The organism is Streptomyces sp. NRRL B-24085 (assembly GCF_001282115.1).
Classification (GTDB): domain Bacteria; phylum Actinomycetota; class Actinomycetes; order Streptomycetales; family Streptomycetaceae; genus Streptomyces.
Map to the genome: position 1 here is coordinate 1 of NZ_LJBR01000122.1, position 56927 is coordinate 56927.

At 71.1% G+C, this 56927-nt stretch carries 50 protein-coding genes and 1 tRNA gene (1 of these 51 running past the window's edge); 31 read left to right on the plus strand and 20 right to left on the minus strand.

Annotated elements, in window-relative coordinates:
• Window positions 1-322: 322 nt before the first annotated feature.
• The 4 genes from AOJ26_RS15395 (at window position 323) to AOJ26_RS15410 (ending at window position 4137) form a co-directional block, all read left to right on the plus strand.
• Entirely contained in the window at window positions 323-919 is a 597-nt protein-coding gene (locus tag AOJ26_RS15395) for a dihydrofolate reductase family protein (protein ID WP_053848844.1), read from the plus strand.
• A gap of 77 nt (window positions 920-996) precedes the next feature.
• A complete protein-coding gene (locus AOJ26_RS15400; RefSeq protein ID WP_053848845.1) occupies window positions 997-1929 on the plus strand; it encodes a bifunctional helix-turn-helix transcriptional regulator/GNAT family N-acetyltransferase in 933 nt (310 codons plus the stop codon).
• An 84-nt stretch (window positions 1930-2013) separates the two neighbouring features.
• Complete coding sequence (locus AOJ26_RS15405) at window positions 2014-2814, plus strand: sugar phosphate isomerase/epimerase family protein (protein ID WP_053848846.1); 801 nt, start codon at window positions 2014-2016, stop codon at window positions 2812-2814.
• A gap of 87 nt (window positions 2815-2901) precedes the next feature.
• Window positions 2902-4137, plus strand: coding sequence for an MFS transporter (locus AOJ26_RS15410; protein ID WP_053848847.1), 1236 nt, complete (start codon window positions 2902-2904; stop codon window positions 4135-4137).
• On the opposite strand, the gene AOJ26_RS15415 is transcribed toward AOJ26_RS15410, so the two are convergent.
• From AOJ26_RS15415 to AOJ26_RS15430, 4 genes are read right to left on the minus strand one after another with little or no spacing between them, the layout of a single operon-like run.
• Entirely contained in the window at window positions 4121-4342 is a 222-nt protein-coding gene (locus tag AOJ26_RS15415; protein WP_063790275.1) for an alpha/beta hydrolase, read from the minus strand. The genes AOJ26_RS15410 and AOJ26_RS15415 overlap by 17 nt on opposite strands.
• Entirely contained in the window at window positions 4339-5019 is a 681-nt protein-coding gene (locus AOJ26_RS15420) for a GNAT family N-acetyltransferase (RefSeq protein WP_373413190.1), read from the minus strand. The genes AOJ26_RS15415 and AOJ26_RS15420 overlap by 4 nt, the downstream gene beginning before the upstream one ends.
• Complete coding sequence (gene aroA, locus AOJ26_RS15425) at window positions 4979-6244, minus strand: 3-phosphoshikimate 1-carboxyvinyltransferase (RefSeq protein ID WP_053848849.1); 1266 nt, start codon at window positions 6242-6244, stop codon at window positions 4979-4981. The genes AOJ26_RS15420 and aroA overlap by 41 nt, the downstream gene beginning before the upstream one ends.
• Window positions 6245-6304: 60 nt before the next feature.
• Complete coding sequence (locus AOJ26_RS15430) at window positions 6305-6562, minus strand: hypothetical protein (protein WP_053848850.1); 258 nt, start codon at window positions 6560-6562, stop codon at window positions 6305-6307.
• A 356-nt stretch (window positions 6563-6918) separates the two neighbouring features.
• On the opposite strand from AOJ26_RS15430, the gene AOJ26_RS15435 reads away from it, so the two are divergent.
• Together AOJ26_RS15435 and AOJ26_RS15440 are read left to right on the plus strand one after the other, a co-directional pair.
• Entirely contained in the window at window positions 6919-8703 is a 1785-nt protein-coding gene (locus AOJ26_RS15435) for a glycoside hydrolase family 3 protein (RefSeq protein WP_107092830.1), read from the plus strand.
• 133 nt (window positions 8704-8836) lie between these two features.
• Complete coding sequence (locus AOJ26_RS15440) at window positions 8837-9478, plus strand: hypothetical protein (RefSeq protein WP_053848890.1); 642 nt, start codon at window positions 8837-8839, stop codon at window positions 9476-9478.
• A 25-nt stretch (window positions 9479-9503) separates the two neighbouring features.
• Here the strand turns inward: AOJ26_RS15440 and AOJ26_RS15445 are convergent, their stop codons facing one another.
• The 5 genes from AOJ26_RS15445 to AOJ26_RS15465 form a co-directional block, all read right to left on the minus strand.
• Entirely contained in the window at window positions 9504-10943 is a 1440-nt protein-coding gene (locus AOJ26_RS15445) for a S28 family serine protease (protein WP_053848851.1), read from the minus strand.
• A gap of 110 nt (window positions 10944-11053) precedes the next feature.
• Window positions 11054-11383: a hypothetical protein gene (locus tag AOJ26_RS15450; RefSeq protein ID WP_373413192.1), complete on the minus strand. Its 330-nt coding sequence runs from the start codon at window positions 11381-11383 to the stop codon at window positions 11054-11056.
• 432 nt (window positions 11384-11815) lie between these two features.
• Complete coding sequence (locus AOJ26_RS15455; protein ID WP_053848853.1) at window positions 11816-15520, minus strand: ABC transporter ATP-binding protein; 3705 nt, start codon at window positions 15518-15520, stop codon at window positions 11816-11818.
• Window positions 15521-15610: 90 nt separating this feature from the next.
• The gene (locus tag AOJ26_RS15460) at window positions 15611-16636 is read right to left on the minus strand and encodes an esterase-like activity of phytase family protein (protein WP_053848854.1); all 1026 of its coding nucleotides are present in this window, start codon (window positions 16634-16636) and stop codon (window positions 15611-15613) included.
• Window positions 16637-16726: 90 nt separating this feature from the next.
• Complete coding sequence (locus AOJ26_RS15465; RefSeq protein WP_053848855.1) at window positions 16727-17569, minus strand: serine hydrolase; 843 nt, start codon at window positions 17567-17569, stop codon at window positions 16727-16729.
• A gap of 270 nt (window positions 17570-17839) precedes the next feature.
• Between AOJ26_RS15465 and AOJ26_RS15470 the strand changes: the two genes are divergently transcribed.
• Together AOJ26_RS15470 and AOJ26_RS15475 are read left to right on the plus strand one after the other, a co-directional pair.
• Window positions 17840-19336, plus strand: a complete 1497-nt coding sequence (locus AOJ26_RS15470; protein ID WP_053848856.1) for an FG-GAP and VCBS repeat-containing protein — start codon at window positions 17840-17842, stop codon at window positions 19334-19336.
• A gap of 205 nt (window positions 19337-19541) precedes the next feature.
• Window positions 19542-20345, plus strand: coding sequence for an endonuclease I family protein (locus AOJ26_RS15475; RefSeq protein ID WP_053848857.1), 804 nt, complete (start codon window positions 19542-19544; stop codon window positions 20343-20345).
• Window positions 20346-20353: 8 nt separating this feature from the next.
• Here the strand turns inward: AOJ26_RS15475 and AOJ26_RS15480 are convergent, their stop codons facing one another.
• The 3 genes from AOJ26_RS15480 to AOJ26_RS15490 are packed head-to-tail and all read right to left on the minus strand — an operon-like array spanning window position 20354 to window position 24481.
• Window positions 20354-22036: a thiamine pyrophosphate-binding protein gene (locus AOJ26_RS15480; protein ID WP_053848858.1), complete on the minus strand. Its 1683-nt coding sequence runs from the start codon at window positions 22034-22036 to the stop codon at window positions 20354-20356.
• Window positions 22033-23001, minus strand: coding sequence for an agmatinase (speB, locus tag AOJ26_RS15485; protein ID WP_053848859.1), 969 nt, complete (start codon window positions 22999-23001; stop codon window positions 22033-22035). Before speB ends, AOJ26_RS15480 begins: the two co-directional genes overlap by 4 nt.
• 34 nt (window positions 23002-23035) lie before the next feature.
• On the minus strand, window positions 23036-24481 hold the full coding sequence (locus AOJ26_RS15490) for a sodium:solute symporter (protein ID WP_053848860.1): 1446 nt from the start codon (window positions 24479-24481) through the stop codon (window positions 23036-23038).
• Between the two features lie 124 nt (window positions 24482-24605).
• On the opposite strand from AOJ26_RS15490, the gene AOJ26_RS15495 reads away from it, so the two are divergent.
• Together AOJ26_RS15495 and AOJ26_RS15500 are read left to right on the plus strand one after the other, a co-directional pair.
• Complete coding sequence (locus AOJ26_RS15495; RefSeq protein WP_179200346.1) at window positions 24606-26048, plus strand: PucR family transcriptional regulator; 1443 nt, start codon at window positions 24606-24608, stop codon at window positions 26046-26048.
• Window positions 26049-26117: 69 nt separating this feature from the next.
• Window positions 26118-26906, plus strand: coding sequence for a phosphatase (locus AOJ26_RS15500; RefSeq protein ID WP_053848862.1), 789 nt, complete (start codon window positions 26118-26120; stop codon window positions 26904-26906).
• Between the two features lie 339 nt (window positions 26907-27245).
• On the opposite strand, the gene AOJ26_RS15505 is transcribed toward AOJ26_RS15500, so the two are convergent.
• From AOJ26_RS15505 to AOJ26_RS15515, 3 genes are all read right to left on the minus strand, one after another.
• Window positions 27246-28118 carry an acyl-CoA thioesterase gene (locus tag AOJ26_RS15505; RefSeq protein ID WP_053848863.1) on the minus strand — a complete coding sequence of 291 codons (873 nt, stop codon included), beginning with the start codon at window positions 28116-28118 and terminating at the stop codon, window positions 27246-27248.
• A 34-nt stretch (window positions 28119-28152) separates the two neighbouring features.
• Entirely contained in the window at window positions 28153-29310 is a 1158-nt protein-coding gene (locus tag AOJ26_RS15510) for an acyl-CoA dehydrogenase family protein (protein WP_053848864.1), read from the minus strand.
• 96 nt (window positions 29311-29406) lie between these two features.
• The gene (locus AOJ26_RS15515) at window positions 29407-30000 is read right to left on the minus strand and encodes a TetR/AcrR family transcriptional regulator (RefSeq protein ID WP_053848865.1); all 594 of its coding nucleotides are present in this window, start codon (window positions 29998-30000) and stop codon (window positions 29407-29409) included.
• A 97-nt stretch (window positions 30001-30097) separates the two neighbouring features.
• On the opposite strand from AOJ26_RS15515, the gene AOJ26_RS15520 reads away from it, so the two are divergent.
• The 12 genes from AOJ26_RS15520 to AOJ26_RS15575 all read left to right on the plus strand — a co-directional run bounded on the left by AOJ26_RS15520 (window position 30098) and on the right by AOJ26_RS15575 (window position 44344).
• Window positions 30098-31714: a carboxyl transferase domain-containing protein gene (locus AOJ26_RS15520; RefSeq protein ID WP_053848866.1), complete on the plus strand. Its 1617-nt coding sequence runs from the start codon at window positions 30098-30100 to the stop codon at window positions 31712-31714.
• A 6-nt stretch (window positions 31715-31720) separates the two neighbouring features.
• Window positions 31721-33634 carry an acetyl/propionyl/methylcrotonyl-CoA carboxylase subunit alpha gene (locus AOJ26_RS15525; protein WP_053848867.1) on the plus strand — a complete coding sequence of 638 codons (1914 nt, stop codon included), beginning with the start codon at window positions 31721-31723 and terminating at the stop codon, window positions 33632-33634.
• Window positions 33631-34551, plus strand: coding sequence for a hydroxymethylglutaryl-CoA lyase (locus AOJ26_RS15530; RefSeq protein WP_053848868.1), 921 nt, complete (start codon window positions 33631-33633; stop codon window positions 34549-34551). The genes AOJ26_RS15525 and AOJ26_RS15530 overlap by 4 nt, the downstream gene beginning before the upstream one ends.
• A gap of 6 nt (window positions 34552-34557) precedes the next feature.
• A complete protein-coding gene (locus AOJ26_RS15535; RefSeq protein ID WP_053848869.1) occupies window positions 34558-35718 on the plus strand; it encodes an acyl-CoA dehydrogenase family protein in 1161 nt (386 codons plus the stop codon).
• Between the two features lie 130 nt (window positions 35719-35848).
• Window positions 35849-36895 carry an ABC transporter substrate-binding protein gene (locus AOJ26_RS15540; protein WP_053848870.1) on the plus strand — a complete coding sequence of 349 codons (1047 nt, stop codon included), beginning with the start codon at window positions 35849-35851 and terminating at the stop codon, window positions 36893-36895.
• A gap of 93 nt (window positions 36896-36988) precedes the next feature.
• Window positions 36989-37798: a siderophore-interacting protein gene (locus tag AOJ26_RS15545; protein ID WP_053848871.1), complete on the plus strand. Its 810-nt coding sequence runs from the start codon at window positions 36989-36991 to the stop codon at window positions 37796-37798.
• A 140-nt stretch (window positions 37799-37938) separates the two neighbouring features.
• Window positions 37939-39381: a lysine decarboxylase DesA gene (gene desA / locus AOJ26_RS15550; protein WP_053848872.1), complete on the plus strand. Its 1443-nt coding sequence runs from the start codon at window positions 37939-37941 to the stop codon at window positions 39379-39381.
• Complete coding sequence (locus tag AOJ26_RS15555) at window positions 39365-40642, plus strand: lysine N(6)-hydroxylase/L-ornithine N(5)-oxygenase family protein (protein ID WP_053848873.1); 1278 nt, start codon at window positions 39365-39367, stop codon at window positions 40640-40642. Before desA ends, AOJ26_RS15555 begins: the two co-directional genes overlap by 17 nt.
• On the plus strand, window positions 40639-41172 hold the full coding sequence (locus tag AOJ26_RS15560) for a GNAT family N-acetyltransferase (protein WP_053848874.1): 534 nt from the start codon (window positions 40639-40641) through the stop codon (window positions 41170-41172). The genes AOJ26_RS15555 and AOJ26_RS15560 overlap by 4 nt, the downstream gene beginning before the upstream one ends.
• Complete coding sequence (locus AOJ26_RS15565) at window positions 41169-42941, plus strand: IucA/IucC family protein (protein ID WP_053848875.1); 1773 nt, start codon at window positions 41169-41171, stop codon at window positions 42939-42941. The genes AOJ26_RS15560 and AOJ26_RS15565 overlap by 4 nt, the downstream gene beginning before the upstream one ends.
• A gap of 72 nt (window positions 42942-43013) precedes the next feature.
• A complete protein-coding gene (locus tag AOJ26_RS15570; protein WP_053848876.1) occupies window positions 43014-43406 on the plus strand; it encodes an RICIN domain-containing protein in 393 nt (130 codons plus the stop codon).
• Between the two features lie 23 nt (window positions 43407-43429).
• Window positions 43430-44344 carry a DUF4429 domain-containing protein gene (locus AOJ26_RS15575; protein WP_053848877.1) on the plus strand — a complete coding sequence of 305 codons (915 nt, stop codon included), beginning with the start codon at window positions 43430-43432 and terminating at the stop codon, window positions 44342-44344.
• Window positions 44345-44370: 26 nt separating this feature from the next.
• Here the strand turns inward: AOJ26_RS15575 and AOJ26_RS15580 are convergent, their stop codons facing one another.
• Window positions 44371-45933 carry a purple acid phosphatase family protein gene (locus tag AOJ26_RS15580; protein ID WP_053848878.1) on the minus strand — a complete coding sequence of 521 codons (1563 nt, stop codon included), beginning with the start codon at window positions 45931-45933 and terminating at the stop codon, window positions 44371-44373.
• Window positions 45934-46098: 165 nt separating this feature from the next.
• Here AOJ26_RS15580 and AOJ26_RS15585 point away from each other — a divergent pair, with 165 nt between their 5' ends.
• Complete coding sequence (locus AOJ26_RS15585) at window positions 46099-46356, plus strand: hypothetical protein (protein ID WP_020123260.1); 258 nt, start codon at window positions 46099-46101, stop codon at window positions 46354-46356.
• Window positions 46357-46369: 13 nt separating this feature from the next.
• The gene (glmS, locus tag AOJ26_RS15590) at window positions 46370-48187 is read left to right on the plus strand and encodes a glutamine--fructose-6-phosphate transaminase (isomerizing) (RefSeq protein ID WP_053848879.1); all 1818 of its coding nucleotides are present in this window, start codon (window positions 46370-46372) and stop codon (window positions 48185-48187) included.
• A gap of 144 nt (window positions 48188-48331) precedes the next feature.
• Here glmS and AOJ26_RS15595 read toward each other — a convergent pair whose 3' ends face one another.
• A complete protein-coding gene (locus AOJ26_RS15595; RefSeq protein WP_053848880.1) occupies window positions 48332-48898 on the minus strand; it encodes a GPR1/FUN34/YaaH family transporter in 567 nt (188 codons plus the stop codon).
• 116 nt (window positions 48899-49014) lie between these two features.
• A complete protein-coding gene (locus AOJ26_RS15600) occupies window positions 49015-49542 on the minus strand; it encodes a universal stress protein (RefSeq protein WP_020123262.1) in 528 nt (175 codons plus the stop codon).
• 334 nt (window positions 49543-49876) lie between these two features.
• Here AOJ26_RS15600 and AOJ26_RS15605 point away from each other — a divergent pair, with 334 nt between their 5' ends.
• The 4 genes from AOJ26_RS15605 to AOJ26_RS15620 all read left to right on the plus strand — a co-directional run bounded on the left by AOJ26_RS15605 (window position 49877) and on the right by AOJ26_RS15620 (window position 52641).
• On the plus strand, window positions 49877-50182 hold the full coding sequence (locus AOJ26_RS15605) for a hypothetical protein (RefSeq protein ID WP_053848881.1): 306 nt from the start codon (window positions 49877-49879) through the stop codon (window positions 50180-50182).
• 377 nt (window positions 50183-50559) lie between these two features.
• Window positions 50560-51786 (plus strand): GlxA family transcriptional regulator, encoded by a 1227-nt coding sequence (locus AOJ26_RS15610; protein ID WP_053848882.1) that lies wholly within the window; start codon window positions 50560-50562, stop codon window positions 51784-51786.
• 103 nt (window positions 51787-51889) lie between these two features.
• Window positions 51890-52492 (plus strand): oligoribonuclease, encoded by a 603-nt coding sequence (gene orn / locus AOJ26_RS15615; protein WP_053848883.1) that lies wholly within the window; start codon window positions 51890-51892, stop codon window positions 52490-52492.
• 76 nt (window positions 52493-52568) lie between these two features.
• Window positions 52569-52641 (plus strand) — tRNA-His (locus AOJ26_RS15620).
• Window positions 52642-52693: 52 nt separating this feature from the next.
• On the opposite strand, the gene AOJ26_RS15625 is transcribed toward AOJ26_RS15620, so the two are convergent.
• Both AOJ26_RS15625 and AOJ26_RS15630 read right to left on the minus strand, forming a co-directional pair.
• Window positions 52694-52933 carry a hypothetical protein gene (locus AOJ26_RS15625; protein ID WP_373413191.1) on the minus strand — a complete coding sequence of 80 codons (240 nt, stop codon included), beginning with the start codon at window positions 52931-52933 and terminating at the stop codon, window positions 52694-52696.
• Window positions 52934-53042: 109 nt separating this feature from the next.
• Entirely contained in the window at window positions 53043-54098 is a 1056-nt protein-coding gene (locus tag AOJ26_RS15630; RefSeq protein ID WP_053848885.1) for a LacI family DNA-binding transcriptional regulator, read from the minus strand.
• 355 nt (window positions 54099-54453) lie between these two features.
• Here AOJ26_RS15630 and AOJ26_RS15635 point away from each other — a divergent pair, with 355 nt between their 5' ends.
• The 3 genes in view from AOJ26_RS15635 to AOJ26_RS15645 are tightly spaced (each overlapping or abutting the next) and all read left to right on the plus strand, a layout consistent with a single transcriptional unit that may run on beyond the window.
• A complete protein-coding gene (locus AOJ26_RS15635) occupies window positions 54454-55779 on the plus strand; it encodes an ABC transporter substrate-binding protein (protein WP_053848886.1) in 1326 nt (441 codons plus the stop codon).
• Window positions 55776-56804, plus strand: coding sequence for a carbohydrate ABC transporter permease (locus AOJ26_RS15640; RefSeq protein WP_053848887.1), 1029 nt, complete (start codon window positions 55776-55778; stop codon window positions 56802-56804). The genes AOJ26_RS15635 and AOJ26_RS15640 overlap by 4 nt, the downstream gene beginning before the upstream one ends.
• On the plus strand, window positions 56801-56927 hold the 5' portion of the coding sequence (locus AOJ26_RS15645; RefSeq protein ID WP_179200347.1) for a carbohydrate ABC transporter permease. 767 nt of this gene lie beyond the right edge of the window; 127 of the gene's 894 nt are visible here — the first part of the coding sequence; its start codon is at window positions 56801-56803; its stop codon lies beyond the right edge, outside the window. Before AOJ26_RS15640 ends, AOJ26_RS15645 begins: the two co-directional genes overlap by 4 nt.

Below are 56927 nucleotides of genomic sequence, written 5' to 3' on the forward strand. Positions count from 1 at the left end.
GCTGGGGGCTGGGTCACTGGGGGCTGGTCGCGCCCCCGCGGCGGCAGACGCAGATCGCCACAGCCCCGCGTTCCTCAGGTGGGTTCCAGCACCCGTGTCCCCCGCGGGTGTCTCCCTCACCGCCTCCTGCGCCCGGTACCGGTACCGCTCCCCCGTCACGGCCCGCGGGCGCTGCGGGCGGGCGTCCACCGGAATCCGGTGCGTGACCCCGCGTAACCCCTTCCCGCGGCCGTCGGACGCCGTACGCTCCCCCCACCGATGAGTTCCGCCCCCCGCCTCGGTCTGTACTGCCGTCATCCACCTAGGAACCGGAGTGATTCCCATGCGCATCGTGGTCAGTGAGTTCATCAGTCTGGACGGCGTCGTGCAGGCGCCCGGCGGGCCCCAGGAGGACACCGACGGCGGGTTCGCGCACGGCGGCTGGTCGCACCCGTACTTCGACGAGGAGGTGCTCGGGCCGGCGTTCACCGAGGGGATGGAGCGGGCCGAGGCGCTGCTGTACGGGCGGCGGACCTATCTGACGATGGCGGGGGCGTGGCCGGAGCGCGCCGGGGACCCGTTCGCCGACCGGCTGAACTCCCTGAAGAAGTACGTCGTCACGGACACCCTCGGCGACGACGAGCTGACGTGGAACAACACCGAGCGGATCCCGGGCTCCGAGGCCGTGGAGCGGATCCGTGCGCTGCGCGGGACCGAGGGCGGCGAGCTGGCCATGATGGGCAGCCCCACCCTCGTCCGCACCCTGATCAGTGAGGGTCTCGTCGACGAGCTCCAGCTCATCGTGATGCCGGTGCTGCTCGGCGGCGGCAAGTCGATCTTCCCGGACGACGGCGCGAAGCGGCCCTTCGAGCTGGTGTCCACGGTCACCGGGAAGACCGGCGTGCAGCTGTGCGTCTACCGGCCCGCTACCGAGGGGTAGCCGCGGCGGGCGCGGACGTCCTACGCTCGGTCCATCGGTATCTCTGACCGAGTCAAGCATCCGGGGGTCGACCGATCATGACCGTCCAGGACATCCGCGCCTTCAACCGCTTCTACACGAACGTGATCGGCGCCCTCGACTACAGCCGCCGGCTCTACGCCCCGTACACCCTCACCGAGTCCCGCGTCCTGTACGAGCTGGCGCACTCGCCGCGCACCGACGTGGCCGACCTGCGCACCGAACTCTCCCTGGACGCGGGCTACTTGAGCCGCATCCTGAACAGGTTCGAGCAGGACGGACTGATCGAGCGCACGGTCTCGCACCGCGATCCGCGCCGGCGCCGCATCACGCTCACCCCGCGCGGCCGGGAGACCGCCGCGCTGCTCGCCGAGCGCGCCGACGAATCCGTGGGCGCGCTCCTCGCGACCGTCCCCTCCGCCGACCGCCCCCGGCTCTCCGAGGCGCTGCACACCGTCCGCACGCTGCTGTCCGACGGCCGCCCTCCCCGCCGCGAGGACGTCCTGCTGCGCGAGCCGGGCCCCGGTGACCTGGGCTGGATCGTGGCCCGCAACGCGTCCCTGTACGCCGCCGAGTACGGCTTCAACGCCGACTACGAGGCCCTGGTCGCACGGATCGTCGCCGACTTCGCGGAGGACCACGACCCGCATCTGGAGCGGGTGTGGATCGCCGAGCTGGACGGGCGTCCGGTGGGCTCCGTGATGTGCGTACGGGACGAAGCGCCCGCGACCGCCCGGCTGCGACTGCTCCTCGTCGAGCCCGAGGCGCGCGGACTGGGCATCGGGGACCGGCTGGTGTCGGCCGTCGTCGACTTCGCGCGCGAGGCCGGCTACCGCGACCTGGTGCTGTGGACCAACGACGTCCTCGCCGCCGCCCGCCGCCTCTACCGGCGCCACGGTTTCGTCCTGGTCGCGGAGAAGCCCCACCGCTCCTTCGGCAAGGACCTGAACGGCCAGGACTGGCGACTGGACCTGACCGGCACGGGTGAGTGAGATGTGCGCGTCGGCCGGGCGACCGGACCGCGCCGCGCCCGCCCGGCTGGACCTCACCGACTCCAGCGGGTGAGAGTAGGGCGCATGAAACTGGCGTTCTCCACCCTCGGTGTCCCCGGCCTCCCCCTCACCGACGTGCTGCGGCTCGCGACCACGCACGGCTATCACGGCGTAGAACTGCGCGCGCATCCCGAGGAGCCCGTGCATCCCGGCATCGGGCTCGCCGAACGGGCCGACGCGGTCGCCGAGTTCAAGGCGGCGGGCGTGGAGGTCCTCGGTCTCGCGGGGTACGCGCGCGTGGCCGCGCCCGGAGAGGACGAGCCCGTGGTCGAGGAGATCCACCGCCTCCTGGACCTCGCCCGCGACCTGGGCGCCGGCTTCGTGCGCGTGTTCCCCGGCGCCGCCTCCGACCAGTCCTCCGAGGAGGCCGACGCCACGGCCGCCCGGCGGCTCGGTACGGCCGCGGAGTACGCCGGCGACCTCGACGTGCGCATCCTCCTGGAGACCCATGACTCGCACCGCACGGGCGCCGACGCGATCCGGGTCCTCGGCCCGGTCGGCCACCGCCAGGTCGGTTCGCTGTGGGACGTCATGCACACCTGGCTCGGCGGCGAGCAGCCCTCCGAGACCTACGCGGCCCTCGGCCCGCACCTCGGATACGTCCAGGTCAAGGACATCGCGTCGGCCGAGGACACCACCCCGGTCGCGCTCGGCGCCGGTGTCCTGCCGCTCGCTGAGTGCGTGGAGGTCCTCTCCCGGCACGGCTGGGACGGCTGGCTGTGCTGGGAGTACGAGAAGCGCTGGTACGAGACGGCCGCGCCGCTGGAGGAGCTGCTGGGGACGGGCCGCGAGCACCTGGCCCGCCTCCTGAACGACTCCGCCTGACGGCGAGATAAATCGGATGGCGGGGGCGGCCGCGGCCGGATACCGTCCCCGGGTGCCTCAGCCCGCCCCTGCCCCGCGCCCCGTGTCATGAGTCTGAGCCGTACGTTCCTCGATGTACGGCCCCTGCGCACCTCGCCGGTGTTCCGGCGGCTGCTGTTCGGGCGCACGGTGTCCACGCTCGGCACCTTCATGACCATGGTGACCGTCATGTACCAGGTGTGGGACATGACCCACAGCACGGTCTGGAGCGGCGCGGTCGGTGTCGCGCAGGCGGTGCCGATGGCCGGGGTCAGCCTGTTCGCGGGGGCCTGGGTCGACCGGGCCGACCGGCGCCGGGTGTACCTCACCGGCACCGTCGGCTCGGCGGTGTGCTCCCTGCTGCTGGCCGTGCAGGGCTTCGCCGGGCACGCGCCCGTGACGGTCGTCCTGCTGCTGGTGGCGGCGCAGACGTCGTTCGCCGCGCTCGGCGCGCCCGCCGCGGGGGTGTTCGTGCCGCGGCTGCTGCCCCGCGAGCAGGTGGCCGCCGGTCTCGCGCTCCAGCAGGTCACCGGACAGGCGATGATGCTGGTCGGCCCGGCCGTCGCCGGGGTCGTGCTCGGCTGGTGGGGCATCGGCGTCTGCTACCTGCTGGACGCCCTGAGCTTCGCGATGTCCTTCTACGGCGCCTTCGGCCTGCCCGCGCTGCCGCCCGAGGGCGAGAAGTCCCGCCCCGGTCTGCACGGCGTCCTGGACGGGCTGCGTTTCCTGACCGGTCACCGGGTGGTGCGCGGTGCGCTGCTGACCGACCTCGCCGCCACCGTCCTGTCCATGCCGGTGAGCCTGTTCCCGCTGGTCAACGACGAGCGCTTCGGCGGTGACCCGCGCACGCTCGGCCTGTTCCTGTCCGCGCTCGCCGTGGGCGGGGTCGTCGCGACGGTCCTGTCCGGGCCGGTCACCCGCCTGGCCCGGCCGGGCCCGGTGATGCTGTGCGCGTCGGCGGCCTGGGGCGCGGCCCTGGCGGTGTTCGGGCTGACCACCAGCGCGTGGGCGGGTCTCGGCATCCTGGCGCTGGCGGGCGCGGCGGACGCCGTCGCCGTCCTCTCCCGTACGACCATCGTCCAGACCCGCACGCCCGACGCCCTGCTCGGCCGGGTGACGGCCGCGGAGACGATCGTCGGCCAGGCCGGACCGCACCTCGGGAACCTGCGCGGCGGCCTGGTCGCGGGCTGGAGTTCGGGCGCCACGGCACTGATCACGGGCGGTCTCCTGTGCGTGGCGGCGGTGGGGTATGTCGGGGCGAGCACACCGCAGTTGCGGGAGGTGCCGGCTACGGGCGAGGGGTGACCGCCGCGCTCGGGTCGAGGCACCGGTCCAGTACGGCGGGCCAGGGGCCGTAGCCGGCGTCCAGGTCGAGGTGGGCGGCGCCGGGGAGAATGTCGGTGGGGATGCAGAGCGGCTCGCCGAAGGTCTCGCGGGCTCCTTCCGGGCAGCAGGGGTCGTCGTCGCCCGCGACCCGGGTTCGCCACCGCGTACCGCCGCTCCTCCTCATCCCCGCCGGGTCAGGAACCCGGCCACCCGTTCCTCCAGCCGTCCACGGCACTGCGGCCACTCCTCGGCCGTGACGGAGAAGATCGCCGAGTCCCGCAGCAGACCGTCCTCGCCGGGCGCCCAGGAGCGGGACCAGTTGCGCAGGACGCCCTCGAAGCGGGCGCCGACGCTCTGGATCGCGGCCCGCGAGCGGGCGTTGCGGGCGTCCGTCTTCAGGTCGACCCGAAGGACGCCCCACGTCTCGAAGGCGTGCCGGAAGAGCAGCAGCTTGGCCTCGGCGTTGATGCCGGTGCCCTGCGCCGAGGCCGCCAGCCAGGTGAACCCGACCTCGACGGCGTCGAGTCGGTCCTCCGAGCGCCAGCAGCGCGGCTCCCAGAACGACGTGGCCCCCACCGCGCGCCCGGTCGCCACCGAGACCTGGGCGTAGGGCACCAGCCGTCCCGTGGCCGCCCGCGCGAGCTGGGCGTCGACGTAGTCACCGACCTCGTCGGCCCTGGGCACCCAGGTGTACGCGTACGTCCCGCGGTTCTCCTCCGCCGCCACGGCCAGGTCCGCCGTGTGCCCGTGGTCCAGTGGTTCCAGGCGCACCAACTCGCCCGCCAGAACCGGTCCTTGCCCTGCGAAACCCAACGCCCGTTCAACCCCCGATGCCGTCGCGCAGTGCGGCGAACGCCTCATGGAAACCGGGGAAAGTCTTCCGTACGCATCCGGGATCGTCGAACGAAATACCCGGCACCCGCAGGCCGGTGACCGCGAACGACATGACGACGCGGTGGTCGCCGTACGTCCTGATCTCCGTGCCGGCCGCGGCGGCCGTCCCCGGGTGGATCTCGATCCAGTCCGGGCCCGTGGCCACCCGCACCCCGAGCCGCCGCAGGTTCTCCGCGCACGCCTCCAGCCGGTCGCACTCCTTGACCCGCGTGTTGGCCACGTCCTCGATGCGGACCGGGGCGTCGGCGAAGGGGGCGATGGCCGCCAGCGTCGGCATGGTGTCCGAGATGTCCCGCATGTTGACCGTCAGCCCGCGCAGTTCGCCGGTCCCCCGGACCGTGGTGGCGCCGGCGCCGACGGACACGTCCGCGCCCATCCGCCGCAGGACGTCCACGAAGCCGAGGTCACCTTGGAGCGCGCCCGCGCCGAGGCCCGGGACCGTCACCCCGGCGCCCGGCGTGATCGCCGCCGCCGCGAAGAAGTAGCTCGCCGTGGACGCGTCCGGCTCGATCGCGTAGGTCGTGGCGCGGTAGCCGCCCGGCGGGACCACGAAGACGTCGTCCTCCCGCGTCACCTCCACCCCGAACGCCCGCATCATCGCGAGGGTGATGTCGACGTAGGGCGCCGACACCAGGTCGGTGACGCGGATGCGCAGGCCCCGGCGGGTGAGGGGGCCGAGGAGCAGGAGCGCGGTGAGGTACTGGGAGGACTGGCCCGCGTCCAGCACCACGTCCCCGCCCTCGACGCCCGCCGCCCGCACGGTCAGCGGATGATGTCCCTCCGCCTCCTCGTGCCGCAGGTCCACGCCCAGGTCGCGCAGGGCACGCGACAGCGGCAGCAGGGGTCGCCTGCGCATCTGGGGCGAGGCGTCGAAGCTGTACGTGCCGTGGCCGGCCGCGGCGAGAGCGGGCAGGAAGCGGGCGGTCGTGGCGCCGTCGCGGCAGTACACGTCCGCCTCCGCGGCCGCCGGTCCCTGCGGGCGGCCGTCCACCTGCCAGGCGTCCGGCGTACGGCCCACCCGGTAGCCGAGTCGTACCAGGCCCTCGGCGAAGCCCTCCGTGTCGTCCGAGCGCAGGGGGCGTACGAGGGTGGTCACGCCGTCGGCCGCGGCGGCCAGGAAGAGGGCGCGGGCGGTGATGGACTTGGAGCCGGGGAGGGCGAGGGACCGCGGGGCGGGTGTGTCGACGGGCATGTCCTCATGATCGCCGCCCGGCCGCCCGCGACGCCGGCACGTCCACGGGGTGGACCCCGGTCAGGCGCGCCGCCCGGGGCGCGGCCCGCGTTTCCACCGGTCGTCGGGCAGCGGCGCCTTCCGGTCCGTCTGCACCTGGATCTCGTAGTACGCGTCGGCCGCCGTGCCGTGGAACGCCTCGTCGTGTGCGGCCAGCGCCCCGCGCAGGCCTCCGCCCGCGGTGCCCCGTCTGCGGACATGACCGGCCAGGGCGGTGAAGAGCCCGAGCACGGCGGCGAGCGCACCGAGCACGATCAGGAGCGGCACCACATGACCCATGCGGCAACCGTACGCGGTGAGTCGGCGGCTCATCCGTCCCGTTGGCCCCGTCCCCACCAACTTGCGGGAATCGGGCCGCAGCCGGGAACCCTGCCCCACCCCCGCTCGTCCAACCGGCAAGCTGCCGGAGAGTCACCGCGGTACGGCGTCGGCCTCGCTGCTGGCTGCGAACGCTGACCAACCCTCTCCTCCGTACTGCGGCCGGCAGCACGCCGTCATCGGCGCGCCCCCCTCCAACTGCGCCGATGGCGGCCCCTCCCTGGTTACTGTGCACTCCCTTGACTGGCAGAAACTTCCCGGATATTGGTGACCTCTCGGAAGTTTCCTTCAGCGGATCACCTCCGGAAGGAGCGCACGTGCCCTCCAGACGTACCGTCCTCACCGCCACAGCAGGTGTCGCCGCCGCACTCGCCGTCGGCGGGACCGCACACGCCGGCGACCAGAAGCTCCGCTCCCTCGTCTCCCGCATGACGCTCGAGGAGAAGGTCGGCCAGCTCTTCGTGATGCGGGTCTACGGCCACTCCGCCACCGCCCCCGACCAGGCCGACGTCGACGCCAACCTCAAGGAGATCGGCGTCCGTACGGCCGCCGAGATGATCGCCAGGTACCGGGTGGGCGGGATCATCTACTTCACCTGGGCGCACAACACCCGTGATCCGCACCAGATCGCCGACCTCTCCAACGGCATCCAGAAGGCGTCGCTGTCCCAGCCGCGCGGACTGCCGGTCCTCGTCTCGACCGACCAGGAGCACGGGATCGTGTGCCGGGTCGGCGAGCCCGCCACCCTGTTCCCCGGCGCCATGGCGATCGGCGCCGGCGGGTCCCGCAAGGACGCCCGCACCCTCGGCCGCATCGCCGGGCAGGAGCTCGGCGCCCTCGGCATCCGGCAGAACTACTCCCCCGTCGCCGACGTCAACGTCAACCCGGCCAACCCCGTCATCGGCGTCCGCTCCTTCGGCTCCGAGGCCGGCGCGGTCGCCGGGCTGGTGGCCGCCGAGGTGGCCGGATACCAGGGCGCCGGGGTCGCCGCGACCGCCAAGCACTTCCCCGGCCACGGGGACACCGCCGTCGACAGCCACTACGGCTTCCCGGTCATCACCCACAGCCGGGAGCAGTGGGAGCAGTTGGACGCGGTGCCCTTCCGGGCCGCGATCCGCGCCGGCATCGACTCGATCATGACCGCGCACATCCAGTTCCCGGCCCTCGACGACTCGGGCGACCCGGCCACCCTCTCCCATCCGATCGTCACCGGCATCCTGCGCGGCGAACTCGGCTACGAGGGGGTCGTGGTCACCGACTCCCTCGGCATGGAGGGCGTCCGCACGAAGTACGGCGACGACCGCGTCCCCGTCCTCGCCCTCAAGGCCGGTGTCGACCAGCTCCTCAACCCGCCCTCCCTGGACGTGGCGTGGAACGCGGTCCTGAAGGCCGTACGGGACGGAGAGCTCACCGAGGCGCGCCTCGACGAGTCGATCCTGCGGATCCTGCGGCTCAAGGCCCGGCTGGGGCTCTTCGAGCAGCCGTACGTTAGCCACGGCGGCGTCACCCGGACCGTCGGCACCCCGGCCCATCTCGCCGCGGCCGACCGGATCGCCGAGCGCACGACGACCCTGCTGGTCAACGAGGGGCGACTGCTGCCCCTGTCCCGGCGCACCCACCGCAGACTGCTCGTCGTGGGCGCCGACCCCGCCTCGCCGTCCGGGACGACGGGTCCGCCCACCGGGGTCCTGGCCGCCGCCCTCACCGAACTGGGCTTCACGGCCACCGCCCTGTCGACCGGCACGGCCCCCACGGCGGCCGTCGTCGCCCGGGCCGTGGCGGCGGCGCAGGACGCGGACGCGGTGATCGTGGGGACGTACAACCTCACGGCCGCGCAGCGGACGCTCGTCGAGCAGCTCGTGGCGACCGGGAGGCCGGTGGTGGCGGTCGCGATCCGCAATCCCTACGACGTGGCCCAACTGCCCACCGTGCCGGCCTTCCTGGCGACCTACTCCTGGACCGACGTGGAACTGCGGGCGGCCGCGCGGGTGATCGCCGGGAAGGTGGCACCGCGCGGGAGGCTGCCGGTGCCGGTGCAGCGGGCGGACGACCCGGCGAAGGTGCTGTACCCGGTCGGGTACGGGCTGTCGTACGGCCGATAGCGCGCGGGGCGTAGATCCCGTACGACGCGCAACTCGTACATCACCCCCGAAAGGCGCAAAGGACCCCACACGTCTGGCGTGGCCCCGCCGCGACGGCCACGCTGGACGGCGGGGGTGGTCCGGGGGGATGGCGATGCGCGAGAAGAGTTCCACGGGGGTGGTGTGCGTACTGGCGGCGCTGCTCGGCGCCCTGCTGACGGGGTGTACGCAGTCGGCGGCCGGCGGGGAGGGCGACGCGGGGTCCGCCACGGCGGTCGCCGTCTCGCCGTCCGCGAGCCCGGCCTCCGGTTTCGGCGCGGTGTTCCTCGGGGTCGACGAGTGCAGCTCCTTCGGCAAGGCCAGCTTCACCGAGGTGCCCTGCACCGGTGAGCGGGCGGCGGCACGGGTGGTGGCCCGACACGACGGCACCACGGCCGACGGGCCGCCGTGCCCGGCGACCACCGACTTCGTGCTGCACATCAGTGAGCAGAGCCAGGTCTCCGACGAGGACGGCGACGGGGCGGTGCCCCAGGGGTACGCCTGCATGCGCAACCTGCAACCGCCGCACCCGGGCGACCCCGGCGGCGGGGGCGGGCCGCGGACCATCGTCGGCGACTGCGTGTACGGCGCGGGCAGCGGGCAGGTCAGGGAGACCGCCTGCGACGGCAAGGGCGCGAAGAAGCCGCAGTACAAGGTGGTGAAGGCGGTCGACGCGCGCAGCCGGTGCCCGCTGTCGACCGCCCTGTACGTCCAGCTCGGCGGCCCTCAACCGGTGGGCTGCGCCCGGCCGTTGTGATCGACGGCCGGGCGCGGCGGGCGGACTACGGACGCAGGGCGGGCTCGCGCTCCACGTCCCGGACGTCCAGCTTCCGGTCGAACTTCGCGAGCGGCTTGGCCTCGGACACGGCCGTGGCGGACACGCCCGCCCAGGCGAGGATCCTGGCCGTGGCGAACGCCTTCTGGTCGGCGACCAGACCGGCGACGTTCGCCCCGTGGTTCATGCCGGGCGCGGTGAACACGTACGCGTCCTTCGCCCCCTTGTCGACGCGGAACCGCTCCGCGCCCCACGGGTCGTTCTGGCCGTAGACGTACAGCATGTGGTGGGCGTTGTGGCGCACCCAGGTGTCCACGTCCCGCATGGCGTACGGCTGGAACTTCGTCGGGATGCTGCGCGGGACGAAGTTGCGCGGCGGCTGGTAGCCGTAGCGGATGTACTTCTTCTCGATGTGCGGGAACTCGATCGTCGGCGCGCCCAGCTGGGTGGCCGCCTGGTAGTAGTACGGCGTGTACGTCTCCAGCCCCTGGTCGGCGTAGGCGGAGAAGCCGGAGATCGTGTCGACGGAGTTCCAGATCTGGTCGTCGGTCGCGGTCTTCGCGTCCGGCGGGATCAGCGCGTCGTCACCGCAGTTGGCCAGCAGGTTGTACTGCCAGAAGCCCCAGACGTAGTCCAGTACGACGGCCTCGTACGCCTTGTCCAGGCTGCCGATGGTGGTGAAGGTGAGGCCCTCCGCCGCCGCGTAGTCGGCGTACTTCTTCTCCAGCGGCTCGCGCCGGACCAGGGCCTCGCGCTGCACCGCGTTCAGCCGGTCGCGGCACTCCTTGGTACCGACGTTCGCGAAGAAGCGGTCGTAGGCCGAGTCCTCGTTGTTCACCACGTCGTTGGGGGCGACGTAGGCGACCACGCCGTCCATGTCCCGCGGGTAGAAGCGCTCGTAGTACGTGGCGGTCATGCCGCCCTTGGAGCCGCCGGTGGAGATCCAGTTCTTCGCGTAGATCTTCTTCAGCGCCTTGAAGATGCGGTGCTGGTCGCTGGCGGCCTGCCAGATGTCCAGCTTGCTCCAGTCGGCCGGGTCCGGCCTCGACGGCTTGAAGAAGCGGTACTCCATGGAGACCTGGTTGCCGTCCACGATCTGGGTCGGCTCACTGCGGCGAGGCGTGGTGGAGACGTTGTAGCCGCCGGTGAAGAAGACCGTCGGCCGGCTCACGTCCTTGTGCAGCACGGTGATGCGCTGCTGGAACGTGCCCTTGGACGGGTGCCGGTGGTCGACCGGCTGGGTGTAGTTGAGCACGAAGAAGCGGTAACCGGTGTACGGCTTCTCCTCGATCAGGCTCATCCCCGGGACGGCGAGGAGCTGATCCTTGATGTCGGTGGTGGCACCGGTGCCTTGGGCCTCCGGCTCGGCGGCGGTGGCCGCGCCTGCCGTGCCGACCGTGCCTATGAGCACGACCAGCGTGAGGAGCCATCTGAGCGCCTTGCGCATGCACCCTCCCCTGTGAGTACAGATGTGCGCCGGACGCTAGCGGCGCAAGTGCGGTCCGCACCAGGGGAGATGGCACCTCGATGGGGAAAACCCTGTGAGGAATCTGTGCCTCAGAGCCGGATCCAGCCGTCCGAGTCGTACTTGCCCCGGCCGACCTGGCCCTTCACCCACACCTTCCGCTGCCCGGCGTGCACGGTGACGGGTCCGGCGCGGTACCTGTACTTGTCGGCGTCCTCGACCGGCAGCAACCCGTACGCGCGCAGGTACACCTTCATGTACTGGCGGACCCCCGGACGCTTGGGAAGGGTGATCGCGCACACGTAACCGCGCCGCTTGTAGACCTCCACCGTGCCGGTGGAGAACGGAAACGACCTGACCTTGCGCCCCTCGCACGACGTGGCCGCGGCGTGCGCGTGCCCCGGCGCGGCGACCGCGAGCATCCCGGCCACCGCTGTCACCGCCAGCCCCTCCGCCAGCCTCCGTATCGCACCACTCTTCACTGCCGTCCCTCCCGCAGCTTTCGGGCGTACAGGTGTACGGACGCACAACGTATGTCGGACGGTTGCACGACCGTCAAGCCGACACCCGGATCCAGTCACCGCTGACGCCCCGGCCACGGCCCGAGCCCCCGGACCCCGTCACGCCGCCGCGGGCTCGTCCTCGCCCACGAACGTGCGCCACAGGGCCGCGTACCTGCCACCCCGCGCGAGCAGCTCCTCGTGGGTGCCGTCCTCGACCACGCGGCCGTGGGCAGAACCCCCCGATGTCGCCCTCGCACCACTCGGCCCCGGGGGGCCTCCCGGGCTTCGGGGCGACTGGCCGGACTCCGTCCGGCACCCGAGGTGACCGCAGGACCGAACCCCCGGACCCCGTCACGCCGCCGCGGGCTCGTCCTCGCCCACGAACGTGCGCCACAGGGCCGCGTACCTGCCGCCCCGCGCGAGCAGCTCCTCGTGGGTGCCGTCCTCGACGACGCGGCCGTGGTCCATGACGACGACGCGGTCGGCGCGGGCCGCCGTGGTGAGGCGGTGGGCCACGACGAGCGTGGTGCGGCGGCCGGCGAGGCGGTCGGTGGCCAGGTTGACCTGTGCCTCGGTGGCGAGGTCCAGGGCCGCCGTGGCCTCGTCGAGGAGGAGGATGTCGGGGTCGACGAGTTCCGCTCGGGCCAGGGCGATCAGCTGGCGCTGGCCCGCCGACAGGTTGCGGCCGCGCTCGGCGACCTCGTGGAGGTAGCCGCCCTCCAGCGTGGCGATCATCTCGTGGGCGCCGACCGCGCGGGCCGCCGCCTCCACCTCGGCGTCGGTGGCGTCCGGGCGGCCGTAGGCGATGGCGTCCCGGACCGTGCCCTGGAAGAGGTACGCCTCCTGCGGGACCACGCCGAGGCGGTGGCGGTAGGAGGTGAGGTCCAGGGAGCGCAGGTCGGTGCCGTCGACCGTGACACGGCCGCCCGTCGGGTCGTAGAACCGGGCCACCAGCTTGACCAGGGTGGACTTGCCGGCGCCCGTCTCGCCGACGAACGCGACCGTCTGGCCGGCGGGGATCCGCAGCTCGATGCCGCCGAGGGCCTCCTCGTCGTCGCCGTACGCGAAGTGCACGTTCTCGAAGGCCACTTCGCCCCGCAGGGAGAGGACCTCCAGGGGCTCCTCGGCCGCCTTGGTGGACGTGGGCTCCTGGAGCAGTTCCTGGATGCGGCCCAGGGAGACGGTCGCCTGCTGGTAGCCGTCGAAGACCTGGGAGAGCTGCTGGACCGGGGCGAAGAACAGGTCGATGTAGAGCAGGTAGGCGACCAGCGCGCCGGTCGTCAGCGTCGCCGCGTCCACCCGGCCCGCACCCGCGATCAGTACGGCGGCCGCGGCCACCGAGGACAGCAGCTGCACGAAGGGGAAGTAGACCGAGATCAGCCACTGGCCCCGGATGCGGGCCTGGCGGTAGCTGTCGCTGCGTTCCGCGAACCGCCGGCCGCCGTCGCCCTCGCGCCGGAACGCCTGCACGATCCTGAGCCCGGACACCGACTCCTGGAGGTCGGCGTTGACCAACGACACGCGCTCACGGGCGAGTTCGTACGCCTTCACGCTCGCCTTGCGGAAGAAGTACGTGGCGACGATCAGCGGCGGCAGCGTCGCGAACACGACCAGCGCCAGCTGTACGTCGATCACCAGCAGGGCGACCATGATGCCGAAGAAGGTGACGACCGAGACGAACGCGGTGACCAGGCCCGTCTGGAGGAAGGTCGAGAGGGCGTCGACGTCCGTCGTCATCCTCGTCATGATCCGCCCGGTCAGCTCCCGCTCGTAGTAGTCGAGTCCGAGCCGCTGGAGCTGGGCGAAGATCTTCAGCCGCAGGGAGTACAGGACCCGTTCACCGGTGCGTCCGGTCATCCGGGTCTCCCCGATCTGGGCCGCCCACTGGACGAGCACCGAGAGCAGGGCGAACAGGGTCGCCGTCCAGACGGCGGCCATGGCCATCCGTGAGACACCGTCGTCGATGCCGTGCCGGATCATCACCGGGAGCAGCAGGCCCATGCCGGCGTCCAGCGCGACCAGGCCCAGGCTGATCAGCAGCGGGCGCCCGAACCCGCGCAGCAGCCGGCGCAGGCCGTACGACTCCTCGGGCGTGACCGCGCGTGCCTCGTCGATGTCCGGGGTGTCCGTGGCCGGGGGCAACGCGTCGACCTGGGCGAGCAGTTCGGGAGTGGCCGGGGTGCCGGCCAGGGCCAGGTCCTTGCGCTCGCGGTCACCGGTCCACAGCCGGGGGGTGACCCCGCGCTCGGCGTCGAACTCGGCGTCCAGCTCGTCGCGCACGGAGGTGTCCTCCTGCACGGCGACCGGCCGGGCGTGGCCCGGGGAGACACCGCCGAGGCCGTCGGGGTCGGTGAGCAGGCGGCGGTAGAGGGCGGAGCGCTTCTCCAGCTCCTCGTGGGTGCCCACGTCGGCGAGGCGGCCGTGCTCCAGGACGGCGATGCGGTCGGCGAGGTTCAGGGTGGAGCGGCGGTGGGCGATGAGGAGGGTGGTGCGGCCCTCCATGACGTGCTTGAGGGCTTCGTGGATCTCGTGCTCGACCCGGGCGTCCACGGCGGAGGTGGCGTCGTCGAGGACGAGCAGCCGCGGGTCGGCGAGGATCGCCCGGGCGAGTGCGACGCGCTGGCGCTGGCCGCCGGACAGGGTGAGGCCGTGTTCGCCGACCTTGGTGTCGTAGCCCTCGGGCAGCTCGGCGATGAAACGGTCCGCCTGGGCGGCGCGGGCGGCCTTCTCGACCTCCTCCCGGGTCGCGTCGGGACGGCCGTAGGCGATGTTGTTGCGGACGGTGTCCGAGAACAGGAAGGAGTCCTCGGGGACCAGGCCGATCGCGGCCCGCAGCGAGTCGAGGGTGAGCTCGCGGACGTCGTGGCCGCCGATGAGGACGGCGCCGTGGGTGACGTCGTAGAAGCGCGGGAGCAGGAGTGAGACGGTGGACTTGCCCGAGCCGGAGGAGCCGACGACCGCGAGGGTCTCGCCGGGGCGGATCTCGAAGGAGAGGCCGTCGAGGACCTTGCGGCCGTCCTCGTAGCCGAAGGAGACGTCGTCGAACTCGACGGTGGCCGGCGCGTCGGCGGGGAGTTCCTTGCCGCCGTCCTTCAGGTAGGGCTCGGTGTCGATCAGCTCCAGGACGCGCTCGGTGCCGGCGCGGGCCTGCTGGGCGACCGTGAGGACCATGGCGAGCATGCGGACCGGGCCGACGAGCTGGGCGAGGTAGGTGGAGAAGGCGACGAAGGTGCCGAGCGTGATGTGCCCGCGGACCGCGAGCCAGCCGCCGAGGGCGAGCATCGCGACCTGGCCGAGGGCGGGGACGGCCTGGAGGGCCGGGGTGTACTTCGAGTTGAAGCGGATCGTGCGCATGCGGCCCGCGTACAGGCGGCGGCCGACCTCCCGGAGCTTGCCGGTCTCCTGGTCCTCCTGCCCGAAGCCCTTCACCACGCGTACGCCGCTGACCGCGCCGTCGACCACGCCCGCGACGGCGGCGGCCTGGGCCTGGGCGTACCAGGTGGCGGGGTGCAGCCGGGAACGAGAGCGCTTGGCGATCACCCACAGGGCCGGGGCGACCGCCAGGGCGACCAGGGTGAGCGGGACGGACAGCCAGGCCATCACGACCAGGGAGATCAGGAAGAGGGCGAAGTTGCCGATCGTCATCGGCAGCATGAAGAGCAGGCCCTGGATGAGCTGGAGGTCGCTGGTGGCGCGGCCGACGACCTGGCCCGTGGACAGTTCGTCCTGGCGGCGGCCGTCGAGACGGGTGATCGTGCCGAACATCTCGGTGCGCAGGTCGTGCTGGACATCGAGGGCGAGGCGGCCGCCGTAGTAGCGGCGGACGTAGGTGAGGACGTAGACGAGGACGGCGGCGGCGATCAGGGCGCCGGCCCAGGGGGCCATGTCCCGGGTGTGGTCGCCGATGACGTCGTCGATGATCACCTTGGTGATCAGGGGGACGATCGCAATGACGGCCATGCCGCCGAGGGAGGAGCCGAGGGCGAGTACGACGTCCTTGGGATAGCGCCAGGCGTACCCGGCCAGTCGTCGTGCCCAGCCCCGTTGCGGATCCACGCGGTGTCCTCCGTCGTCCAGAAGTCCTGATCTACCGGAAGACACCAACGCGGACAGAAGCGGATTTCATCCCTCCGCAACAAGAAGTGGTCAGACGCGGACCCGGAGGTAGTAGAAACGGGTCGTCTGGACCGCGTTCTGGTTGTCGTCGCTGACCAGGAGCACCTTCAGGCGGCCGTGGTCACGCCCGGTGATCACCATGCCCTCGATGTTGTCCAGGAGCGGGTTCGGCTGGGGCTGCTTGGCGGTGGCGCCCAGCGCCGGGCAGCTCGCGATGTCCGTGAGCAGGGTCTTGCTGACCGGACGGACGTCCGCCTGACCCGTCAGGTTCTCGATGCCGCGGGTGTCCGTCGCGTGGCGGGGGTCGGCCAGGTAGAGGCGGACCGTGTTGCCGACGCCGGAGGTGAAGCCGCGCTCCAGGACCAGGAGGCGGCCGTCGGGGAGGGCCTGGACCTCGGGGACGCCGAGGAAGGCGGCGTCGGTGCGGTAGGCGTACTGGGCCCCGGTCTGCCAGCCCTTTCCGTGCCGCTGCCAGGTCTGGAAGCGGACGGTCCCGGCCGTGTCGCCGGAGAGGGCGTACTCCATGGAGGCGAGGAGGGTGCGGCCGCCGTTCAGGAGGGTCAGGCCCTCGAAGGTCTGGTTGGAGGTGGCGCGGCCGGCCGGGGCGACCTGGAGGGCGGCCGGGACGGGGAGCCGGTCGAGGATCTTCCCGTCGGCGCGGTAGCGGCGGATCGACGGCTCGGTCTCCGAGGTGACCAGCCGGGTGCCGTCCCGGTCGATCACCAGGCCCTCCGAGTCGAGCGCGGCGCCGTTCTCGTCGGCGAGCGGGACGGCCTTCTGCGGCGCGAGCGTCCTCGCGTCCAGGCCGAAGAGGACGGAGCGGTCGGAGAGGGCGGCGAGCGAGCCGTCCCGGTCCACGGCGAGCGCGGAGAGGTTGCCGACGAAGGTGCCGTCGTACGTCGTCTTGTCGAGGGCGTCGGAGAAGCGGTCGAGGGAGACGGACGGGGAGCAGGCGTGGCTCACCGGGGCCGCGGCGACGGCGGGTCCTGCCGCTGTCAGGCAGGCCGCCGCCGCCAGGGCCGCGGTGGTGGTCGCGAGTACGGTTCTGAGCTGCATGCGCGTCACCGTAGGACGGGTTCGTGACGAACGGGAGGCCGTGTCGTGAAGGGCCGTCCGGCTCGGTGACGCGCGGGGGTCCGGCAGGCGTCAGCTCGCCGCGAGATCCCGGTGGACGACCTTGGCGACGCCCTGGATCGTGGTGACGCCGTAGTTCATGGTGCTGTTGCCGTGCGTGAGCACCGTGATCATGTAGTCGTGGCCGCCGCCCGTGAAGGTGCCGACGCTGTGCACCCGCCAGCCGTGGGTGGAGCGCTGGAGCCAGCCGTTCTTGACGTGCCAGGCGATGTTCGACCCGCGGCCGTACGGTGTGCCCCAGCGCTGCGACGAGACGACCTGCCCCATCAACTTCAGGATGTAGGCACGCGAGTTGTCGCTCAGGACGGTGTTCTTGGCGGTGACCAGCTTGAGCAGTTTCTGCTCGTCGGTGACGGTGATCTGGGTCAGGCCCCAGTAGCCGTTGGCCCCCGGCTTGGTCTGGGTCATGCCGGCCGCGGACAGGAAGCCCTTGATCTTGGTCAGGCCGAGCTGCCGCCACAGCTTGCTGGTGGCGTCGTTGTCGGACTTGGTGATCATTGCTTTGGCGAGGTTGCTCTCGGTGGTGGTCAGGTACCTGTTGTGCTTCTTGGCGTCCCACAGCAGCGTGGCGAGGACGGTCACCTTGACCACGCTCGCCGAGTCGTAGGCGGTGGAGGAGCGCAGGGTGCAGGTGGTCTTGGTCGTACGGTCGTAGAGGCCCACGGCGATCGTGCCCGAGCGGTTGGCGACGGCGGCCGTGATGTCCCGCTTCAGCTTGTCCGCGAGGCCGGCCTTGGCCGATGTGCAGCTCACGGCCGGTGTCGTGGCCGCGGCGGCCGGTGCGGCGGCGGCGACGCAGGCGGCCAGCGCACCGGCCGCGATCCACTTCTTGTATCTGAATATCCCCCGTGTCATGCCCAGTTGACTCTCGGGCGGGTGCGAATGGTTGTACGCATGGGGACGGTTGTACGAATCGTTACCCGGCCCTCGGCGTTTTCACAGGGTCGGGAGCCGGGGGCGGCAGAAAAAACCTTCGACTCGCGTACAACCCTTGCACCCCGCCGAAGGTCTCTTGATCGCCAACCGCACGTGTCACCGAGGACAACACCCGGCACACGGACGGTTCGCACCCCATCGACGCGGATGCCCGCCAGGCATCCCCCGCATGCCGCAGGAGAATCCCGCATGCACCAGAAGCACCACTCGCACCTCAGACTCGCCCTCGCGACGGCCGCCGCGGCCGCGCTGACGGGCGGTCTGCTCACCGTCTCGGCGGCAACGGCCACCGCCGCGGACTCCTTCAAGGTCACCAAGGCCGACTTCAACGGCGACGGCATCGGCGACGTCCTCGCCACGGCCGCCGGCGCTTCCGTCAGCGGCCACGCCGACGCCGGCCAGGTCGTCGCCCTCTACGGCAGCGCCGGCAACGGCGTGACCTCGGCCAAGCGCTCGGTCCTCAGCCAGAACTCCGGCACCGTGCCCGGCAGCGCCGAGGCCGGAGACTGGTTCGGCGGCGCGACGGCGTACGCCGACTTCAACGGCGACGGGTACGACGACGTCGCCGTGGCCTCGCCGTACGAGAAGGTCGGCACCGACACCGACGGCGGCGCCCTGGCCATCCTGTGGGGTTCGGCGAGCGGCCTCACCGGCAAGGCCAGCGACGTACCGGACCCGGCCGTCTCCTCGCACGACAACTGGGGCCTGGCCCTGGCCGCCGGCGACTTCGACGGCGACGGCAAGGCCGACCTGGCCGTCGGCAGCTCGTCCGCCACCCTCTACGTCTACAAGGGCGGCTTCAGCAGCACCGGCCAGCCCGGCGGGCGTTACACCGTCAAGCCGCCGATCATGCCGGGCTCTTCCGGCTTCCCCTACGGCCCGCAGCAGCTCACCGCCGGTGACGTGAACGGCGACGGCCGCACCGACCTGGTGGTCGACGGCTACGAGACGCAGACCGGCATGGGCTGGAACACCAACTACTGGGTGCCCGGCACCGCGAACGGCCTGAGCGTCGCGGGCGTCAAGACCCTCAAGCCGGGCGTCGTCACCGGTATCGGCGACATCAACGGCGACGGCTACGGCGACATCGTCACCGGCGCCGGCTGGGACGCCACCACCGGCGACGGCCAGACCGTCCCGGACTCCGCGGACGGCGGCAAGGTCAGCATCACCTACGGTTCCGCGTCCGGCCCCGCCTCGACCACCGGCATCACCCAGAACACCGGGAACGTGCCCGGCAGTTCGGAGAAGGGCGACTCCTTCGGCTGGGACCTGGACCTGGGCGACGTCAACGGCGACGGCTACCAGGACGTGGTCGTCTCCGCCCCGAACGAGGACCTCGGCAGCGTCTCCAACGCCGGCATGGTCACCGTCATGTACGGCTCCGCGAGCGGCGTCAACACCTCCACGGGCCTGCAGTCCTTCGAGCAGAACACGACGGGTGTCCCCGGGACCTCGGAGAAGAACGACCTGTTCGGCGCCGACGTCAAGCTCGACGACGTCAACGGCGACGGCAGAGCCGACCTGGTCATCGGCTCGTACGAGGACGGCGGCGACGGAGCGGTCACCTACCTGCCGTCCACCGGCACGAAGATCGGCACGACCGGCTCCCGCGCCCTGTCGGTGACCGCGGTGGGCGTCTCCACCTCGGGCACCCCCCAGTTCGGCGCCCTCTTCGCCGACTAGTCCTCGCCGACTAGTCCTCACCCTCGCGAACGGCCCCCGATCATCTGGTCGGGGGCCGTTCCGTGTGTCAACTCGCGTAGACACGCCCTGATTTGCCGTTTCCGGTCACCGAATGGACACGTGCCATCCATTTACACGGCCGCATGTCCATGTCACTCTCCCATCTGCCGCCTCCATTCAACCCGCGTAGATGGGACCCCCTTTTATGCTGGCGACACGCATCCGCAACTGGAAGACGGTGGCGCTCACCACCGCCGCCGTGCTGGCCGGGCTCGCCGCCCCCGTCGTGACCACGACCCCGGCCGCCGCCACGACGACCGCGTACGACACGACGTACTACAAGAACGCGATCGGCAAGACGGGGACGAGCCTCAAGTCGTCCCTGCACACGATCATCAGCAGTCAGTCGAAGATCTCGTACTCCGCGGTCTGGGACGCGCTCAAGGTCACCGACCAGGACCCGAACAACAGCAGCAACGTCCTCCTGCTGTACAGCGGTGTCTCCCGCAGCAAGTCCCTCAACGGCGGCGACGTCGGCGACTGGAACCGCGAGCACACCTGGGCCAAGTCGCACGGCGACTTCGGCGAGGTCACCGGCCCGGGCACCGACCTGCACCATCTGCGCGCCTGTGACGTCCAGGTCAACAGCACCCGCGGCAACCTGGACTTCGACAACGGCGGCAGCGCCGTCACCAACGGCGGCGGCTCCACCGTCGACTCCGACTCCTTCGCGCCGCGCGCCGCGGACCGGGGTGACGTGGCCCGCATGATCCTCTACATGGCCGTGCGCTACGACGGCGGCGACGGCTTCGCCGACCTGGAGCCCAACGAGAAGGTCGGCAACGGCTCCAACCCCTACATGGGCAAGCTCTCCGTCCTCAAGGCCTGGAACGAGGCGGACCCGCCCAGCGCCTTCGAGGAGCGCCGCAACCAGGTCATCTACGACACCTACCAGCACAACCGCAACCCGTTCGTCGACCACCCGGAATGGGTCGAGGCGATCTGGTAGGAGACCGGCTACAGGTGCGTGGGTGCGAACATCCGCAGCACCGCCGGGAGGACGACCACCGAGGGCCCCGGTGAGCCGAGCGCCTTCGCGAGGTCGTCCGCGAGGGTCTCCGGGGTCGTGCGGACCCCGGGGACGCCGAAGGACTCGGCCAGTGCCACGTAGTCCGGGCGGGTCAGCTCGGTCGCCGTGGCCTGGCCGAAGGCGTCCGTCATGTACTCGCGCAGGATGCCGTAGCCGCCGTCGTCGACGATCAGCCAGGTGACGTTCAGGTCGTACTGGCGGGCGGTCGCCAACTCGGCGACGGAGTACAGCGCGCCGCCGTCGCCGGAGACCGCCAGCACCGGGCGGGTCGGGTCGGCCACCGCCGCTCCCAGAGCCGCGGGGAAGCCGTAGCCGAGGCCGCCGGCGCCCTGGGCCGAGTGCATGTGGTTGGGGCCCTTGGCGTCGAACGCCGACCAGGCCCAGTAGGCCAGGATCGTCATGTCCCAGAAGGACGGCGAGTCGGCGGGGAGCGCCCTGCGGACCGACGCCAGCACGTCCTGTTCCAGGGTGAGTTCCTGGGCGGCGATCCGCTCCGCGACGCGGGCCAGGACCTCCCGCACCCGCTCCGGGGCCTCCTCGTCCGTCCTCGGCGTCACCGTCTCCAGCAGCGCCTGCAACGCGAGGCGGGCGTCCGCGTGGATGCCCAGCGCGGGATGGTTGGACTCCAGCTTGCCGAGGTCCGCCTCGATCTGGATCACTCGGCCGCGTGGCTTGAACGTGTGGTAGTTGGACGACAGTTCACCCAGCCCCGAGCCCACCACCAGCAGGACGTCCGCGTCCTCCAGGAAGTCCGTGGTGTGGCGGTCCTCGATCCACGACTGGAGGGACAGCGGGTGCGTCCAGGGGAAGGCGCCCTTGCCGCCGGGGGTGGTGACGACCGGCGCCCGCAGCGTCTCGGCCAGCTGCCGCAGCTTGCGGGAGGCGTCCGACCGTACGACTCCCCCGCCCGCGATGATCGCCGGGCGGACGGCGTTCGACAGCAGGTGCGCGGCCAGCGCCGTGAGTTCGGGGCGCGGCGGCAGCTCCTCGGGGAAGGCGTCGCCGCCCGTCACCACCGGAATCGAGGTCTCGGCGAGCAGCACGTCCTGCGGGATCTCCACCCACACCGGCCCGTGCGGGGCGGTCAGCGCCGACTTCCAGGCCGCCTCGACCGCGGACGGGATCTGCGACTGGGTGCGGACGGTGTGGACGGACTTCACCACACCCCGGAAGGAGGCCGCCTGGTCCGGGAGTTCGTGGAGGTAGCCGTGGCGGCCGCCGCCCAGGCCGGCGGTCGGGACCTGGCTGCTGATCGCCAGGACGGGGGCGGAGGCGGCCGCGGCTTCCTGGAGGGCGGCCAGCGACGTCAGCGCCCCCGGGCCCGTGGACAGCAGCAGCGGGGCCGCCTCCCCCGTCATCCTGCCGTACGCGTCCGCCGCGAAACCGGCGTTGTTCTCCACCCGCAGGCCGATGTACCGCAGGTCGGAGCGGCGCAGCGCGTCGAACATGCCGAGCGCGTGCTGGCCGGGCAGGCCGAAGACGGTCGTCGCGCCCAGCCCGGCCAGGGTCTCCACGACCAGGTCTCCGCCGTTGCGGCCGGGAGGCGGGTTCAGAGCCGCCGAGATCTGTGCCTCGGTCGGACGGAGCACCAGGTCGTGGTCGTGAGTCACTGCGCGCGGGCCTCTGCAATCTGGCAGGACATGATCGTGGTCAGTTCGTAGGCGGTGTGGGAGGCCGCCACCGACGTGATCTCCGCGTGGTCGTACGCGGGGGCCACCTCGACGACGTCCGCCGACACCAGGTTGCACGATGCCAGACCGCGCAGGATCTCCAGCAGCTCGCGGGAGGTCATGCCGCCCGCCTCGGGGGTGCCGGTGCCGGGCGCGTGGGCCGGGTCCAGGCAGTCGATGTCGATGGAGATGTAGAGGGGCCGGTCGCCGATGCGCTGCCGGAGCTGGTCGGCGACCTCGTCGGCGCCCCTGCGGTAGATGTCCGCCGAGGTGACGATGCCGAAGCCCATCTTCTCGTCGTCGGTGAGGTCCTGCTTGCCGTAGAGCGGGCCGCGGGTGCCGACGTGGGAGAGCGCCGAGGTGTCGAGGATGCCCTCCTCCACCGCGCGCCGGAACGGCGTCCCGTGGGTGTACTCCGCGCCGAAGTACGTGTCCCAGGTGTCGAGGTGGGCGTCGAAGTGCAGCAGGGCGACCGGGCCGTGCTTCTTCGCGACGGACCTGAGCAGCGGGAGCGCGATGGTGTGGTCGCCGCCGAGGGTCATCAGGCGGGCGCCGGTCCCCAGCAGCTCGTCGGCCGCCGCCTCGACGGTCTCGACGGCCTCGTTGATGTTGAACGGGTTCACGGCGATGTCGCCGCCGTCCGCCACCTGGGCGAGGGCGAACGGGGACGCGTCCTGCGCCGGGTTGTAGGGCCTGAGCAGCCGGGACGCCTCACGGATCGCGTTGCCGCCGAAGCGGGCGCCGGGCCGGTAGGAGACCCCCGAGTCGAACGGCACCCCGACCACGGCGACGTCGGCCCGGCCGACCTCGTCGAGCCGCGGCAGCCGGGCGAAGGTCGCGGGCCCGGCGTAGCGCGGGATGCGGGAGGAGTCGACGGGGCCGCGGGGGGTCTCGGGGGAGCTCATGGTCGTATGCCTTCCTTGTGTCTCTGCGTTCGGTCTACCGGGGTGCCGGTACCGGCTCGGGGACCTCGCGCCCGGCGAGTCGTTCCCGCCAGGCCGCGAGTACCGCGGTGTCGGTCGCCGGGGTCGCCAGGGATACGGCGACGTAGGCGGCCAGGGAGGCCAACAGGCCGTAGTACACGGGCTCGTTGGCGAGGATGCCGTAGCCGGCCATCAGACCGATGACGGCGAGGCCGCCGACGGCCACGGAGGCCAGCGCGCCCTGGGCGGTGCCGCGCTTCCACAGCAGGCCGCCGAGGATGGGGACGAGGAGACCGCCGACGAGAAGGTTGTACGCCACCGTCAGCGCCTCGACGACGTTGTTGAGGGCGATGGCCGTGGCGATGACGGCGATGCCCATCACGAGGATGAAGACCCGGTTGCCCTGGACCTCGTCGCGTTCGCCCTCGGCGGTCCTTCCGCGCAGCCGCGACCAGATGTCGTTGTTGGCGACGGTCGCGCAGGCGATCAGCGCGCCCGAGGACGTCGACATCACGGCGGCGAGCGCGGCGGCCAGCACCAGGCCCCGGACGCCGACGGGGAGTTCGTCCTTGACGATGGTCGCGAAGGCGTCGTCCGCGTTGGCCAGGTTCGGGTAGAGCACCTTGGCGGCGGTGCCGATGACGGCGCCGGCGAGGGCGTAGGCGAGGCAGTAGGTGCCGGCGACCGTGCCGCCCCACTTGGCGGTGGTGTCGCTGCGGGCGGTGAACACGCGCTGCCAGATGTCCTGACCGATGAGCATGCCGAAGGTGTAGATCAGCACGTAGGTGAAGATCGTCTCGCCGCCGATGCCCAGCGGGTCGAAGTACTCGGTGGGCAGCTTCGCCTTCATCTCGGAGAACCCGCCCGCCTTCACGACGGCGATCGGCAGGAGCAGAAGCAGTACACCGATGGTCTTCACCACGAACTGCACCATGTCCGTGAGGGTGATGGACCACATGCCGCCGAGGGTGGAGTAGGCGACGACGATCGAGCCGCCCAGGATGATCGCGACGGTCCGGTTCATGTCGAAGAGGACGTCGAAGATCGTGGCGTAGGCGATGGTCGAGGTGACCGCCAGCATGAGGGTGTACGCCCACATGACCACGCCGGAGATGACCCCGGCCCGGCCGCCGTACCGGAGATCCAGCATCTCGGAGACGGTGTAGACCTTGAGGCGGGCGATGCGGGCGGAGAAGAAGACGGACAGGGCCAGCAGGCCGAGGCCGATGGTGAAGACCATCCAGGCACCGGAGAGGCCGTACTGGTAGCCGAGGCCCACACCGCCGATGGTGGAGGCGCCGCCGAGGACGATCGCCGCCATGGTGCCGGAGTACATCGCGGGGCCGAGGCGGCGCCCGGCGACCAGGAACTCGCTCTTGGACCTGGCGCGGCGCATGCCCCACCACCCCATGGCGAGCATGCCGGCCAGATAGACGACGATCACTGTGTAGTCGACGGCCATGTCGGAGCCCTCCTTCTGCCGGTCCGCGCCCAGCGGGTCTGCGTCGACAGTAGGTGGCCGGAAAGCGACTGCGAAGTGTACGTTTCATCCATTCGCACGGCGCCGGATGGAGGGAACGTCCACGATGCCGGACCCGGCTGTCCCACCCACCCCACCGGTCCCTCTGGCCGCGCTGCTGGCCCGGGAGGACCTGGGGCTGCGGCAGATCGCGGGGCCCTCGGACCCCGCCACGGTGGTCCACTGGGCGCACACCTCGGAGATGGCGGACCCGTACCCGTACCTGCTGGGCGGTGAGCTGCTGCTGACGGCGGGGGTGCACATCCCGGAGGCGGCGGGCTCGGGCACCTACTTCGACGACTACGTGGCGAGGATCGTCGCGGCCGGCGGGGCGGCGCTCGGCTTCGGCGTGGCACCGGTGCACGACACGGTCCCGCGCGCCCTGGTCGCGGCCTGCGACGCCTACGGGCTGCCGCTGGTCGAGGTCCCGCCCGAGACCACCTTCTCCGGAGTGGCCCGGGCCGTCTGGCAGCTGATGGCCCAGGCCCGGCACGCGGAACTGCGCCGCGTCACCGAGGCCCAGCAGAGCCTGGCCGCGGCCGCCTCCCGCTCCGACCCGGTGCCGTCGGTGCTGCGCCAGCTCGCCCAGCGGGTCGGGGGGTGGGCGGTGCTGTACGGCCCGGAGGGCACGGAGGTCGCGGCGGCGGGCAGGCGGCAGGGCGACGGGGAGCTGGCGCGGCTGAGCCGGCTCGTCACCGAGCGCTCCTCCACCACGGCCACCGACACCACCGCCGGCCTCCATCTGGCCGCCTACGCCCTCGGCGCCGGGCACGGCTTCGTCCTCGGGGTGGCCGCGCCCCGCCGCGACCCCGGCGACCACACCATCGCCTCGGTCGCCGCCGTGCTGCTGTCGCTGCTCACCGGTGAGCATCAGAGCGGGTCGGAGGCGGCGCGCTCGTCCGCCCTGGTACGGCTGCTGCTGGGCGCCCCGGCCCAGGACGTGGCCCCGCTCCTCGGGGGCGAGCTGTGGGTCGTCGTGCACGCCCGGCCCGACAGCCCCGCCGCTCCCGACCCGGTCGCGGCCTCCGCGCTCGGTGCGGCGCTCGGGTCGCCGCTGGTGGACATGGCCGGGGACGTCGTACGGGTGCTGCTGCCCGCCGACCGGGAACCGGCCCCGCAGCCCGGGTGGACGCTCGGGGTCAGCGCGGCCGCCGGACCGGCGGAGTGGACGGTCGCCGACACCCAGGCGGGCCGTGCGCTGGCCCGCGCCCGCGCGACCCGTGCCGGGCTCGTCCGGTACGCGGCCCGTCCCGCCCTGGCCGACCTGGTGCCGGAGCCGGACGCCGAGGCGCACGCCCGAGCCCTCCTCGCCCCGCTCTCCCCCGCCCTCACCGAGACCCTGCGCACCTGGCTGTCCCTGCACGGCAGCTGGGACCGTACGGCGGTCGCGCTGGACGTGCACCGCAACACCGTGCGGCAGCGGATCGCGAAGTGCGCGGCGCTGCTGGAGCTGGACCTGGACGACCCGGACGTACGGATGGAGCTGTGGTTCGCGCTGCGCCGGCCATGACCGGGGGCGCCGTGTCCCAGCGTGCGGGATGCACGGCGGTCCCGTGAGGGCGTGCCTCAGAATGGAGGCATGCCGATACCCGGGACACCCAGCCGCGCCGAGCTCGTCGACCACCTCGTGCAGACCCGTATCGCGGGCGAGGTGGCCACCCCGCGGGAGAACAACCTCTCCCACTACCGCCAGCTCGCGAACGGCAACCGCCACTACTGGCTCGGGCTGGAGCTCGGGGAGCGGTGGACCGACGAGCAGGACGTGCTCGCGGTGATGGCGGAGCGGGTGGGCGTCAACGACGACCCGGAGTACCGGTACGGCCAGGACACCATCGACCCCGAGCTGACCGTGAGCGCCCTGGAGCGGATGGCGGCCCGGCTGCGCAAGGCGGCCGACGGGCAGCAGCGGGTGCTGTTCGCGACCGGCCACCCCGGCGGACTCCTCGACGTCCACCACGCCACGGCCGCCGCGCTGCGCGCCGCGGGCTGCGAGATCGTCGTCATCCCGGACGGGCTCCAGACGGACGAGGGGTACGTCATGCAGTTCGCGGACGTGGCGGTCCTGGAGCACGGCGCCACGCTGTGGCACACCCACTCCGGCGACCCGATGAAGGCCATCCTCACGGCCCTGGAGCGCGAGGGCCGCCCGCTGCCCGACCTGGTCGTCGCCGACCACGGCTGGGCGGGGTACGCGGGACAGCACGGCGTGGACTCCGTGGGCTACGCCGACTCCAACGACCCGGCCCTCTTCGTCGGCGAGGCGGAGGGCACCCTCCAGGTGACGGTCCCCCTCGACGACCACGTGGTGAGCCCGCGCTACTACGACCCGATGACGGCATACCTGCTCGGCGAGGCGGACCTGCGGTAGCCCCCACGAGGGAACGGGACGGCTGGCTGTGCGGGCGCGCGCCGAGGGGCGTGGGCGGGGCGGCAGCCGATAAGACCACGGCCACCCGGCATCGGTCCCCGGACTCCCGCACGGCGAGGCGCGACCGGGACGGACGGCGGCATCCCGGCACAGGTGCCCGGACTCCGGCACGGCGAGGCGTACGGCGGAGAGGGGCGGCGGCACGCTGCGACGGCAAGGGACGCGGGACCGGGTCCGGCACCGCGAGCCGCGCGGCCGGGACGGACGGCAGCATCCCGGCGCCCGCGTGCGGTGGCCCCGTGGCGGTGGGCCGCACGGCGAGGACCGGCCCGGAGCTTCTCAGGGGCTTCGGGGTGCTCGGACCACGCCCTCCTGGATCACCGAGATGGCCAGGCGGCCGTCCTGGGTGTAGATGCGGGCCTGGCCGAGGCCGCGGCCGCCGGAGGCCGACGGGGACTCCTGGTCGTACAGGAGCCATTCGTCGGCGCGGAAGGGCCGGTGGAACCACATCGCGTGGTCCAGGGACGCGCCGACCACGTCACCGACCGCCCAGCCGCCGCGCCCGTGCGCGAGGAGGATCGAGTCGAGGAGCGTCATGTCGGAGACGTACGTGGCGAGGACGACGTGCAGCAGCGGGTCGTCAGCGAGCTTGCCGTTGGTGCGGAACCAGACCTGCGAGTGCGGTTCGCGCGGCTCGCCGAACCGACCGAACGGCGGCTCGTCCACGTACCGCAGGTCGATCGCCTCGCGGGCCTCCAGGAAGCGCTCCACGACCGTCGGATCGAGGTGGTCGTAGCCGCGCAGCCGGTCCGCGGAGGTGGGCAGCGTCGCCGGATCGGGGGCGGCCGGCATGGCGGCCTGGTGCTCGAAGCCGTCCTCGTGCCGCTGGAAGGACGCGGAGAGGGCGAAGATCGGCTGGCCGTGCTGGACCGCGAGCACACGGCGCGCGGTGAAGGAGCGGCCGTCGTTCATGCGGTCGACCGTGTAGACGATCGGCGCGCCCGGGTCGCCGGGACGCAGGAAGTACGCGTGCAGGGAGTGGGCGAGCCGGTCCTCGGGGACCGTCCGCCCGGCGGCGACCAGCGCCTGCGCCGCGACCTGCCCGCCGAAGACGCGGGGGACGACGGCGGGGCGGGAGTGGCCGCGGAAGATGTCCTCCTCGATCTGCTCGAGGTCGAGGAGATCGAGGAGGGACTGAAGTGCCTGGCTCATGGAGCTGTTGTACCGGCCGGTGATATCGCTCGGCTTACAGGCCCATGTCCTTCGCGATGATCGTCTTCATGATCTCGCTGGTGCCGCCGTAGATGCGGTTGACCCGGTTGTCCGCGTACAGGCGGGCGATCGGGTACTCGTTCATGAAGCCGTAGCCGCCGTGCAGCTGGAGGCAGCGGTCGATGACGCGGTGCGCGACCTCGGTGCAGAACAGCTTGGCGCTGGCGGCCTCGGCCGGGGTCAGCTCACCGGCGTCCAGGGCCTCCAGGGCGCGGTCGGCGACGGCCTCGGCGGCGTCCACCTCGGCCTGGCAGGCGGCCAGTTCGAACTTGGTGTTCTGGAAGGAGGCGACGGGCTTGCCGAAGACCGTGCGGTCCTGCACGTACTCCTTGGCGAACCGGACGGCGGCCTTGGCCTGGGCGTAGGCGCCGAAGGCGATGCCCCAGCGCTCGGAGGCCAGGTTGTGGCCGAGGTAGTAGAAGCCCTTGTTCTCCTCGCCGAGGAGGTCCTCGACGGGGACCTTCACGTCGACGAACGCCAGCTCGGCGGTGTCGGAGGTCTTCAGGCCGAGCTTGTCCAGCTTGCGGCCGATGGAGTAGCCCTCGGACTTGGTGTCCACGGCGAACAGGGAGATGCCGTGGCGGCGGTCCTCGGCGGTGGGCGCGGAGGTGCGGGCGCAGACGATCACGCGGTCGGCGTGCACGCCACCGGTGATGAAGGTCTTGGAGCCGTTGAGGACGTAGTGCGTGCCGTCCTCGGAGAGCTTGGCGGTGGTCTTCATGCCCGCGAGGTCGGAGCCGGTGCCCGGCTCGGTCATCGCGAGGGCCCACATCTCCTCGCCGGTGACGAACTTCGGCAGGAAGCGCTTCTTCTGCTCGTCGGTGGCGAGCATCTTGATGTACGGCAGGCCGAGCAGGACGTGCACACCGGAGCCGCCGAACTGCACGCCCGCGCGTGCGGTCTCCTCGTACATGACGGCCTCGAACTTGTACGAGTCGATGCCGGCGCCGCCGTACTCCTCGTCCACGCGGATGCCGAAGATGCCGAGCTCGGCGAGCTTGTAGTAGAAGTCGCGCGGCGCCTGGCCGGCCTGGAACCACTCGTCGTAGACCGGGACGACCTCGGCCTCGATGAAGGCGCGCAGGGTCTCCCGGAACGCCTCGTGGTCCTCGTTGAACACAGTACGGCGCACCGCCGCCACCTCCAGGTACGTGTCTAAGCGCTTGCTCAGAACATCAAGGTACCGGCGGGTAGGGAGAGGCGTCCAGAGCTGCCCCCGTAACGCTCGTCACGCCGCCGCGGCCGCGAACGCCCCCCTGGCCATGCGGTGCAGCAGCTCCGCCGTGGCGCCGCGGCCCGGGAGGGAGCCGGGGCGGCCCAGATGCGGGGTGGAGTTCAGGAGGCCGAAGACGGAGTGCACGGCCGAGCGGGCCGCGGGTTCGGCGAGGCCGGGGTAGACCTCGCGCAGGCTCGCCACCCACAGCTCGACGTACTGCCGCTGGAGCTGCCGCACCAGCTTGCGGTCGCTGTCGCGCAGGCGGTCCAGCTCGCGGTCGTGCAGGGTGATCAGGGGGCGGTCGTCCAGCGCGAAGTCGATGTGGCCCTCGATCAGCGAGTCCAGCAGCGCCCCGGGGTCCCGGCCGTCCGACTCTGCGACCCTGCGCTTGCCGCCCGTCAGGAGGCGGCCGCTGATGCCGACCAGCAGCTCCGCCAGCATCGCGTCCTTGCCCGCGAAGTGCCGGTAGAGCCCGGGACCGCTGATGCCGACCGCCGCGCCTATCTCGTCCACGCCCACGCCGTGGAACCCCCGCTCGGCGAACAGCCGCGCGGCCTCCTTGAGGATCTGCTCGCGGCGGCTGGGGGCGTCGGTTCTGGTGGCCATGGAGGCAATTCTAGACAGGGAGGTTAGCGGTCGTTAACCTGGAGGAAATGGTTAACGCTCATTAACAGGCGATCACTGGGTGAGGGGACCGCGGGACATGGATCAGGCACCCGAGCTGACGAGCGCGGCAGATCCCGCGTCGGCGGCCTGGAAGGCCAACGAGGAGGCCCACCGGGCCCTCGTGGACGAGCTGCGGGACAAGCTCGCCGCCGCCGGCATGGGCGGCGGCGAGAAGGCGCGCGAGCGGCACACCGCGCGCGGCAAGCTGTTGCCCAGGGACCGGGTCGACACCCTCCTGGACCCCGGTTCGCCCTTCCTGGAGCTGGCCCCGCTCGCCGCCGACGGGATGTACGACGGGCAGGCCCCGGCCGCCGGGGTCATCGCCGGGATCGGGCGGGTCAGCGGACGCGAGTGCGTCGTCGTCGCCAACGACGCGACCGTCAAGGGCGGCACGTACTACCCGATGACGGTGAAGAAGCACCTGCGCGCGCAGGAGGTGGCCCTCGACAACCGCCTCCCCTGCGTCTACCTCGTGGACTCCGGCGGCGCCTTCCTGCCCATGCAGGACGAGGTCTTCCCGGACCGCGAGCACTTCGGGCGGATCTTCTACAACCAGGCCCGGATGTCCGGCGCGGGCATCCCGCAGATCGCGGCGGTGCTCGGCTCGTGCACGGCCGGGGGCGCCTACGTCCCCGCCATGAGCGACGAGGCGGTCATCGTCCGCAACCAGGGCACGATCTTCCTCGGCGGCCCGCCCCTCGTGAAGGCAGCCACCGGCGAGGTCGTCACCGCGGAGGAGCTCGGCGGCGGCGAGGTGCACTCCCGGATCTCCGGCGTCACCGACCACCTCGCCGAGGACGACGCCCACGCGCTGCGGATCGTCCGGAACATCGTGGCGACCCTTCCCGCGCGCGGACCGCTGCCGTGGTCCGTGGAGCCCGCGGTGGAGCCGAAGGTCGACCCCCACGGCCTCTACGGCGCGGTGCCGGTGGACTCCCGCACCCCCTACGACGTCCGCGAGATCATCGCGCGCATCACCGACGGCTCGCGTTTCGCCGAGTTCAAGGCCGAGTTCGGGCAGACCCTGGTCACCGGCTTCGCCCGGATCCACGGCCACCCGGTCGGGATCGTGGCGAACAACGGCATCCTGTTCTCCGAGTCCGCCCAGAAGGGCGCCCACTTCATCGAGCTGTGCGACCAGCGCGGCATCCCGCTGCTGTTCCTCCAGAACATCTCCGGCTTCATGGTGGGCAGGGACTACGAGGCCGGTGGCATCGCCAAGCACGGCGCCAAGATGGTGACCGCGGTCGCCTGCACGCGCGTGCCCAAGCTGACCGTCGTCGTCGGCGGTTCGTACGGCGCCGGCAACTACTCGATGTGCGGCCGGGCCTACTCCCCCCGCTTCCTGTGGATGTGGCCCAACGCCAAGATCTCCGTCATGGGCGGCGAACAGGCCGCCTCCGTCCTCGCGACCGTCAAGCGGGACCAGTTGGAGTCCCGTGGGGAGACCTGGTCCGCCGAGGACGAGGAGACCTTCAAGGACCCGATCCGCGCCCAGTACGAGCGCCAGGGCAACGCCTACTACGCCACCGCCCGGCTCTGGGACGACGGGGTCATCGACCCGCTGGACACCCGTCAGGTGCTCGGCCTGGCCCTGACCGCATGCGCCAACGCGCCGCTGGGCGATCCCCAGTTCGGCGTCTTCCGGATGTGAGGACCCATGTTTGACACAGTGCTTGTCGCCAACCGGGGCGAGATCGCGGTCCGCGTCATCCGCACGCTCAGGGCCCTGGGTGTACGTTCCGTCGCCGTCTTCTCCGACGCGGACGCCGACGCCCGGCACGTCCGGGAGGCCGACACCGCCGTACGGCTGGGGCCGGCGCCGGCCTCGGAGAGCTATCTGTCCGCCGAGCGGCTCCTTGAGGCGGCCGCCCGCACCGGCGCCCAGGCCGTCCACCCCGGCTACGGCTTCCTCGCGGAGAACGCGACCTTCGCGCGCGCGTGCGCCGACGCCGGGCTGGTCTTCATCGGGCCGCCCGCCGACGCCATCGCCCTCATGGGCGACAAGATCCGCGCCAAGGAGACCGTGCAGGCGGCCGGAGTGCCCGTGGTCCCCGGCGGCCGGGACCCCGAACTCGTCGAGGCGGCTCGCGCGTTGGGCGCCCCGGTGCTGCTCAAGCCCAGCGCGGGCGGCGGCGGCAAGGGCATGCGGCTGGTCCGGGACCTGACGGTGCTCGACGAGGAGATCGCCGCGGCCCGCCGCGAGGCCCGCGCCTCCTTCGGCGACGACACCCTGCTCGTGGAGCGGTGGGTCGACCGGCCCCGGCACATCGAGATCCAGGTGCTCGCGGACGGCCACGGCAACGTGATCCACCTCGGTGAGCGCGAGTGCTCCCTCCAGCGCCGCCACCAGAAGATCATCGAGGAGGCGCCCAGCGTCCTCCTCGACGAGGACACGCGCGCGTCTATGGGCGCGGCGGCGGTCGAGGCGGCCCGCTCCTGCGGCTACCGGGGCGCGGGCACGGTGGAGTTCATCGTGCCGGGCGACGATCCCTCGTCGTACTACTTCATGGAGATGAACACCCGACTCCAGGTGGAGCACCCGGTCACCGAGCTGGTCACCGGACTCGACCTGGTGGAGTGGCAGCTCCGGGTCGCCGCGGGCGAGCGGCTGCCGTACGGGCAGCAGGACGTCTCCCTCACCGGGCACGCGATCGAGGCCCGCGTCTGCGCGGAGGACCCCGCCCGCGGCTTCCTGCCCTCCGGCGGCACGGTGCTGCGCCTGCGTGAACCCCAGGGCGACGGCGTCCGCACCGACTCGGGGCTCAGCGAGGGCACCGAGGTCGGCAGCCTGTACGACCCGATGCTGTCCAAGGTCATCGCGTACGGCCCGGACCGCGCGACCGCGCTCAGGAAGCTCCGGGCGGCCCTCGCGGAGACGGTGACGCTCGGCGTCCAGACCAACGCGGGTTTCCTGCGCCGGCTCCTCGCCCATCCGGACGTGGTGCGGGGCGAGTTGGACACCGGGCTCGTCGAGCGGGCGGTGGACGACCTGGTCTCCACCGACGTACCGGAGGAGGTGTACGAGGCGGCGGCGGCCGTACGCCTCGACGCGCTGCGGCCTCGTGAGGAGGGCTGGACCGACCCGTTCTCGGTGCCGAGCGGCTGGCGGCTCGGGGGCGCCCCGAAGCCCGTCGGCTTCCACCTGCGGGTGCAGGACCCGGTGGAGTACGTCCCGCGCGGCACCCACACCGTCACCGCCGACCAGGTCACCGTCACCCTCGACGGCGTCCGGCACACCTTCCACCGCGCCGCCGACTGGATCGGCCGGGACGGCGACGCCTGGCACGTGCGGGACCACGACCCGGTGGCCGCGTCCCTGACCCGCGGCGGGCACGCGGGGGCGGACTCCCTCACCGCGCCCATGCCCGGCACGGTGACCGTCGTGAAGGTCGCGGTCGGGGACGAGGTGGCCGCCGGGCAGAGCCTGCTCGTCGTCGAGGCGATGAAGATGGAGCACGTCATCTCCGCCCCGCACGCCGGCACGGTCGCCGAGCTGGACGTCACTCCGGGCACCACGGTCGCGATGGACCAGGTGCTCGCCGTCATCGCCCCGGTGGAGGAGGAGAAATGACGCTCCCCATGGTCCTGCCGGAAGCGGGGCTCCCCGCCCGGGTCCGCATCCACGAGGTCGGCGCCCGCGACGGCCTGCAGAACGAGAAGTCGACCGTGCCGACCGAGGTCAAGGCGGAGTTCGTGCGCCGCCTCGCCGAGGCCGGGCTGACGACGATCGAGGCGACGAGCTTCGTCCACCCGAAGTGGGTGCCCCAGCTCGCCGACGCGGAGCAGCTGTTCCCGCAGATCAGCGACCTCCCGGTGGACCTCCCGGTCCTGGTGCCCAACGAACGCGGCCTGGACCGGGCCCTCGCGCTCGGCGCGACCCGCGTCGCCGTGTTCGCGAGCGCCACCGAGTCCTTCGCCAAGGCCAACCTCAACCGCACGGTCGACGAGGCACTGGCGATGTTCGAGCCGGTCGTCGCGCGGGCCAAGGCCGAGGGCGTACACGTCCGCGGCTACCTGTCGATGTGCTTCGGCGACCCCTGGGAGGGCGCGGTCCCGGTCCCCCGGGTCACCAGGGTCTGCCGCGCCCTGCTCGACATGGGCTGCGACGAGCTGAGCCTCGGCGACACCATCGGGGTGGCCACCCCGGGCCACGTCCGCGCGCTGCTGACCGAGCTCGACGTCCCGGTCGAGAAGGTGGGCGTGCACTTCCACGACACCTACGGCCAGGCCCTCGCCAACACCCACGCCGCCCTCCAGCACGGCGTCACCACCGTGGACGCCTCCGCGGGCGGCCTCGGCGGCTGCCCGTACGCCAAGTCCGCCACCGGCAACCTCGCCACCGAGGACCTCGTGTGGATGCTTCAGGGCCTCGGCATCGACACCGGTGTCGACCTCGGCCGTCTCGTCGCCACCAGCGCCTGGATGGCCGAACACCTGGGCCGACCCAGCCCGTCCCGCACCGTCCGCGCCCTCTCCCACCAGGAGTGAACCCCGATGGACCACCGTCTCTCCCCCGAACTGGAAGAACTCCGCCGTACCGTAGAGGAGTTCGCCCACGACGTGGTGGCGCCGAAGATCGGCGAGTACTACGAGCACCACGAGTTCCCCTACGAGATCGTCCGCGAGATGGGCCGCATGGGCCTGTTCGGGCTGCCGTTCCCCGAGGAGTACGGCGGGATGGGCGGCGACTACCTGGCCCTCGGCCTGGTGCTTGAGGAACTCGCGCGCGTGGACTCGTCGGTGGCCATCACCCTGGAGGCCGGCGTCTCCCTCGGCGCCATGCCGCTGCACCTGTTCGGCACCGAGGAGCAGAAGCGCGAGTGGCTGCCCCGGCTGTGCTCGGGCGAGATCCTGGGCGCCTTCGGCCTCACGGAACCGGACGGCGGCAGCGACGCCGGGGCGACCCGCACGACGGCCCGCCTGGACCCCGACACCGACGAGTGGGTCATCAACGGCACCAAGTGCTTCATCACCAACTCCGGCACCGACATCACCGGCCTGGTCACCGTCACCGCGGTCACCGGCCGCAAGCCCGACGGCAGGCCGCTGATCTCCTCGATCATCGTCCCCTCGGGCACCCCGGGCTTCACCGTCGCCCCGCCGTACTCCAAGGTCGGCTGGAACGCCTCCGACACCCGTGAGCTGTCCTTCTCCGACGTCCGGGTCCCGGCGGCGAACCTGCTGGGCGAACAGGGCCGCGGCTACGCCCAGTTCCTGCGGATCCTCGACGAGGGCCGGATCGCCATCGCGGCGCTCGCGACCGGACTCGCGCAGGGCTGTGTGGACGAGTCCGTGAAGTACGCCAAGGAGCGGGAGGCGTTCGGGAAGCCCATCGGCGCCAACCAGGCCATCCAGTTCAAGATCGCCGACATGGAGATGAAGGCCCACACGGCCCGCCTCGCCTGGCGGGACGCGGCCTCGCGCCTGGTCGCCGGCGAGCCCTTCAAGAAGGAGGCGGCCCTCGCCAAGCTGTACTCCTCCACGATCGCCGTCGACAACGCCCGTGACGCCACCCAGATCCACGGCGGATACGGCTTCATGAACGAGTACCCGGTGGCCCGGATGTGGCGCGACTCCAAGATCCTGGAGATCGGCGAGGGCACCAGCGAGGTCCAGCGGATGCTGATCGCACGGGAGTTGGGGCTGGTGGGTTAATCCGCAGCTCACAGAGCGTCCACAGCTTGGACGGGACGGCGCCCCGCCCTCTGGACATTCGATGAGGTTAGGCTAACCTACGTTCGAACTTGTCCGGCGGGCGCTCAGCCCCGTTCGAAAGCAGCCACACATGTCCAACGCAAGAGCCGCCCACCTCACCCGCCGTGGCATCCTCGCCGCGGGCGGCGCGCTCGGCCTCGGCGCCGTGCTCGCGGCCTGCGGTGACGACGACTCCAGCAGCGAGGGCTCTGGCAAGGGGACCACGGCCGCCAAGTCCGGGGCGTGGAGCTTCAAGGACGACCGCGGCACGACCGTCAAGCTCGACAAGGTCCCCACGAAGATCGTCGCCTTCGTCGGCGTCGCCGCCGCGCTGTACGACTACGGCATCGAGGTCAAGGGCGTCTTCGGCCCCACCAAGACCAAGGACGGCAAGGCCGACGTCCAGGCCGGCGACATGGACGTCAGCAAGCTGACCGTCTTCGGCAACGTCTGGGACCAGTTCAACGTCGAGCAGTACGCGGCCTTCGCGCCCGAGGTCCTCATCTCCACGACCTTCGACAGCGCCGGCACCCTCTGGTACGTCCCCGCGGCCTCCGCCTCCAAGATCGCCAAGCTGGCGCCGAGCGTGGCGGTCTCCGTGTACGACCGTCAGATCACCACGCCCCTCCAGCGGGTGTGGGAGCTGGCCGAGTCCCTCGGCGCCGACATGAAGGCGGCGAAGGTCACCGACGCGAAGAAGCGGTTCGAGGCGGCGTCGGAGCGGCTGCGCGCCGCGGCCAAGGCCCACCCCGACATCAAGGTGCTCGCCGGGTCCGCCGCCCAGGACGTCTTCTACGTCTCCGGCACCAACCTCTCCATCGACCTGGAGTACTTCAAGGCCCTCGGCGTGAACTTCGTGGAGCCCCCGGCGTCCGTGCTCAAGGCGTCCGGCGGCTGGTACGAGTCGCTGAGCTGGGAGAACGTCGACAAGTACAAGGCCGACATCATCATGATGGACGACCGTACGGCGACGATCCAGCCGGCCGACATCACCGAGGCCACCTGGAAGAAGCTGCCCGCGGTGAAGGCCGGGCAGGTCATCGCCCGTTCTCCGGAGCCGATCCTGTCGTACGACAAGTGCGTGGCGATGGTGGAGAACCTCGCGAAGGCGATCGAGACCGCGAAGAAGGTCAGCTAGGCGCGTTGTCGTCTGCGGGCGCGTGGGGGCTTGTCGCGCAGTTCCCCGCGCCCTTGAGTAGGCACACCTGACGTCGATTCAGGAGGTACCCCCGTGACCACGGCCGTAGCCGCTCCGTTCCGTTTCTTCTCACTCCAGGTGGTACGGACGAGGCGACTCGGGCCGTCCTTGGTCCGCGTCACCTTCACCGGAGACGACCTCAGCGAGTTCCACTCGTACGGGCACGACCAGTCCCTGTCCCTCTTCCTGCCCGCCGAGGGGCGCACCGAGCCCGGGGTCCCCGTCGAACTCGGGGACGGGTGGTGGCAGGCGTGGCGGGAGCAGCCCGATGACGTGCGGGCCGTGATGCGGTCGTACACGCTACGGGCTCTCCGCCGCGATCCCGACGAGATCGACATCGACTTCGTGCTGCACGAGCCCGCCGGGCCCGCGTGCGCATGGGCCTCGCGGGCCCGTGCCGGGGACAGGGTGCAGTTGCTCGGGCCCGCGATCGCCGACAACCGGGCGATCCGGTTCCGGCCGCCCGCCGACACCGATCTCGTGCTGCTGTGGGGCGACGAGACCGCCCTGCCCGCCGTCTCCGCGATCCTCGAAGCCCTCCCCGCCGGGCAGCGCGCCCGCGTCTGGCTGGAGGTGCGGCACGCAGGGACCATCCAGGACCTCGCGACCGACGCGGACGCCGAGATCACCTGGCTCGTCGGGGAGAAGGCACTGGACGCCGTCCGGGAGGCACAACTCCCGCCCGCCGAGCGGCCGTACGCGTGGATCGCGGGCGAGTCCGGGTGCGTGAAGGAGCTGCGGCGGCACTTCGTGCGCGAGCGCGGGATCGACCGGCGCCGCGTCACCTTCGTCGGCTACTGGCGCCACGGGATGACCGAGGAGCAGCTCCGGGCGGCGGAGTAACCCCCGTCCACGTGACGCCGGTCACGGGTGGGGCAGGTTTCGCCTCGCTTTAATTAGGTTAGGCTTACCTAAGTTGAAGCCGGGTTTCCGCCCCGCTCCTGCCCCGTCCCGTACGGATGTCCCCACCGGAGGACCCCCACATGCGCTCGCACCTGCTCAACGACACGACCGCGGAGAGCTACCGCCGCTCCGTGACCGAAGGAATCGAGCGGGTGGCGGCCAAACTCGCCACCACCACACGGCCGTTCACCGGCGTCTCCGTCGACGCCCTCTCCCCCCGCATCGACGAGATCGACCTCGACAAGCCCCTGCTGGACACGGCGGCGGTGCTCGACGAGCTGGAGGACGTCTACCTCCGGGACGCGATCTACTTCCACCACCCCCGCTACCTCGCCCACCTCAACTGCCCGGTCGTCATCCCGGCCGTGCTCGGCGAGGCCATCCTCTCCGCCGTCAACTCCTCCCTGGACACCTGGGACCAGTCGGCCGGCGGCACCCTGATCGAGCGCAAACTGATCGACTGGACGACCGCGCGCATCGGACTGGGCCCGGTCGCCGACGGGGTGTTCACCTCGGGCGGGACGCAGTCCAACCTCCAGGCCCTGCTGCTGGCCCGCGAGGAGGCCAAGGCGGACACCACGGCCAAGCTGCGTGTCTTCGCCTCCGAGGTCAGCCACTTCAGCGTGAAGAAGTCCGCCAAACTCCTCGGCCTGGGCGCCGATTCGGTCGTCTCCATCCCCGTGGGCGCCGACAAGCGGATGCAGACCGTCGCCCTCGCCCGCGAGCTGGAGCGCTGCAAGCAGGACGGCCTCGTCCCCATGGCCGTCGTCGCCACCGCCGGCACCACCGACTTCGGCTCCATCGACCCGCTGCCCGAGATCGCCGAACTGTGCGAGCAGTACGGCACCTGGATGCACGTGGACGCCGCCTACGGCTGCGGACTGCTCGCCTCGGTCAAGTACCGGGACCGCATCGACGGCATCGAGCGCGCCGACTCGGTCACCGTGGACTACCACAAGTCCTTCTTCCAGCCGGTGAGTTCGTCCGCCGTCCTGGTCCGCGACGCCTCCACACTGCGCCACGCCACCTACCACGCGGAGTACCTCAACCCGCGCCGCATGGTGCAGGAACGTATTCCCAACCAGGTGGACAAGTCCCTCCAGACCACCCGCCGCTTCGACGCCCTCAAGCTGTGGATGACCCTGCGCGTGATGGGCGCCGACGGCATCGGCCAGCTCTTCGACGAGGTCTGCGACCTGGCCGCCGAGGGCTGGAAGCTGCTCGCCGCCGACCCCCGCTTCGACGTGGTCGTCGAACCGAGTCTCTCCACGCTCGTCTTCCGCTACATCCCGTCCTCGGTCACCGACCCGGCCGAGATCGACCGCGCCAACCTGTACGCCCGCAAGGCCCTGTTCGCCTCCGGCGACGCGGTGGTCGCGGGCACCAAGGTGCAAGGCCGCCACTACCTGAAGTTCACCCTGCTCAACCCCGAGACGACGGTCGAGGACATGTCCGTCGTGCTCGACCTGATCGCCGGCCACGCCGAGCAGTACCTGGGAGAGTCCCTTGACCGCGCGTCCTGAAAACCCGTCCGCCGTCCATGACTTCGTGGGGATCGGGCTGGGCCCGTTCAACCTGGGCTTGGCCTGCCTCACCGAGCCCATCGCCGAACTCGACGGGATCTTCCTGGAGTCGAAGCCCGACTTCGAGTGGCACGCCGGCATGTTCCTGGACGGCGCCCACCTCCAGACCCCCTTCATGTCGGACCTGGTCACCCTCGCCGACCCGACCTCGCCGTACTCCTTCCTCAACTACCTGAAGGAGAAAGGCCGGCTGTACTCGTTCTACATCCGCGAGAACTTCTACCCGCTGCGGGTGGAGTACGACGACTACTGCCGCTGGGCCGCCGGCAAGCTGAGCTGCGTCCGCTTCGGCACCAGGGTGACCGAGGTCCGCCACGAGGACGAGCTGTACGTCGTGACGACATCGGACGGCGACACCTTCCGCGCCCGCCACCTGGTCCTCGGCACCGGCACCCCGCCGTACGTGCCGGAGGCCTGCCAGGGGCTGGGCGGTGACTTCATCCACAACTCCCGCTACATGCAGCACCGTTCGGAGCTGGTGAAGAAGGAGTCCATCACCCTGGTCGGCTCGGGCCAGTCCGCTGCCGAGATCTACTACGACCTCCTCTCGGAGATCGACGTCCACGGCTACCGGCTGAACTGGGTGACCCGCTCCCCGCGCTTCTTCCCCCTCGAATACACCAAGCTCACGCTGGAGATGACCTCCCCGGAGTACATCGACTACTACCGCGAGCTCCCCGAGGCCACCCGCTACCGGCTCACCGCCGAGCAGAAGGGCCTGTTCAAGGGCATCGACGGGGACCTCATCAACGAGATCTTCGACCTGCTCTACCAGAAGAACCTCGGCGGCCCCGTCCCCACCCGGCTGCTCACCAACTCCTCGCTCACCGGCGCGCGGTACGAGAACGGCACGTACACGCTCGCCTTCCGCCAGGAGGAGCAGGAGAAGGACTTCGAGATCGAGTCGCAGGGCCTGGTCCTCGCGACCGGCTACAAGTACGCCGAGCCGGAGTTCCTGGCACCGGTCAAGGACCGCCTGGTCTACGACTCCCAGGGCAACTTCGACGTGTCCCGCACCTACGCGATCGACGTGACGGGCAGAGGCGTCTTCCTCCAGAACGCCGGTGTCCACACCCACAGCATCACCAGCCCCGACCTGGGCATGGGCGCCTACCGCAACAGCTGCATCATCCGGGAGCTGCTCGGCACCGAGTACTACCCGGTCGAGAAGACGATCGCGTTCCAGGAGTTCTCCGTATGACCTTCACCTTCCGCCCCCTCGACCCGCTGAAGGACGCCGAGCTGCTGCACGGGTGGGTCACCCACCCCAAGGCCGCGTTCTGGATGATGCAGGACGCGAAGCTGGAGGACGTCGAGCGGGCCTACATGGACATCGCGGCCGACGAGCACCACCACGCGCTGCTGGGCCTCGACGAGGACGGCGAGCCCGCGTTCCTCATGGAGAAGTACGACCCCGCCCACCGCGAGCTGGTGGGGCTGTACGAGCCCCGGCCCGGTGACATCGGCATGCACTTCCTCACCCCGGCGACCGACACGCCCGTCCACGGCTTCACCCGGTCCGTCATCACCGCCGTGATGGCCCACCTCTTCGAGGACCCGGCCGTCCAGCGGGTGGTCGTGGAGCCGGACGTCTCCAACAAGGCCGTCCACGCCCTGAACGAGGCGGTCGGGTTCGTCCCCGAGCGCGAGATCCAGAAGCCGGAGAAGAGGGCCCTGCTGAGCTTCTGCACCCGGGAGCAGTTCATGACCGCTACGGGGGTGGCCGCATGAGCCTCGCCGACACCGTGGCCCACCTCTCCCCCGAGCGCTGGGAGACGGCCAACCGCCTGCTGATCCGCAAGGGCCTCGCCGAGTTCGCGCACGAGCGGCTCATCGAGCCCGAGGAGACCGACAAGGACCAGTACGTCGTCCGCAGCGACGACGGCAAGACCCGCTACGACTTCACGGCCGTGCGCCGCGCCCTGGACCACTGGCAGGTCGACGCCGACTCCATCACCCGGCACCGCGACGGCACCGAACTCCCGCTGGCCGCGCTGGACTTCTTCATCGAGCTGAAGGACACCCTCGGCCTCAGCGACGAGATCCTGCCGGTCTACCTGGAGGAGATCTCCTCCACCCTCTCGGGCACCTGCTACAAGCTCACCAAGCCGCGGATCCCGGTCGCCGAGTTGGCGAAATCCGACTTTCAGGCCATCGAGACCGGCATGACCGAGGGCCACCCGTGCTTCGTGGCCAACAACGGCCGGCTCGGCTTCGGCATCCACGAGTACCTCTCGTACGCCCCCGAGACCGCGAGCCCGGTCCGTCTGGTCTGGCTCGCCGCCCACCGCTCGCGCGCCGCGTTCACGGCCGGGGTCGGCATCGAGTACGAGACCTTCGTACGGCAGGAGCTGGGCGAGGACACCGTGGAGCGCTTCCACGGCGTGCTGCGGGACAAGGGCCTCGACCCGGCCGACTACCTCCTCATCCCCGTCCACCCCTGGCAGTGGTGGAACAAGCTCGCCGTCACCTTCGCCGCCGAGGTCGCCCGCGACCTGCTGGTCTGCCTCGGCGAGGGCGACGACGAGTACCTGGCCCAGCAGTCCATCCGGACCTTCTTCAACCGGTCGCATCCCGAGAAGCACTACGTGAAGACGGCCCTGTCCGTCCTCAACATGGGCTTCATGCGCGGACTGTCGGCCGCGTACATGGAGGCGACCCCGGCCATCAACGACTGGCTCGCCCAGCTCATCGAGGGCGACCCGGTCCTGAAGTCCACGGGTCTGTCGATCATCCGCGAGCGGGCCGCCGTCGGTTACCGGCACCTGGAGTACGAGGCCGCCACCGACCGCTACTCGCCGTACCGCAAGATGCTGGCCGCGCTGTGGCGCGAGAGCCCCGTTCCCTCCCTCCGGGACGGCGAGTCGCTCGCGACGATGGCCTCCCTGGTCCATGTCGACCACGAGGGCCGGTCCTTCGCGGGCGCGCTCGTCGAGCGGTCGGGACTGACCCCGGCCGACTGGCTGCGCCGCTACCTCCGCGCCTACTACACCCCGCTGCTGCACAGCTTCTACGCCTACGACCTGGTGTTCATGCCGCACGGCGAGAACGTCATCCTGGTCCTGAAGGACGGTGTGGTGGAGCGGGCGATCTACAAGGACATCGCCGAGGAGATCGCCGTCATGGACGCCGAGGCGGTGCTGCCGCCGACGGTCGAGCGGCTGCGCGTGGAGGTCCCCGACGACAAGAAGCTGCTGTCGATCTTCACGGACGTCTTCGACTGCTTCTTCCGCTTCCTCGCCGCGAACCTCGCCGCCGAGGGAGTCATGGAGGAGGAGGACTTCTGGCGCACGGTCGCCGAGGTCACCCGCGACTACCAGCACTCGGTGCCCGAACTGGCCGACAAGTTCGCCCGGTACGACATGTTCGCGCCCGAGTTCGCCCTGTCCTGTCTCAACCGCCTCCAGTTGCGCAACAACCGGCAGATGGTGGACCTGGCGGACCCGTCCGGCGCGCTCCAGCTCGTCGGCATGCTGAACAACCCCATCGCGGGCCTCTGAGCACGGCCCCCAGAGCCAGGCGCGACCCGGGAGTACGGTCCTCCCGGGCCCCGTCTGTTTCCGGCTCTTCTCGTGCCTCCCGGACACACCGAGCACACGCCCGCCGCCTGCGACGGGGGCGCCGAACAGTGGTGGCGGGTCGTCGACATCGGGGGCGGGGCCGTCGGCCTGCAACACGTGGCGTCGGCGTTCTGCCTGGACATCGCGGGCTACCGGGCCGCGGGAGACCCGATGCAGATGCGGCCGTGCGCCTACCGGCTGGGCGACAGCGCCCCCTACCCGGAGGACCAGGCGTTCCTCCTGCGGAGCCGCCCGGACCGGACCTTCACGCTGCTCTGCCGGGACAACCCGGCCATCGCCGTGGGGGTCACGGACGGTGAGGTCCGCATGCTGTCCGCCGAAGCCGCCGGCCGGGCGGCCCGCTTCGCCCAGGACGACGCCCTGCGCGAGGTGCTGGGCGGCTGAGCCCGCGGTGCCAGAATTCCCCCATGGCGGAAATCCTGCAGAAGGACGGCACATGGATCTTCGACGGCGACGCTCTGCGGCTGATTCCGGGCAGGGACAAGAGCGTCGGGCTGCTCCGGCGGACGCTGGGTGAACTCGTCGTCCCCCTGGGTGCGTTGGCCGGCATAGCCTTCGAACAGGGCAAGAAGTCGGGCCGGTTGAGGCTGCGGCTGCGTGACGGCGCCGACCCCCTGCTGCTCGCGACCGGCGGCCGGCTGGCCGAGCCGCACGACCCGTACCAGCTCACCGTCGAGTCGGACCGCTACGGCGTCGCCGAGTACTTCGTGGACGAGGTCCGCAGCGCCCTGCTCCTGGACCAGGTCCCCACCGGCCCGGTGGACGCCTACCTGCTGCCCGGCCCGGCCGTCCCCCTCGCGTACTCCGCGGGTGACGGCACCGCCGCCTTCGACGGCGAGCACATCCGTCTGGAGTGGAACTGGAAGACGGAGGACGCCAAGGCCTCCGCCGGCCCCCGCACCCTCGCCCTGGCCGACGTCGAAGCCGTGGACTGGCAGCCCTCGGTCGGTCTGGAGAACGGCCACCTGCGCTTCACCGTCCGGCACGCCCCGACCAAGGCCCCGGCGAAGTACGACCCCCACGCGGTCGAGCTGTGGGGCTTCAAGAAGGACCCGCTGATGGCGTTGGTCGCGGCGGCGGTCCAGGCCAGGCTCCCCCACCCGGCCCGGGCCGCCGCCGCCGTCGACGCAGGGACATCACTCACCGCACGGCCCAGCACGCCTTCTCCCCCGGTCGCCCCCGCCGAGGACGGTCACGACGCCCTCCTGCGCCGGCTGCGCGAGCTCGGCGAGCTGCACCGCACGGGTGTCCTCACGGACGAGGAGTTCGCCCTGGCCAAGCAGGCGGTCCTCAAGCGCATGCTGCATCACCCCGGGGGATGACCCCCGCACCCCCAGCGGAAAAGCGGTTACTTCGCCCTGCGCGCCACGGTGAAGTGGTCGATGCGGTCACCGGTCTCGGCGATGCCCGACACCTTCAGCCTGGCGTAGTGGCCGCGTGCGGCGGGTTCCACGTCCACGCGCAGGAAGGAGTAGTTGAGGTAGCGCACCCGGGACCAGGCGACCGTCTCGTCGACCTTGCCGTCCTTGGTATTGACGAAGGAGGAGACGGAGTCGCGCTCGTTCAGGTGGCCCTCGTAGGAGTCGGGTGCGGAGAACGCGTACAGGCTGCGGCCCGCGGCACCCGCCGTGACGTAGACGACGCCCTCGGTCTCGGGGTACGCGGTCCCGCCGATCGGGAGCTTCTTGGCGACCTTGTCGCCCTTGATGACGTCGGTGCGCTCGTACTGGTGGTTGTGACCGTTGATCACCAGGTCCACGTGGTACTTCTCGAACAGCGGCACCCACTCCTGTCGCACGCCGCCTTCCGAGGCGTGCGCCGTGGAGGTGCAGTAGGCGCAGTGGTGGAAGAACACGATGACGAAGTCGATGTCCTTCGCGGCCCGGTACTTCCTGAGCTGCCGCTCGAACCAGGTGGTCTGGGTGCCGCCGGAGATGCCGAGGTTGGCCGGGATCTCGTAGGAGACGTCGTTGGGGTCGAGCGAGATGACCGCGGTGTTGCCGTAGACGAAGGAGTAGACGCCCGGCAGGTGCTTCTTGTCGGGTCCGTTGTCGGGCAGTGTGAAACGGGCCTCCTCACCGCCGTAGCCGTTGGGCGAGTACCAGGCCTCCATGTCGTGGTTGCCGTACGACACCATCCACGGCACGGACTTGGCGACGGACTCGGTCTGGGCGAGGAACTGGTCCCACACCCGCGCGTCGAAGCCGGTGTCGGCGGTCTTGCCCGCGCCGGCCGGGTCGGCGTAGGCGATGTCGCCGGCGTGCAGGTGGAAGGCCGGGTCCTGGCCGAGGAGCAGGCTGTCGTTGGCCAGGCCGTGGTAGCTGACGCCCTGGTCGCCGAAGGCGGTGAAGGTGAACGGCTTCTTGTGGGCGGGCGCGGTGGTGAAGGTGCCCAGGGTGCCGGTCAGGTGCGGCTCGGCCGGGTCGAAGCCCTGGTGGCCGACGCCGTAGTAGTAGGTCTGGCCGGGGCGCAGGTGGGTGAGCCTGGCGTGCAGGTAGTACTGCGTGTGGTCGCCGCCTGCGCCGACGCCGGCCGGGGTGTACAGGGTGCGCACCTCGGCCTCGATCCTGCGGGAGAGGTCCCAGGGACGGGCGCCGATCCGGATGAAGGGCTTCTTGACCGCGACCGGCACCTGCCAGGAGACGGTCATCTCGGTGCGCGCGTCGTTGCCGTAGGCGAGGTGGCGGCCGAAGGGGGCGACAAGGGCGCCGTCGACGCTCTCGGCGCCGGCGAAGGTCCGCGTCGGGGTGGCCGCCCGGGCGACGGCACCCGGTACGAACGCGCCACCCGCGACGGCGCCCAGCGTGACGGCGCCGCCTCTGATCATCGTGCGCCGGGAGAACCGGGCGCGCAGGTACTCGTGCTGCTCGGCCATGCTCATGCGGTCGGCGAGCGTCTCGGGTACGCCCATGCGAGGAATGTCCATGGCGTCTGAAAGTCGTCGCCATGAGCAACGAGCTGTGGGACGCGGGATGGACAGCGCACGAACAGACGTTCATAAGACCATCAACAGCCTCCTGCCCGATATCGGGCAGGATTCTTGCGAAACGGCTCCCGGTACCCCAGGATCTACCGGGTGCACGACGAACTCGTTGATCATCTGACGCGGTCCACGCCCCTGAGCCGGGGCGAGGCACTGCGGGTGATCCAGGACGTGCTCGCCTTCTTCGACGAGACGACCGAGGACTACGTCCGTCGCCGCCACCGCGAACTCCAGGCCCAGGGCCTGGTGAACGCGGAGATCTTCGGACGGATCGAGGCGGACCTCAAATATCGAGCGGTGGCGCCGCCGGAGCTCACGCTGAGGCAGTTGCGCCGCATGGTCTACGGCTAGGGGACACAGCTACATGTGCGGAATTGTCGGATACATCGGGAAGCGTGATGTCGCCCCCCTGCTCCTGGAGGGCCTCCAGCGCCTCGAGTACCGCGGTTACGACTCGGCGGGCATCGTCGTCACCTCGCCGAAGACGGCCGGGCTGAAGATGGTCAAGGCCAAGGGCCGGGTGCGCGACCTGGAGGCCAGGGTCCCGGCCCGCTTCAAGGGCACGACGGGCATCGCCCACACCCGCTGGGCCACCCACGGCGCCCCCTCCGACGTGAACGCCCACCCGCACCTGGACGCCGAGGGCAAGGTCGCCGTCGTCCACAACGGCATCATCGACAACGCCTCCGACCTGCGCCGCAAGCTGGAGGCGGACGGTGTCGAGTTCCTCTCCGACACCGACACCGAGGTCCTCGTCCACCTCATCGCGCGCTCCCAGGCGGAGAAGCTGGAGGACAAGGTCCGCGACACCCTGCGGGTGATCGAGGGCACCTACGGCATCGCCGTGATGCACGCCGACTTCAGCGACCGCATCGTCGTGGCCCGCAACGGCTCCCCGGTCGTCCTCGGCATCGGCGAGAAGGAGATGTTCGTCGCCTCCGACATCGCCGCGCTGGTCGCCCACACCCGGCAGATCGTGACGCTGGACGACGGCGAGATGGCCACCCTCAAGGCCGACGACTTCCGCACCTACACCACCGAGGGCACCCGTACGACGGCCGAGCCCACCACCGTCGAGTGGGAGGCCGCCTCCTACGACATGGGCGGCCACGACACCTACATGCACAAGGAGATCCACGAGCAGGCCGACGCCGTGGACCGCGTGCTGCGCGGCCGCATCGACGACCGCTTCTCCACCGTGCACCTCGGCGGCCTCAACCTGGACGCCCGCGAGGCCCGCCAGATCCGCCGCGTCAAGATCCTCGGCTGCGGCACCTCGTACCACGCGGGCATGATCGGCGCCCAGATGATCGAGGAGCTGGCCCGCATCCCCGCGGACGCCGAGCCGGCCTCCGAGTTCCGCTACCGCAACGCGGTCGTCGACCCCGACACCCTGTACGTCGCCGTCTCCCAGTCCGGTGAGACCTACGACGTCCTCGCGGCCGTCCAGGAGCTCAAGCGCAAGGGCGCGCGGGTGCTCGGCGTCGTCAACGTGGTCGGCTCGGCGATCGCCCGCGAGGCGGACGGCGGCATCTACGTGCACGCGGGCCCCGAGGTCTGCGTGGTCTCCACGAAGTGCTTCACCAACACCACGGTCGCCTTCGCCCTGCTCGCCCTGCACCTGGGCCGCACCCGCGACCTCTCGGTCCGCGACGGCAAGCGGATCATCGAGGGCCTGCGCAGGCTGCCCGCGCAGATCACCGAGATGCTGGAGCAGGAGGAGCACATCAAGAAGCTGGCCGAGCAGTACGCCGAGGCCCGCTCGATGCTCTTCATCGGCCGCGTCCGGGGCTACCCGGTGGCCCGCGAGGCCTCCCTGAAGCTCAAGGAGGTCTCCTACATCCACGCCGAGGCCTACCCCGCCTCCGAGCTCAAGCACGGCCCCCTGGCCCTGATCGAGCCGGCCCTGCCCACGGTCGCGATCGTCCCCGACGACGATCTCCTGGAGAAGAACCGCGCCGCCCTGGAGGAGATCAAGGCCCGCAGCGGCCGGATCCTGGCGGTCGCCCACCAGCACCAGGAGAAGGCCGACGAGACCATCGTGGTCCCGAAGAACGAGGACGAGCTGGACCCGATCCTGATGGGGATCCCGCTCCAACTCCTCGCCTACCACACCGCGTTGGCCCTGGGCCGGGACATCGACAAGCCGCGCAACCTCGCGAAGTCGGTGACGGTCGAGTAGGACACTCAGGGGCGCGGGGAACTGCGCGAGCAACCCCCACTGCCCGCAGAGGCCGAACAACGAGGACGGACCCCACGTGATGCCACCCGGCACCGGGGGTCCGTCTCGTCGCCGGGGAGCCGCCCAACCCCCCGGCCCGCGCAGCTAGCCGGTGGCCGTCACGCCCCGGCCGGCCGCACGCCTCGACAGCACCGTCGGCCAGTGCGCGAGCAGCGCGGTCGCCGCGTACCAGGAGACCGCCCCCGCCGCCACGGCGAACCAGCCCCCGGCCTTCGCGAGACCGTCGCTGTCGGCGAACACGCCGATCGCGAGCAGCACGAGGGACACGAAGAACAACCCGTGCACGGCCTGGCCGAGTTGGTCGCCGCCCGCGAGGGTGAGCGAGAGCGCCACGAGGGCGAACAGCAGCAGGAACAGACCGGCGGCGTTCTCCGAGACCTGGCTGTCGGCCGACACGGCCCACGTGAACCACAGGGCCCCGAGCGCCGCGAACGCCGTACCGGACACGGCGTCGCCGTCGCGGAAGGCCAGCAGTCCGGCGACGAAGAGGGCAACGCCCCCCACGTACTGGGCGATTGACATGGCGTCAGCGGCCGTCACGCCGTCGATGAGCTCGGTGTGGCCCAGTCCGAACGCCAACAGGGTGATTCCCAGGGCCAGTCGGCCGACCGCGGTGGTGGTTGCGCTTCCCGCGGAGACGTCTTTGTCCACGGCGGGCTCCCTTCGTGCGGGTGCGGTGGTGCGATGACCGGTATATGCCCTTCACAAGGGCACAAACACCTCTACGCGCGAGTAGATTCGCCCATCCCACCAGGGAGAACCGCGAGTTAGGGAATGACGATGACGGGCCGCTTCGCCCGCTTGGCGAGCCGTCCCGCGACGGAGCCGAAGATGCGTCCGACGATCCCGTGGGTGGAGCCGACGACGATCGCGTCCGCCTCGTACTCCCGCCCGACCTCCTCGAGCTCGTGGCAGATGTCGCCGCCGCGCTCCACGAGGATCCAGGGGACCTCGGCCAGGTAGTCCGCACAGGCGAGCTCGAGGCCGAGCACCTCGGTGCGGTGGTCCGGCACGTCGACGAAGACCGGTGGCTCGCAGCCGGCCCACACGGTGGTGGGCAGCCGGTTGGCGACGTGCACGATGATCAGGCCCGAGCCGGAGCGATGGGCCATGCCGATCGCGTACGCCAGGGCGCGCTCACTGGACGTGGAGCCATCGAAGCCGACCACGACGCCGTGCTTGAAGGCGGGGTCGCAGGAGTGGCGTGGCTCTTCCGCCGCCAGGGGCTCGGCCGCCGTCGGATCGGCGACGGGCCGCTTGCGGTCCGCTGGTTCGAAGAATTCGTGACCGGCCATGGCTGTCTCGGCGTTGTGATCCTTGTGTGGGAGGGACGACCGTGTGCGGCGGAGCTGTGTCCGGGAATCATCTTCCCAACCCCATACCCCCAAGGGTACGGCGGCAAGCCTCCTTAGCCCAGAGCCCGCCCCGGTCCGTGGGGGTTCCAGGGAGCATGCACGAGAGGGCGCCCGTAACGCAATGGTTGCTGCGCTGTACAGGCGGTTTGCACAGGATGCGGGCGGCCTCGCCGCCCCCGGACCACCGAACGGCCCCTCGACACAGTGACCGAAGGGTCGAACAGGCGTTGAACCCGTGACCCACGCCGCAGGGAGACGCCCCAGGGAGCACGCGATGACCGGACACCGACCGCCCTCCGAGGACTCCAGCACGGACGTGGTCCGCTGGGCCGCCTTCAGCTGCGTCCTCGTCCCCGTGGTGCTCGTCTGGTACGGCACCTCGCTGGCCGGCGCGACGGGCACCGCCCTCGGCCTCGCCGCCGTCACAGCCGTCTGCCGTATCCTCCTGCGCCGGTCGGAGCGCGGCGCCGCCCGCCTGCGCGCCGAGGAGGGGGCGCCCCGTCGCGGGCGTCACCACAGGAGCGGGACCGGGGTCCGTCGAGGCGGTCGTCACACCGGGGGAAATACACCGGTCGGCTGACCGGTTTCCATGCACCGCGACGATTCTTTTCAGCCAACTTCCGCGTTGGGCGTGTCCCTTGGTCCAAGCACCCCCCAACCCCCGTTCCACCTGCACGGATAGGGTGTCCGAGGGGCTGTGCACCCTACGTGGATTAGCCACCGCCACAAGGCGCACTTCCCTGCACGGCCCACGAGTGCAACGCTTCGTGATCGAATGCTTTACGCCAAGTTGCCATGTCGACAATGTGCCGGATGACGAACTGGTCACGCCGACAGCACGGGACACAGTAGATTCGATCTTGACGTCTTACGGCGGGGGACTCGTGCAGGACCGAGGGGAAACGTGCAGGAGCGACACAACCGAGGAGCCGCGACCACCGAGGGGGGCTTAGCAGTATGAGCCACGACTCCACCGCCGCGCCGGAAGCCGCGGCCCGGAAGCTTTCCGGGCGCCGCCGCAAGGAGATCGTCGCGGTGCTGCTGTTCAGCGGCGGCCCCATCTTCGAGAGTTCCATACCTTTGTCGGTGTTCGGGATTGACCGCCAGGACGCCGGCGTGCCGCGCTACCGACTGCTGGTGTGCGGCGGCGAGGAAGGCCCACTGCGGACCACAGGGGGCCTGGAACTCACCGCACCGCATGGCCTGGAAGCGATCTCACGCGCGGGCACGGTCGTCGTGCCGGCCTGGCGCTCGATCACTTCACCGCCACCGGAGGAGGCGCTCGACGCACTGCGCCGGGCGCACGAGGAAGGCGCCCGCATAGTCGGGCTGTGCACCGGCGCCTTCGTACTGGCGGCGGCGGGCCTGCTGGACGGCCGCCCCGCGACCACACACTGGATGTACGCGCCGACGCTGGCCAAGCGCTACCCGTCGGTGCACGTGGATCCACGAGAACTCTTCGTGGACGACGGCGACGTACTGACCTCGGCCGGTACCGCGGCCGGCATCGACCTCTGTCTCCACATCGTGCGGACGGACCACGGCAACGAGGCGGCCGGCGCGCTGGCCCGCCGCCTGGTGGTCCCGCCGCGCCGCTCGGGCGGCCAGGAGCGCTACCTCGACAGGTCTTTACCTGAGGAGATCGGCGCCGACCCGCTCGCCGAGGTCGTCGCCTGGGCGCTGGAGCACCTCCACGAGCAGTTCGACGTGGAGACGCTGGCGGCACGGGCGTACATGAGCCGTCGTACGTTCGACCGCCGGTTCCGCTCGCTGACGGGTTCGGCCCCGCTCCAGTGGCTGATCACCCAGCGGGTGCTCCAGGCGCAGCGGCTCCTGGAGACGTCGGACTACTCGGTGGACGAGGTCGCCGGGCGCTGCGGCTTCCGCTCGCCGGTGGCCCTGCGCGGGCACTTCCGGCGGCAGCTCGGCTCGTCCCCGGCCGCCTACCGGGCCGCGTACCGGGCCCGCCGTCCGCAGGGCGACAAGCCGGTGGACAGCGACGGTCCGGTGGGGGGCCCGACGGGTCCCGCGCCCAGCCCGCCGGTGCAGCTGCACCCCGAGGGCGGTCCGGTGCCGCTCCAGACCCGCCGCACCCCGGCCCCCGTGGGTCCGCCCTCGGAGAACGGCCGCGAGCTGTACGTCGGCGGCCGGGCGAGCCTGCCCGGGCAGCGCAGCGGCACGTGACGTCCTGACGCCGGGCGCGGTCCGTGAGGGCCCGCCCGGCGTTCCGGTGCCCGGGACCGGCACGGGGCGCCACAAAGCGGGACGTCAGCCGTAGGGTGTTCGCATGAACGATCGCATGGTGTGGATCGACTGCGAGATGACCGGCCTCTCGCTGTCCGACGACGCGCTCATCGAGGTTGCCGCCCTCGTCACCGACTCCGAGCTCAACGTGCTCGGCGACGGTGTGGACATCGTCATCCGCCCGCCGGACCAGGCGCTGGAGACGATGCCGGAGGTGGTGCGTCAGATGCACACCGCGTCCGGACTGCTCGAGGAGCTGTCCGGCGGCACGACCCTCGCCGATGCCGAGGAGCAGGTCCTCGCCTACGTCCGCGAGCACGTCAAGGAGCCCGGCAAGGCCCCGCTGTGCGGCAACTCCGTCGGCACCGACCGCGGTTTCCTGCTGCGGGACATGCCCACCCTGGAGGACTACCTCCACTACCGGATCGTGGACGTCAGCTCCGTCAAGGAGCTCGCCCGGCGCTGGTACCCGCGGGCCTACTTCAACAGCCCGGACAAGAACGGCAACCACCGCGCCCTCGCCGACATCCGCGAGTCCATCGCGGAGCTGCGCTACTACCGCGAGGCGATCTTCGTCCCGCAGCCCGGACCCGACTCCGACACCGCCAGGACGATCGCCGCGAAGCACGTTCTGCCTGCGCAGTAAACGCGGGCGCGAGCACCCCTTCGGACCCTGTACACTTTTTCTCGGCCGGTCGGGGAAACCAGGACAGCCGAACATGGTGGGTGTAGCTCAGCTGGTAGAGCACCTGGTTGTGGTCCAGGATGCCGCGGGTTCGAGTCCCGTCACTCACCCTCATCACCTCAGCCGGTGATCCTGGAGACAGGATCACCGGCTGAGGTCGTTTCAGGAGCCGGACGCCCTGAGCAGCGCACCGGCCCGAGGCAGCGCCGTGTCGGCGAGGGGCCCGTCGGATGCCGGGCGGCCGCCCGGACGGCGGTCGATGCGCTCGTACGCGCTCCACACCGGGTCGGCCACCCGCACCAGCGGCTCGTGGGCGATGTCGTCGAGGCGGACGGACTCCTGGCCCGCGGGCCGGTGGCCGGCCGGCGGCACCGGCACCCGGGCACCCTGAAGGCGGGCCACTGCTTCAGGACGGCCTGAGCACCTGGCAGCGCCCGTCACCACGCCGTCGTCTTCCGTACGCCGTGGCACCGGCCGGAGATCCTTGCGTTCAACCTCTTGACGCACCAGGTCAGGACGACGCCCGCTCCACCAGTTCGGTGGCGAGGACCACCTGCCTGCGCTCCAGGCCCCGGGACACCGCCGGACGGCGGTCGGCGATCTCCGAGAGGAGCAGGTCGATCATGTGGCGGCCCATCTCCTCGATGGGCTGGCGGACGCTGGTGAGGGGCGGGTCCATATGGCGGGCTATGGCCGAGTCGTCGTAGCCCACCAGGGCCACGTCCGAGGGGATGGCGCGGCCCTCCTCGCGCAGGACCTGGCGGGCGCCCGCCGCCATGACGTCCGAGCCGGCGAAGACCGCGTCCAGGTCGGGGCGGCGGGCCAGCAGGTGGGTCATCGCCCGGCGCCCGCCCTCCTCGGTGAAGTCACCGGGCTCGATCAGCCGCTCGTCCACCTCGTGGCCCGCGTCGCGCAGCGCGTCCCGGTAGCCGTCGACGCGCCGCTGGGCGCCGTAGACGTCGAGGCGGCCCGTGATGTGCGCGATCGTGCTGCGGCCCCCGGCGAGCAGGTGCTCCACCGCCGAGCGGCCGCCGCCGTAGTTGTCGGAGTCGACCGACGGCAGTGTCTCGGCGGCCGAGCGCGGGCCGCTGATCACCGCCGGGATCTCCAGCTGGGACAGCAGGTCGGGCAGCGGGTCGTCGGCGTGCACGGAGACCAGCAGGACGCCGTCGACCCGGTGGGCGGCCAGGTACTGGGCCAGCCGGCGGCGTTCGCGGTCGCTGCCCGCGAAGATCAGCAGGAGCTGCATCTCGGTTTCCGAGATCTCGGCGCCGACGCCCTTGAGCATGTCGGAGAAGTACGGCTCGGCGAAGAACCGTGTCTCCGGCTCGGGCACGACCAGCGCGATCGCGTCCGTGCGGTTGGCCGCGAGGGCGCGCGCGGCGGTGTTCGGGACGTACCCGAGCTCCGCCACCGCCGCCTCGACCGCCGCCCGCGTGGCGTCGCTGACCCGGGGCGAGCCGTTGATCACCCGGGAAACGGTCCCCCGGCCGACGCCGGCGCGCGCGGCGACCTCCTCGAGGGTGGGCCGGCCACCGCTCCGGCTCCGCGCTCCGTGGCTTGCCATGGGCTCCGCCCTTCCCACCGTGTATCTAAGCTGGCCTGGAATTTAACAGTCCCGCGTGTGGAGGTGACTGTCGCGGGGGCCACCACCCCCGCAGCGCAGGGCCACGTGTGCGAGCGGCGGCCGTGCCGAGCGGGTCCAGTTAACGGGCTGATAACTGAACGCATCTCCCCGCGTCGACTCCCTTGACACCCTCGCTCCGACCCGCGAACCTTCAACACATCACCGATGGGAGCGCTCCCACGGTACCTGACACATAAATATCCCGCACGTTCCCCGCCCGAGCCGCAGCTAGAACTAACGGGTCCAACAACGCAGTTGGCCGGGGGGTCGGCACGTCAGGCAACAGGAGGACGCAATGCGCACGACTACCCGCCGGTCCCACCGGCTGTTGGCCCTGGCGGCCGTCGCCGCACTGACAACCGGAGTGCTGGCAGGCTGTGCCGGCGACTCGGACGACGGCGACTCGTCGGGCTCGGGCAACAACGCCGGAGGCGGCAAGACCACGCTGACCATCGGCACCTTCGGAGTCTTCGGCTACAAGCAGGCCGGCCTGTACGACGAGTACATGAAGTCGCACCCCGACATCACCATCAAGGAGAACGTCACCACCCGTACCGACGTCTACTGGCCGAAGGTCCTCACCCGGCTCCAGGCCGGCTCCGGCACCGACGACATCCAGGCCATCGAGGTCGGCAACATCACCGAGGCCGTGCAGACGCAGGGCGCCAAGTTCGTCGACCTCGGCAAGGACGTCGACAAGTCGCAGTGGCTGGACTGGAAGAACGCCCAGGCCACCACCCCGGACGGCAAGCTCATCGGACTCGGCACCGACATCGGCCCGATGGCGATCTGCTACCGCAAGGACCTGTTCGAGAAGGCCGGTCTGGAGACGGACCGCACCAAGCTCGCCGCGCAGTGGAAGGGCGACTGGAACAAGTACGTCGACCTCGGCAAGCAGTACATGAAGAAGGCGCCCAGCGGCACCAAGTTCGTGGACTCCGCCTCCTCCGTGTACAACGCGGTCCTCAACGGTGAGAGCGAGCGCTACTACGACAAGAGCGGCGAGGTCGTCTGGGACAAGTCCAGCGGTGTGAAGAACGCCTGGGACGTCGCGATGTCCGTGGCCACCAGCAACATGTCGGCGAAGCTCAAGCAGTTCGACAAGCCGTGGGACCAGGGCTACGCGAACGCCTCCTTCGCCACCGTGGCCTGCCCCGCCTGGATGATCGGCTACATCCAGGAGAAGTCCGGTGAGGCCGGCAAGGGCAAGTGGGACGTGGCGGCCGCGCCGACCGCGGGCAACTGGGGCGGCTCGTTCATCGGCGTGCCGACGGCGAGCAAGCACCAGAAGGAGGCCGTCGAGCTCGCGAAGTGGCTGACCGCGCCCGAGCAGCAGGCCAAGGTCTTCGCCAAGCAGGCCAGCTTCCCGTCCACCCCGTCGGCGTACTCGGCCCTGAAGCCGGCCGCCGCCACCACGGAGTTCTTCAGCAACGCGCCGATCACCCAGATCTTCTCCGACTCGGCGAAGACGATCCCGGCGCAGGTCTTCGGCGTCAAGGACCAGCCGATCAACACCGCGCTGACCGACATCGGCATCCTCCAGGTCGAGCAGAAGGGCAAGTCCCCGGAGCAGGGCTGGGACGCTGCCACGAACGAGATCAAGGACGTGCTCGGCCAGTGACAAGCCCCAAGCAGGCACTCGCGCATCCCGCGTCGAGCGTCGAGGCCGCGCCCGGCTCCCAGCCGGGCGCGGCCCGGGGCGCTGACGGTCGCGGTACGCCGCCCGAGGGCAAGGGCCCCTGGCGCAGCCGGCTGTACCGCTGGGACATGAAGGCGTCTCCGTACGTGTTCATCGCCCCCTTCTTCGTCATCTTCGGGGCCTTCTCCCTGGTCCCGCTGCTGTACACGGCCTGGTACTCGCTGCACGACGTGCAGCTGTCCTCGCTGGACACCCAGACCTGGGCGGGCCTGGACAACTACAAGAACCTGCTCAGCTCGGACTTCTTCTGGAACGCCCTCAAGAACACCTTCACCATCGGTGTCATCTCGACCGTGCCGCAGCTGATGGCGGCGATCGGGCTGGCCCACCTGCTCAACTACAAGCTGCGCGGCTCGACCGTGTGGCGGGTCGTGATGCTGACCCCGTACGCCACCTCGGTGGCGGCGGCGACCCTCGTCTTCACGCTGCTGTACTCGTGGGACGGCGGCATGGTCAACTGGCTGCTCGACTTCGTCGGCATCGACCCGATCAACTGGCGGGAGTCCGACTGGGGTTCGCAGTTCGCGGTCTCCTCGATCGTGATCTGGCGGTGGACCGGCTACAACGCGCTGATCTATTTGGCGGCGATGCAGGCCATCCCGGCCGACCTGTACGAGTCGGCGGCGATCGACGGCGCCAACCGCTGGCAGCAGTTCATCCACGTGACGGTCCCGCAGCTCCGGCCGACCATCCTGTTCACGGTGGTGGTGTCCACCATCGGCGCGACCCAGCTCTTCGGTGAGCCCCTGCTGTTCGGCGGGGTGAGCGGTTCCAAGGGCGGCTCCGAGCACCAGTACCAGACGCTCGGCCTGTACATGTACGACCAGGGCTGGATCATCGGCAACCTCGGCAAGGCGTCCGCGATCGCCTGGTCGATGTTCCTGATCCTGCTGATCATCGCCGCGATCAATCTGCTGGTCACCCGACGGCTGAGGAAGTCCCAATGACCACCAGTGAACTGACGTTGCCTCAGTCCCGTAAGGAGGGGCGCCGGACCCGGCGGGTCATGGGCGCGGGCAAGCAGCTCCACGCGGGCCCGATGACCTACATCGTCCTCGCGGTCTTCGCGC

Bases quoted from the DNA above. Each gene is read 5' to 3' on its own strand.
- glmS (WP_053848879.1), top strand. From the start codon at position 46,370: ATGTGCGGAATTGTCGGATACATCGGGAAGCGTGATGTCGCCCCCCTG.
- orn (WP_053848883.1), top strand. From the start codon at position 51,890: ATGAACGATCGCATGGTGTGGATCGACTGCGAGATGACCGGCCTCTCG.
- AOJ26_RS15605 (WP_053848881.1), top strand. From the start codon at position 49,877: ATGACCGGACACCGACCGCCCTCCGAGGACTCCAGCACGGACGTGGTC.
- AOJ26_RS15540 (WP_053848870.1), top strand. From the start codon at position 35,849: ATGTCCAACGCAAGAGCCGCCCACCTCACCCGCCGTGGCATCCTCGCC.
- AOJ26_RS15415 (WP_063790275.1), bottom strand. From the start codon at position 4,342: ATGAGGAGGAGCGGCGGTACGCGGTGGCGAACCCGGGTCGCGGGCGAC.
- AOJ26_RS15430 (WP_053848850.1), bottom strand. From the start codon at position 6,562: ATGGGTCATGTGGTGCCGCTCCTGATCGTGCTCGGTGCGCTCGCCGCC.
- AOJ26_RS15395 (WP_053848844.1), top strand. From the start codon at position 323: ATGCGCATCGTGGTCAGTGAGTTCATCAGTCTGGACGGCGTCGTGCAG.
- AOJ26_RS15475 (WP_053848857.1), top strand. From the start codon at position 19,542: ATGCTGGCGACACGCATCCGCAACTGGAAGACGGTGGCGCTCACCACC.
- desA (WP_053848872.1), top strand. From the start codon at position 37,939: ATGCGCTCGCACCTGCTCAACGACACGACCGCGGAGAGCTACCGCCGC.
- AOJ26_RS15400 (WP_053848845.1), top strand. From the start codon at position 997: ATGACCGTCCAGGACATCCGCGCCTTCAACCGCTTCTACACGAACGTG.
- aroA (WP_053848849.1), bottom strand. From the start codon at position 6,244: ATGCCCGTCGACACACCCGCCCCGCGGTCCCTCGCCCTCCCCGGCTCC.
- AOJ26_RS15635 (WP_053848886.1), top strand. From the start codon at position 54,454: ATGCGCACGACTACCCGCCGGTCCCACCGGCTGTTGGCCCTGGCGGCC.
- AOJ26_RS15470 (WP_053848856.1), top strand. From the start codon at position 17,840: ATGCACCAGAAGCACCACTCGCACCTCAGACTCGCCCTCGCGACGGCC.
- AOJ26_RS15575 (WP_053848877.1), top strand. From the start codon at position 43,430: ATGGCGGAAATCCTGCAGAAGGACGGCACATGGATCTTCGACGGCGAC.
- AOJ26_RS15600 (WP_020123262.1), bottom strand. From the start codon at position 49,542: ATGGCCGGTCACGAATTCTTCGAACCAGCGGACCGCAAGCGGCCCGTC.
- AOJ26_RS15565 (WP_053848875.1), top strand. From the start codon at position 41,169: ATGAGCCTCGCCGACACCGTGGCCCACCTCTCCCCCGAGCGCTGGGAG.
- AOJ26_RS15520 (WP_053848866.1), top strand. From the start codon at position 30,098: ATGGATCAGGCACCCGAGCTGACGAGCGCGGCAGATCCCGCGTCGGCG.
- AOJ26_RS15440 (WP_053848890.1), top strand. From the start codon at position 8,837: ATGCGCGAGAAGAGTTCCACGGGGGTGGTGTGCGTACTGGCGGCGCTG.
- AOJ26_RS15505 (WP_053848863.1), bottom strand. From the start codon at position 28,118: ATGAGCCAGGCACTTCAGTCCCTCCTCGATCTCCTCGACCTCGAGCAG.
- AOJ26_RS15560 (WP_053848874.1), top strand. From the start codon at position 40,639: ATGACCTTCACCTTCCGCCCCCTCGACCCGCTGAAGGACGCCGAGCTG.
- AOJ26_RS15630 (WP_053848885.1), bottom strand. From the start codon at position 54,098: ATGGCAAGCCACGGAGCGCGGAGCCGGAGCGGTGGCCGGCCCACCCTC.
- AOJ26_RS15445 (WP_053848851.1), bottom strand. From the start codon at position 10,943: ATGCGCAAGGCGCTCAGATGGCTCCTCACGCTGGTCGTGCTCATAGGC.
- AOJ26_RS15490 (WP_053848860.1), bottom strand. From the start codon at position 24,481: ATGGCCGTCGACTACACAGTGATCGTCGTCTATCTGGCCGGCATGCTC.
- AOJ26_RS15535 (WP_053848869.1), top strand. From the start codon at position 34,558: ATGGACCACCGTCTCTCCCCCGAACTGGAAGAACTCCGCCGTACCGTA.
- AOJ26_RS15450 (WP_373413192.1), bottom strand. From the start codon at position 11,383: ATGCTCGCGGTCGCCGCGCCGGGGCACGCGCACGCCGCGGCCACGTCG.
- AOJ26_RS15515 (WP_053848865.1), bottom strand. From the start codon at position 30,000: ATGGCCACCAGAACCGACGCCCCCAGCCGCCGCGAGCAGATCCTCAAG.
- speB (WP_053848859.1), bottom strand. From the start codon at position 23,001: ATGAGCTCCCCCGAGACCCCCCGCGGCCCCGTCGACTCCTCCCGCATC.
- AOJ26_RS15465 (WP_053848855.1), bottom strand. From the start codon at position 17,569: ATGACACGGGGGATATTCAGATACAAGAAGTGGATCGCGGCCGGTGCG.
- AOJ26_RS15530 (WP_053848868.1), top strand. From the start codon at position 33,631: ATGACGCTCCCCATGGTCCTGCCGGAAGCGGGGCTCCCCGCCCGGGTC.
- AOJ26_RS15420 (WP_373413190.1), bottom strand. From the start codon at position 5,019: ATGAGGCGTTCGCCGCACTGCGCGACGGCATCGGGGGTTGAACGGGCG.
- AOJ26_RS15500 (WP_053848862.1), top strand. From the start codon at position 26,118: ATGCCGATACCCGGGACACCCAGCCGCGCCGAGCTCGTCGACCACCTC.
- AOJ26_RS15525 (WP_053848867.1), top strand. From the start codon at position 31,721: ATGTTTGACACAGTGCTTGTCGCCAACCGGGGCGAGATCGCGGTCCGC.
- AOJ26_RS15410 (WP_053848847.1), top strand. From the start codon at position 2,902: ATGAGTCTGAGCCGTACGTTCCTCGATGTACGGCCCCTGCGCACCTCG.
- AOJ26_RS15460 (WP_053848854.1), bottom strand. From the start codon at position 16,636: ATGCAGCTCAGAACCGTACTCGCGACCACCACCGCGGCCCTGGCGGCG.
- AOJ26_RS15610 (WP_053848882.1), top strand. From the start codon at position 50,560: ATGAGCCACGACTCCACCGCCGCGCCGGAAGCCGCGGCCCGGAAGCTT.
- AOJ26_RS15495 (WP_179200346.1), top strand. From the start codon at position 24,606: ATGCCGGACCCGGCTGTCCCACCCACCCCACCGGTCCCTCTGGCCGCG.
- AOJ26_RS15405 (WP_053848846.1), top strand. From the start codon at position 2,014: ATGAAACTGGCGTTCTCCACCCTCGGTGTCCCCGGCCTCCCCCTCACC.
- AOJ26_RS15580 (WP_053848878.1), bottom strand. From the start codon at position 45,933: ATGGGCGTACCCGAGACGCTCGCCGACCGCATGAGCATGGCCGAGCAG.